The sequence below is a fragment of the Amycolatopsis sp. NPDC004079 genome (genome assembly GCF_040610415.1).
GTDB lineage: Bacteria > Actinomycetota > Actinomycetes > Mycobacteriales > Pseudonocardiaceae > Amycolatopsis > Amycolatopsis halotolerans.
In genome coordinates this window covers 1-55,915 of the sequence record NZ_JBEXMH010000040.1, presented here as the reverse complement: position 1 = coordinate 55,915, position 55,915 = coordinate 1, and the positions used below count along the sequence as shown (strand labels likewise).

General features: G+C 68.7%; 59 protein-coding genes and 1 riboswitch (1 of these 60 cut by a window edge). Of the genes, 25 read left to right on the top strand and 34 right to left on the bottom strand.

The genetic code is table 11. The features are described from left to right. The 4 genes from ABZX37_RS32390 to ABZX37_RS32375 form a co-directional block, all read right to left on the bottom strand. A protein-coding gene (locus tag ABZX37_RS32390; RefSeq protein ID WP_354746007.1) for a nitroreductase crosses the window boundary here: on the bottom strand, positions 1-488 show its 5' portion. It extends 175 nt beyond the left edge of the window; the window shows 488 of its 663 coding nt (coding positions 1-488); the start codon lies at positions 486-488; its stop codon lies off the left edge, out of view. Between the two features lie 16 nt (positions 489-504). Beyond that, on the bottom strand, positions 505-1,446 hold the full coding sequence (locus tag ABZX37_RS32385; protein ID WP_354746005.1) for a pentapeptide repeat-containing protein: 942 nt from the start codon (positions 1,444-1,446) through the stop codon (positions 505-507). 4 nt (positions 1,447-1,450) lie between these two features. Continuing rightward, on the bottom strand, positions 1,451-2,302 hold the full coding sequence (locus tag ABZX37_RS32380) for a hypothetical protein (RefSeq protein WP_354746003.1): 852 nt from the start codon (positions 2,300-2,302) through the stop codon (positions 1,451-1,453). A 190-nt stretch (positions 2,303-2,492) separates the two neighbouring features. After that, complete coding sequence (locus tag ABZX37_RS32375; RefSeq protein ID WP_354746001.1) at positions 2,493-3,383, bottom strand: lysozyme; 891 nt, start codon at positions 3,381-3,383, stop codon at positions 2,493-2,495. Here ABZX37_RS32375 and ABZX37_RS32370 point away from each other — a divergent pair. Next, a complete protein-coding gene (locus ABZX37_RS32370) occupies positions 3,376-3,510 on the top strand; it encodes a hypothetical protein (protein ID WP_344266254.1) in 135 nt (44 codons plus the stop codon). The genes ABZX37_RS32375 and ABZX37_RS32370 overlap by 8 nt on opposite strands. Positions 3,511-3,556: 46 nt before the next feature. On the opposite strand, the gene ABZX37_RS32365 is transcribed toward ABZX37_RS32370, so the two are convergent. Further along, the gene (locus ABZX37_RS32365; protein WP_354746070.1) at positions 3,557-4,315 is read right to left on the bottom strand and encodes a lysozyme; all 759 of its coding nucleotides are present in this window, start codon (positions 4,313-4,315) and stop codon (positions 3,557-3,559) included. 149 nt (positions 4,316-4,464) lie between these two features. Beyond that, entirely contained in the window at positions 4,465-5,118 is a 654-nt protein-coding gene (locus ABZX37_RS32360; RefSeq protein WP_354745999.1) for a type VII secretion system-associated protein, read from the bottom strand. A gap of 59 nt (positions 5,119-5,177) precedes the next feature. Between ABZX37_RS32360 and ABZX37_RS32355 the strand changes: the two genes are divergently transcribed. The 7 genes from ABZX37_RS32355 to arfB all read left to right on the top strand — a co-directional run bounded on the left by ABZX37_RS32355 (position 5,178) and on the right by arfB (position 11,655). Further along, positions 5,178-5,558, top strand: coding sequence for a sterol carrier family protein (locus tag ABZX37_RS32355; RefSeq protein ID WP_354745998.1), 381 nt, complete (start codon positions 5,178-5,180; stop codon positions 5,556-5,558). Positions 5,559-5,713: 155 nt separating this feature from the next. After that, positions 5,714-6,592 carry a helix-turn-helix transcriptional regulator gene (locus tag ABZX37_RS32350; RefSeq protein WP_354745996.1) on the top strand — a complete coding sequence of 293 codons (879 nt, stop codon included), beginning with the start codon at positions 5,714-5,716 and terminating at the stop codon, positions 6,590-6,592. Positions 6,593-7,080: 488 nt separating this feature from the next. Next, positions 7,081-7,320 carry a DUF397 domain-containing protein gene (locus tag ABZX37_RS32345; protein WP_020664000.1) on the top strand — a complete coding sequence of 80 codons (240 nt, stop codon included), beginning with the start codon at positions 7,081-7,083 and terminating at the stop codon, positions 7,318-7,320. Then, complete coding sequence (locus tag ABZX37_RS32340) at positions 7,307-7,699, top strand: hypothetical protein (protein WP_354745994.1); 393 nt, start codon at positions 7,307-7,309, stop codon at positions 7,697-7,699. The genes ABZX37_RS32345 and ABZX37_RS32340 overlap by 14 nt, the downstream gene beginning before the upstream one ends. 847 nt (positions 7,700-8,546) lie before the next feature. After that, positions 8,547-10,091: an amidophosphoribosyltransferase gene (gene purF, locus ABZX37_RS32335; protein WP_344266235.1), complete on the top strand. Its 1,545-nt coding sequence runs from the start codon at positions 8,547-8,549 to the stop codon at positions 10,089-10,091. A 31-nt stretch (positions 10,092-10,122) separates the two neighbouring features. Then, a complete protein-coding gene (purM, locus tag ABZX37_RS32330) occupies positions 10,123-11,193 on the top strand; it encodes a phosphoribosylformylglycinamidine cyclo-ligase (RefSeq protein ID WP_354745992.1) in 1,071 nt (356 codons plus the stop codon). A gap of 33 nt (positions 11,194-11,226) precedes the next feature. Then, positions 11,227-11,655 (top strand): alternative ribosome rescue aminoacyl-tRNA hydrolase ArfB, encoded by a 429-nt coding sequence (arfB, locus tag ABZX37_RS32325; RefSeq protein ID WP_354745990.1) that lies wholly within the window; start codon positions 11,227-11,229, stop codon positions 11,653-11,655. Here the strand turns inward: arfB and ABZX37_RS32320 are convergent. Together ABZX37_RS32320 and ABZX37_RS32315 are read right to left on the bottom strand one after the other, a co-directional pair. Continuing rightward, a complete protein-coding gene (locus ABZX37_RS32320) occupies positions 11,652-12,383 on the bottom strand; it encodes a GNAT family N-acetyltransferase (protein WP_354745988.1) in 732 nt (243 codons plus the stop codon). The genes arfB and ABZX37_RS32320 overlap by 4 nt on opposite strands. Positions 12,384-12,576: 193 nt before the next feature. After that, a complete protein-coding gene (locus tag ABZX37_RS32315) occupies positions 12,577-13,470 on the bottom strand; it encodes a Gfo/Idh/MocA family oxidoreductase (RefSeq protein ID WP_354745986.1) in 894 nt (297 codons plus the stop codon). Positions 13,471-13,498: 28 nt separating this feature from the next. Beyond that, a riboswitch (cobalamin riboswitch) is annotated at positions 13,499-13,648 on the top strand. Between the two features lie 12 nt (positions 13,649-13,660). Between ABZX37_RS32315 and ABZX37_RS32310 the strand changes: the two genes are divergently transcribed. The 4 genes from ABZX37_RS32310 to ABZX37_RS32295 are packed head-to-tail and all read left to right on the top strand — an operon-like array spanning position 13,661 to position 17,847. Further along, a complete protein-coding gene (locus tag ABZX37_RS32310) occupies positions 13,661-14,344 on the top strand; it encodes a hypothetical protein (protein ID WP_354745984.1) in 684 nt (227 codons plus the stop codon). Then, the gene (locus ABZX37_RS32305; protein WP_354745982.1) at positions 14,331-15,410 is read left to right on the top strand and encodes a CbiQ family ECF transporter T component; all 1,080 of its coding nucleotides are present in this window, start codon (positions 14,331-14,333) and stop codon (positions 15,408-15,410) included. The genes ABZX37_RS32310 and ABZX37_RS32305 overlap by 14 nt, the downstream gene beginning before the upstream one ends. Next, complete coding sequence (locus ABZX37_RS32300; RefSeq protein ID WP_354745980.1) at positions 15,407-17,065, top strand: ATP-binding cassette domain-containing protein; 1,659 nt, start codon at positions 15,407-15,409, stop codon at positions 17,063-17,065. The genes ABZX37_RS32305 and ABZX37_RS32300 overlap by 4 nt, the downstream gene beginning before the upstream one ends. Beyond that, the gene (locus ABZX37_RS32295) at positions 17,062-17,847 is read left to right on the top strand and encodes an ECF transporter S component (protein WP_354745978.1); all 786 of its coding nucleotides are present in this window, start codon (positions 17,062-17,064) and stop codon (positions 17,845-17,847) included. The genes ABZX37_RS32300 and ABZX37_RS32295 overlap by 4 nt, the downstream gene beginning before the upstream one ends. Here ABZX37_RS32295 and ABZX37_RS32290 read toward each other — a convergent pair. The 3 genes from ABZX37_RS32290 to ABZX37_RS32280 form a co-directional block, all read right to left on the bottom strand. Beyond that, positions 17,840-18,673 carry an alpha/beta hydrolase gene (locus ABZX37_RS32290; protein ID WP_354745976.1) on the bottom strand — a complete coding sequence of 278 codons (834 nt, stop codon included), beginning with the start codon at positions 18,671-18,673 and terminating at the stop codon, positions 17,840-17,842. The two genes, ABZX37_RS32295 and ABZX37_RS32290, sit on opposite strands and share 8 nt — an antisense overlap. A gap of 67 nt (positions 18,674-18,740) precedes the next feature. Beyond that, the gene (locus ABZX37_RS32285; RefSeq protein ID WP_354745974.1) at positions 18,741-19,601 is read right to left on the bottom strand and encodes a 3-hydroxybutyryl-CoA dehydrogenase; all 861 of its coding nucleotides are present in this window, start codon (positions 19,599-19,601) and stop codon (positions 18,741-18,743) included. A gap of 111 nt (positions 19,602-19,712) precedes the next feature. Beyond that, positions 19,713-19,895, bottom strand: coding sequence for a DUF3073 domain-containing protein (locus tag ABZX37_RS32280; protein WP_037716129.1), 183 nt, complete (start codon positions 19,893-19,895; stop codon positions 19,713-19,715). 207 nt (positions 19,896-20,102) lie between these two features. On the opposite strand from ABZX37_RS32280, the gene ABZX37_RS32275 reads away from it, so the two are divergent. Continuing rightward, the gene (locus ABZX37_RS32275; protein ID WP_354745972.1) at positions 20,103-20,999 is read left to right on the top strand and encodes a hypothetical protein; all 897 of its coding nucleotides are present in this window, start codon (positions 20,103-20,105) and stop codon (positions 20,997-20,999) included. Here the strand turns inward: ABZX37_RS32275 and ABZX37_RS32270 are convergent. From ABZX37_RS32270 to ABZX37_RS32260, 3 genes are read right to left on the bottom strand one after another with little or no spacing between them, the layout of a single operon-like run. After that, entirely contained in the window at positions 20,980-21,924 is a 945-nt protein-coding gene (locus tag ABZX37_RS32270) for an asparaginase (protein ID WP_354745970.1), read from the bottom strand. The two genes, ABZX37_RS32275 and ABZX37_RS32270, sit on opposite strands and share 20 nt — an antisense overlap. Beyond that, on the bottom strand, positions 21,921-22,487 hold the full coding sequence (locus ABZX37_RS32265) for an aerial mycelium formation protein (protein WP_354745968.1): 567 nt from the start codon (positions 22,485-22,487) through the stop codon (positions 21,921-21,923). The genes ABZX37_RS32270 and ABZX37_RS32265 overlap by 4 nt, the downstream gene beginning before the upstream one ends. 49 nt (positions 22,488-22,536) lie before the next feature. Then, the gene (locus ABZX37_RS32260; protein ID WP_354745966.1) at positions 22,537-23,658 is read right to left on the bottom strand and encodes a folate-binding protein; all 1,122 of its coding nucleotides are present in this window, start codon (positions 23,656-23,658) and stop codon (positions 22,537-22,539) included. Positions 23,659-23,689: 31 nt separating this feature from the next. On the opposite strand from ABZX37_RS32260, the gene ABZX37_RS32255 reads away from it, so the two are divergent. Next, a complete protein-coding gene (locus ABZX37_RS32255) occupies positions 23,690-24,535 on the top strand; it encodes an aminodeoxychorismate lyase (protein ID WP_354745964.1) in 846 nt (281 codons plus the stop codon). A 45-nt stretch (positions 24,536-24,580) separates the two neighbouring features. Here the strand turns inward: ABZX37_RS32255 and ABZX37_RS32250 are convergent, their stop codons facing one another. The 10 genes from ABZX37_RS32250 to ABZX37_RS32205 form a co-directional block, all read right to left on the bottom strand. Next, positions 24,581-24,982: a hypothetical protein gene (locus tag ABZX37_RS32250; protein ID WP_354745962.1), complete on the bottom strand. Its 402-nt coding sequence runs from the start codon at positions 24,980-24,982 to the stop codon at positions 24,581-24,583. 2 nt (positions 24,983-24,984) lie between these two features. Continuing rightward, complete coding sequence (locus ABZX37_RS32245; protein ID WP_354745960.1) at positions 24,985-25,845, bottom strand: biotin-dependent carboxyltransferase family protein; 861 nt, start codon at positions 25,843-25,845, stop codon at positions 24,985-24,987. After that, positions 25,845-26,447: an allophanate hydrolase subunit 1 gene (locus ABZX37_RS32240; RefSeq protein WP_354745958.1), complete on the bottom strand. Its 603-nt coding sequence runs from the start codon at positions 26,445-26,447 to the stop codon at positions 25,845-25,847. Before ABZX37_RS32240 ends, ABZX37_RS32245 begins: the two co-directional genes overlap by 1 nt. A gap of 16 nt (positions 26,448-26,463) precedes the next feature. Further along, positions 26,464-27,075 (bottom strand): FABP family protein, encoded by a 612-nt coding sequence (locus ABZX37_RS32235; protein WP_354745956.1) that lies wholly within the window; start codon positions 27,073-27,075, stop codon positions 26,464-26,466. Positions 27,076-27,204: 129 nt separating this feature from the next. Continuing rightward, the gene (locus tag ABZX37_RS32230; protein WP_354745954.1) at positions 27,205-28,539 is read right to left on the bottom strand and encodes an MFS transporter; all 1,335 of its coding nucleotides are present in this window, start codon (positions 28,537-28,539) and stop codon (positions 27,205-27,207) included. Between the two features lie 109 nt (positions 28,540-28,648). Beyond that, positions 28,649-28,954: a DUF1416 domain-containing protein gene (locus ABZX37_RS32225; RefSeq protein ID WP_344266165.1), complete on the bottom strand. Its 306-nt coding sequence runs from the start codon at positions 28,952-28,954 to the stop codon at positions 28,649-28,651. Continuing rightward, the gene (locus tag ABZX37_RS32220) at positions 28,954-29,790 is read right to left on the bottom strand and encodes a sulfurtransferase (RefSeq protein WP_354745952.1); all 837 of its coding nucleotides are present in this window, start codon (positions 29,788-29,790) and stop codon (positions 28,954-28,956) included. Before ABZX37_RS32220 ends, ABZX37_RS32225 begins: the two co-directional genes overlap by 1 nt. A gap of 28 nt (positions 29,791-29,818) precedes the next feature. Then, positions 29,819-30,253 carry a DUF4395 domain-containing protein gene (locus tag ABZX37_RS32215; protein ID WP_344266159.1) on the bottom strand — a complete coding sequence of 145 codons (435 nt, stop codon included), beginning with the start codon at positions 30,251-30,253 and terminating at the stop codon, positions 29,819-29,821. 390 nt (positions 30,254-30,643) lie between these two features. Next, the gene (locus ABZX37_RS32210; protein WP_354745950.1) at positions 30,644-31,078 is read right to left on the bottom strand and encodes a thioredoxin family protein; all 435 of its coding nucleotides are present in this window, start codon (positions 31,076-31,078) and stop codon (positions 30,644-30,646) included. A 5-nt stretch (positions 31,079-31,083) separates the two neighbouring features. Then, on the bottom strand, positions 31,084-31,986 hold the full coding sequence (locus ABZX37_RS32205; RefSeq protein WP_354745948.1) for a DUF2993 domain-containing protein: 903 nt from the start codon (positions 31,984-31,986) through the stop codon (positions 31,084-31,086). A gap of 174 nt (positions 31,987-32,160) precedes the next feature. On the opposite strand from ABZX37_RS32205, the gene ABZX37_RS32200 reads away from it, so the two are divergent. From ABZX37_RS32200 to pstB, 6 genes are all read left to right on the top strand, one after another. After that, the gene (locus ABZX37_RS32200) at positions 32,161-32,892 is read left to right on the top strand and encodes a response regulator transcription factor (RefSeq protein WP_354745946.1); all 732 of its coding nucleotides are present in this window, start codon (positions 32,161-32,163) and stop codon (positions 32,890-32,892) included. A 22-nt stretch (positions 32,893-32,914) separates the two neighbouring features. Further along, the gene (gene mshD / locus ABZX37_RS32195; RefSeq protein WP_354745944.1) at positions 32,915-33,814 is read left to right on the top strand and encodes a mycothiol synthase; all 900 of its coding nucleotides are present in this window, start codon (positions 32,915-32,917) and stop codon (positions 33,812-33,814) included. 239 nt (positions 33,815-34,053) lie between these two features. After that, positions 34,054-35,184 (top strand): phosphate ABC transporter substrate-binding protein PstS, encoded by a 1,131-nt coding sequence (gene pstS / locus ABZX37_RS32190; protein ID WP_354745942.1) that lies wholly within the window; start codon positions 34,054-34,056, stop codon positions 35,182-35,184. Between the two features lie 184 nt (positions 35,185-35,368). Next, positions 35,369-36,289, top strand: a complete 921-nt coding sequence (pstC, locus tag ABZX37_RS32185) for a phosphate ABC transporter permease subunit PstC (protein ID WP_354746068.1) — start codon at positions 35,369-35,371, stop codon at positions 36,287-36,289. Positions 36,290-36,291: 2 nt separating this feature from the next. Then, complete coding sequence (gene pstA, locus ABZX37_RS32180; RefSeq protein WP_354745940.1) at positions 36,292-37,206, top strand: phosphate ABC transporter permease PstA; 915 nt, start codon at positions 36,292-36,294, stop codon at positions 37,204-37,206. Positions 37,207-37,209: 3 nt separating this feature from the next. After that, on the top strand, positions 37,210-37,986 hold the full coding sequence (pstB, locus tag ABZX37_RS32175) for a phosphate ABC transporter ATP-binding protein PstB (protein WP_116204524.1): 777 nt from the start codon (positions 37,210-37,212) through the stop codon (positions 37,984-37,986). A gap of 114 nt (positions 37,987-38,100) precedes the next feature. Here the strand turns inward: pstB and phoU are convergent, their stop codons facing one another. From phoU to ABZX37_RS32145, 6 genes are all read right to left on the bottom strand, one after another. Then, complete coding sequence (gene phoU / locus ABZX37_RS32170) at positions 38,101-38,775, bottom strand: phosphate signaling complex protein PhoU (RefSeq protein ID WP_354745938.1); 675 nt, start codon at positions 38,773-38,775, stop codon at positions 38,101-38,103. An 83-nt stretch (positions 38,776-38,858) separates the two neighbouring features. Beyond that, positions 38,859-40,247, bottom strand: a complete 1,389-nt coding sequence (locus tag ABZX37_RS32165; protein ID WP_354746066.1) for an LCP family protein — start codon at positions 40,245-40,247, stop codon at positions 38,859-38,861. A gap of 1,424 nt (positions 40,248-41,671) precedes the next feature. Beyond that, positions 41,672-41,905, bottom strand: a complete 234-nt coding sequence (locus tag ABZX37_RS32160; protein ID WP_354745936.1) for a hypothetical protein — start codon at positions 41,903-41,905, stop codon at positions 41,672-41,674. A 1,543-nt stretch (positions 41,906-43,448) separates the two neighbouring features. Beyond that, complete coding sequence (locus ABZX37_RS32155; protein ID WP_354745934.1) at positions 43,449-44,108, bottom strand: GGDEF domain-containing protein; 660 nt, start codon at positions 44,106-44,108, stop codon at positions 43,449-43,451. Positions 44,109-44,223: 115 nt separating this feature from the next. Beyond that, on the bottom strand, positions 44,224-44,787 hold the full coding sequence (gene idi, locus ABZX37_RS32150; RefSeq protein ID WP_354745932.1) for an isopentenyl-diphosphate Delta-isomerase: 564 nt from the start codon (positions 44,785-44,787) through the stop codon (positions 44,224-44,226). Positions 44,788-44,935: 148 nt separating this feature from the next. Further along, positions 44,936-45,769 (bottom strand): alpha/beta hydrolase, encoded by an 834-nt coding sequence (locus ABZX37_RS32145; protein WP_354745930.1) that lies wholly within the window; start codon positions 45,767-45,769, stop codon positions 44,936-44,938. Between the two features lie 164 nt (positions 45,770-45,933). On the opposite strand from ABZX37_RS32145, the gene ABZX37_RS32140 reads away from it, so the two are divergent. Beyond that, positions 45,934-46,353, top strand: coding sequence for an Hsp20/alpha crystallin family protein (locus tag ABZX37_RS32140; RefSeq protein WP_354745928.1), 420 nt, complete (start codon positions 45,934-45,936; stop codon positions 46,351-46,353). 77 nt (positions 46,354-46,430) lie between these two features. Here the strand turns inward: ABZX37_RS32140 and ABZX37_RS32135 are convergent, their stop codons facing one another. From ABZX37_RS32135 to ABZX37_RS32125, 3 genes are all read right to left on the bottom strand, one after another. Next, entirely contained in the window at positions 46,431-47,117 is a 687-nt protein-coding gene (locus tag ABZX37_RS32135) for a DUF2306 domain-containing protein (RefSeq protein ID WP_354745926.1), read from the bottom strand. Positions 47,118-47,420: 303 nt separating this feature from the next. After that, positions 47,421-48,593, bottom strand: a complete 1,173-nt coding sequence (gene dusB / locus ABZX37_RS32130) for a tRNA dihydrouridine synthase DusB (protein WP_354745924.1) — start codon at positions 48,591-48,593, stop codon at positions 47,421-47,423. A 450-nt stretch (positions 48,594-49,043) separates the two neighbouring features. Further along, positions 49,044-49,214, bottom strand: coding sequence for a hypothetical protein (locus ABZX37_RS32125; protein WP_354745922.1), 171 nt, complete (start codon positions 49,212-49,214; stop codon positions 49,044-49,046). A 444-nt stretch (positions 49,215-49,658) separates the two neighbouring features. Here ABZX37_RS32125 and ABZX37_RS32120 point away from each other — a divergent pair, with 444 nt between their 5' ends. Then, complete coding sequence (locus ABZX37_RS32120; RefSeq protein ID WP_354745920.1) at positions 49,659-51,077, top strand: DUF2339 domain-containing protein; 1,419 nt, start codon at positions 49,659-49,661, stop codon at positions 51,075-51,077. Between the two features lie 194 nt (positions 51,078-51,271). Beyond that, positions 51,272-51,670, top strand: a complete 399-nt coding sequence (locus ABZX37_RS32115; RefSeq protein ID WP_354745918.1) for a TIGR03667 family PPOX class F420-dependent oxidoreductase — start codon at positions 51,272-51,274, stop codon at positions 51,668-51,670. A gap of 13 nt (positions 51,671-51,683) precedes the next feature. On the opposite strand, the gene ABZX37_RS32110 is transcribed toward ABZX37_RS32115, so the two are convergent. After that, a complete protein-coding gene (locus ABZX37_RS32110) occupies positions 51,684-52,271 on the bottom strand; it encodes a superoxide dismutase (protein WP_354745916.1) in 588 nt (195 codons plus the stop codon). A gap of 821 nt (positions 52,272-53,092) precedes the next feature. Between ABZX37_RS32110 and ABZX37_RS32105 the strand changes: the two genes are divergently transcribed. Together ABZX37_RS32105 and ABZX37_RS32100 are read left to right on the top strand one after the other, a co-directional pair. Next, entirely contained in the window at positions 53,093-53,686 is a 594-nt protein-coding gene (locus tag ABZX37_RS32105) for a DUF6328 family protein (RefSeq protein WP_354745914.1), read from the top strand. 112 nt (positions 53,687-53,798) lie between these two features. Beyond that, a complete protein-coding gene (locus ABZX37_RS32100; protein ID WP_354745912.1) occupies positions 53,799-55,631 on the top strand; it encodes a LamG-like jellyroll fold domain-containing protein in 1,833 nt (610 codons plus the stop codon). The last annotated feature ends 284 nt before the right edge of the window (positions 55,632-55,915 follow it).

The window sequence follows — 55,915 nt, the reverse complement described above, 5'->3', positions numbered from 1 at the left end:
TCGAGGCCTTCGGCACGCAGCAGCACCATCACGGTCTGCAAAAACATCCCCGCGTCCAGCCATTGCGGGGGAAGCATCTGCTCGCTCAGATAGCAGAACAGCCCGACCGGAGCGCCGAAGAAGTCCCAATTCCGGACGCGGACCCGCTCCCGGCCCGCGCGGTCCTCCCGCGCGATGCCGACCGCGCCGTAGCGCAGCGCTCCCAGCTCCTCGATCCGCCGTGCGTACTGCTCGGGCAGCGTTTCCGGATAGGGCAGCACCTGCGGCGGATCACCGGTGTCGCCGTCGGTGATGCGCTCTCGGACCAGGTATTTCAGCTCGGCCAGCTTCGCGCCGGACAGGACGTACACCCGCCACGGCTGCAGGTTTCCCCCGGAGGGCGCGCGCAAGGCCGTGGTGAGGACTCGGGTCAGGACTTCGTCGGGCACCGGCTTGTCGAGAAAGCCGCGGACCGACCGCCGGGAGCGCACCGCTTCGTAGACGTCCACGGTTTTTTGATGCTACTCAGATCGGCACCGCGACATATCCGCCATTCCGAGGTTCCAGCTTCCAGCCGTCCGGCAGCTGGAGTTCCGCCGAATCCGCGAAAGTCGCCCCGTCGAACAGGACTTCCTTCGCGAAAGTCGCACCCTTGAAGGTGGTCGGGCCCCTGAACGCGGTGTCGGAGAAATTGGTCCGCTCCGAGAACGCGGTGCCGGAGAACCAAGCCCGATCGAGGAAAGTCGCGTTGCGGCAACGGAAAACCCCGATCAACCGACCGCGTCCGGTGCCTGCGGTGGTGAAGTAGACCTGCCCGGTGAAGACGGAGTTGCTGAGATTCGTGCTGCTGTACAGCGAGGCGTGCCGCAGCAGCAGGCCGCCGATCCGACGGCGGGAAATGTCGAAATACTCCAGCACCGCGCCGGTCAGATCGAGGTCCGGACCCGGTCCATCCACATCGGACGGTGGCAGCAGATCGCGGACCAGCCGTTGCGCGGTGAGCCGCACCTGCAGCTCGCGTTCCTCTTCCGGCGTGCCGCTCTTTTCCGGGTTTTCGTATCGGCTGTGGGTGAACGGCCGCCGCAGATAAGAACACAGCACGTCCAGCACGGTCTGCCGATATTCCGGCCGCGTCCGCGCCAGCCCGGCCAGCGCGTGCAGCGCCCCCACGCGCACCTGATCGGCCTCGTGTCCCAGCAGTTCCACCGACTTCGCGAACCGCTCGTCGGAGATCCGTTCGCGGTCGACGTCGTGCCGCTGCTGCTCGATCACCTGCCGCGCCTCCTCGACCCGGCGACGGCGATCGTTGAGCCACAACGCGTACAACGCCACGACCGCGCCACCGGCGAGACCGGCCGTTTTCAGTGCGTCACTGCGGCTCGTCGCGGGGTCGGTGAGCAACCAGCCACCGACCCCGCACAGCAGTGCCACGGACGCGATCAACGTCCACAGCAGCGGCGAGCGCACCGGGTCAGAACGCCAGGATCAGGTACAGCCCCACGCAGTAGCCGCCGCCGCGGTTCATGATCACCATCGTGCCGCTGGCGTCCTTGCCCGACAGCGTGCCGGTGATCCGGGCGCTCGTCGTGGCGCTGCCCGCGGTGACCTTGCCCAGCGTGAGCTGCGGGTCGCCGCTGGTGGTCTCGTCGATGCTGCGCTTCGACATGCTCTCGGTGCCCTGGCAGGCCAGCGCGGTCGCACCGGCGGCGTCCTTGGCGTTGAGCTTGGCGAGGAAGTTGTCGATGACCTGCTTCGCCTCGCCCGAGGCACCGCTCGAGCCGGGGTCCTCGCTCGAATCCGTCGACGGCGACGACGAGTCGCTCGGCAGCGGGGCCTCCGAGGACTGGGACGGAGCCGGGGCCGGCGGCTGCGCCTGCGAGCTGCCCTTGTCGTCCTTGCTCAGGAAGAACCCCGGCGCGACGAACCCGGTGATGCCCAGCGCGACCACCACGACGACCGCGACCGCGATGCCGATCCACAGCCCGGTCTTGTTGTTCTTCGGCGGCTCGCCGCCCGGTCCGCCCGGGTATTGCTGCTGGTCCCAGCCCTGCTGCGGGAACTGCTGGGTACCCGGGTACGGCTGCTGCTGGTACCCCGGGTACTGCTGCTGGGCGTTCGGGTCCCAGCCCTGCTGCGGCTGCTGCTGGGCGTTCGGATCCCAGGCGGGCTGCTGCTGGTGCTGGGCATTCGGGTCCCAGCCCGGCTGCTGCTGGGCCTGGTTGGGGTCCCACCCCGGCTGCTGCGGCACCCCGCCCGAGCCGGGCTGCTGCCAGCCCTGGCCGTAAGGATCCCCGCCCTGTCCGGGCTGCGGTGGGTAAGTCATCTCCGGTTCCGCCTTCCTGCTGCACCGACTCGCGCCGCGGTCTGACGCCCCGCCGGCTCAGGCGGTTCCGTCTCCGCCCCAGGTCTGCATTGTGCAAGGCGGGTAAAGCTCGCACAAAAGCGGCTCCCGGCCGCCCCGCCCGGCAGGAGGCGGGGAGAACCGGGAGCCGCGTCGGTGCGCGCCGCTGCGGTCAGCCGTTGGACAGTGCCTGCAGCCGGTCGTAGGCGCCGTTGAACGTGTCCTGGTCCAGCGGGCTCGAGGTGTACTGCCACACGGTGTAGTAGCCCCAGTTGTACGGGAGCGTTCCGGCCGAGGACGCGTACCGCGCGATCCACAGCGGCGCGGTGCTGGAGAAATCGCCGCCGGCACACTGGTTCCACCAGTTCGTCGACGTGTAGATCACCGGCCAGCGGCCCGTCCTGGCGTGATAGGTGTCGTGGAAGTCCTTGATCCACGCGGTCATCGACGCCTTGCTCAGGCCGTAACAGGTCGCGCCGTACGGGTTGTACTCGATGTCGAGCACGCCGGGCAGCGTCTTGCCGTCGCGCGACCAGCCGCCGCCGTGCGAGACGAAGTAGTTCGCCTGCGTCGCGCCGCTGGAGGTGTTCGGGGTGGCGAAGTGGTAGGCGCCCCGGATGAATCCCTGGTTGTAGGAACCGTTGTACTGCTGGGCGAAGTACGGGTTCGTGTAAGTCGTGCTTTCAGTGGCCTTGGTCCACACGAACCGCTTGCCCTGGCCCCACCAGTTGCCCCAGTTGACATTGCCCTGGTAGCCGGACACGTCGATGCCCGCGACTGTGGCCGCTACCTGGTTCGGCAGCGCGGCCGCCGGTTGCGGCTGCTGCGCGGCGGCTTTCGTGTCGGGGGTGGACTGATCCCCCTCGACCCGCCGGATCTGCGAACCCATGGTGTGGTTGTTCGCCTGGATGTCGGCGTTGACGTCGTTGATCTCCCGCGCCGAAAGCGGGGATTCGGCCGGGGCGGCCGTCGCCTCCGTCGAAGCGCCGAGCAGGAGCGCGACAACGGGGACGGTCAGAGCGGACAGCAGCGCGGTGCGCCGCCCTCTTCGGGAAGTGGACATCGTCGATCCCTTCACAGATACCCTCGCGGAGGGCGGCTATGTGCAGGTAGCCGCCACGGGGGAGATTCTTGAGGACGAATCGTCGTTTGTCATCAAGTTCCGTGAAGATGAATGGTCGAGTGGGTGATTTTCATCGGGCGGTGATGACTAATTCGTGACAACGTCACGAATGTTCACCCGAATGCCAGATTGCGCAGCGCTGTTTGGGTTCCGTTGAGCCAGTTCTGGTCTCCTGGCAGGGTCCCGCTGTTCGAGAACTGCCAGATGGCGTGCTGTCCCCAGCCCGCGGGGAGCTCGCCGATGAAGGAGTTGTAGCGCGCGATCCAGAGTGGATTCCCTCCGAAAGAAGGGTTGTTTCCGGTGCAGCGTTTCCACCAGCTTGTCGAGGTATAGATCGTCGGCAGCCGTCCGGTGCGGGCGCGATAGGTGTCGGAGAACGCGCGAACCCACGCGACCATCCCGTTCGCGTCCTTGCCGTAACACGTTTCGCCGTAGGGGTTGTATTCCATGTCGAGTGCGCCGGGAAGCGTCTTGCCGTCGGCCGACCATCCGCCGCCGTGCGCGAGGAAGTAGTTGGCCTGCGCCGCGCCGTCGGACACGTCCGGCCGCGCGAAGTGGTAGGCGCCGCGCACGATCCCGACTTGGTAGGAACCGTTGTACTGCTGGGCAAACTGCCCGCTCACGAACCCGGTGCCCTCGGTCGCTTTCACGTACACGAACTTCGCGCCCGCTCCGGCCGCGGCGGGCCAGTCGACCGGACCCTGGTGTCCGCTGACGTCGTGCCCGAGGTACTGATCCGCCGTCGTGTAGGAGATGTTCGGCGCTCCCAGCACGCCTTCGTGCTTCGCGATTTGCGAACCGGCGTAGTTGTCCGCGGCCCCGGCGTAGCTCGGCGCGGCCTCCGCCGTTTCGCACAGGGACGTGCCGGTGATCCCGGCGAAGAGAACCGCGCTCCAGCGCAGCAGCAGATGACGCTTCACCCAGGACTCCTCACCGGACGCGTGTACTCCTACTGCGTCACGATGCCCGGGTGCGCGGATTTCGGCGAATCATGATCACTCGGCAGAGTGGTCCGCCCAGGTCAGCGCCGTTCTTCGGCCAGCGCCTTCATCAGGTGCTCGGCCGGCACGACCGCGGTGATCAGGTCGTGCGGGTTGACCGCGAGCGGATGTCCGGCGAGCAGCCCGACGATGTCGCGGCCGAGCACCGCGCGGGCGTGCGGCCATTCGCGCGGCACCAGCGACTTCGCCGTGTACGCCGGGACCATGACCCGGCCGTCGGCGTTGTGGAAGCCGATCACCGTGCGCTGCACCGGGGACAGGGCGTAGACGAGCAGCGTCGAATCGAGGATGACGCGCGGCAGGTCTTCGGCGGGCCGGTGCTCGGTGCGGACCATCTGCAGCAGCCGCTCGAGGTCGTTGCGCGGCTCGGGAAAACCGAGCGCCTTCGGCGAGGGCCGGTACCGGTCGTTGGGGTGGAAGTCCTCGACGACCTCTCCGGTTCCGTTCACCGGGTACGCGCCGACGACCGCCCACGACGGCACCGGACCGCGAGCGTCGAAGGCCTCGTCGATGACATACAGCCAGCTGTTCGGATTCGTCCGCGCGTTGGCCCGCATCTCGGGAGTGATCTCGGGTTTTCCTTGCGGCCCGCGGCGCGGATACGCGTTCCGGCGCGCGCGTTTGCCCGCCGGGGTCCGGGAAACCATCCGATCTGCCTCGTCCCGCTGCGCCATCGCCGTCCCTCGGTGCCGGGTGCCTGAAACTCCGTTCGCGGCCACTCTACTGTTGTCGCATGGCCTCTTCGCGTTCGGTCGATCCCGCTCAGTTACGAGCGGCGGTGCTGGCCGTTTCGGACTGGTTGCGCGGCGACGGACCGGATCCGGCGCGCCCCGAACTGGCCGCCGCGGTGCGCGCGACCCTGCGGACCCTCGCCCAGGACGCGCCCGGCCACACCGTCGAGGTCCGGGTCCCGCCGTACGCCGCGGTGCAGTGCGTCGAAGGCCCGCGCCACACCCGCGGCACGCCGCCGAACGTCATCGAGACCGACCCGCGGACGTGGCTCGAACTGGCCACCGGCCTCCTGGACTGGGACGACGCGCTCGGCGCCGCGCGGGTATCCGCCTCGGGCAGCCGCGCGGACCTTTCGCACTGGCTTCCGGTCGTGCGGATCTGATTTTCCGCCGGAATTGTTCCCGCGGGTGTGTCTTCTCAGGCACACACTCCGTAGAATCCCCTGAACGCGGGCCTGTGCCACGCTGTCCGGGCAGTGCCATGCGTGTACTTTGGGTAGTCGGATTTCGTACGAGCGGCGATGGAAGGGCCCTGGTCATGAACGCGGTAGGCGTGTCCGCCGGCGAGCAGAGCCTCGGCCCGACAGCGCGCCGGATGATCCTCGGTTCGCAGCTTCGCCGGTTGCGCGAGGAAGCCGGGATCACGCGCCAGCAGGCCGGTTACAACATCCGCGGTTCGGAATCCAAGATCTCCCGGCTGGAACTCGGCCGCGTCGGCTTCAAGGAACGCGACGTCGCCGACCTGCTCACCATGTATGGCGTCTCCGACGACGAGGAGCGCAAAGCGTTCCTCGACATGGTCAAGCAATCGAACGAAGCGGGCTGGTGGCGCAAGTTCGGCGAGACGGTGCCCGGATGGTTCACCGACCTCGTCGGTCTTGAGGAGGCGGCGTCCCGGATCCAGATCTGGGAGCCGCTGTTCGTGTCCGGCCTGCTGCAGATCGAGCCGTACGCACGAGCGATCTTCAGCCACGGCCGCCCGGAGATGGCCGACGAACGCGTGGACCAGCTGGTAGCCCTGCGCATGCGGCGGCAGAAGATGCTGGCCCGCCCCGACGCGCCGCGGATCTGGGCGGTGCTCGACGAATCGGTGCTGTACCGGCCGATCGGCGGCCCCAAGGTGTTCCGGCAGCAGCTGGAATACCTGCTCGAGGTCACCACGCTGCCGCACGTGTCGGTGCAGATCCTGCCGTACTGCCGAAGCGGTCTGTCGGCCGAGCACGCGTTCTCGCTGCTGCGCTTCGCCGAGGCGGAACTGCCGAACATCGTCTACGTCGAGTACCTGACCGGCGCGCACTATCTGGACAAACGCGACGAGATCGAGAAGTACGGCCGAGCGCTGGACCTGCTGGCCGTGGACGCGGAGACCCCCGAGCGCAGCCGGGCCCGCATCGCCAAGCGCAAGGCCGAGATCTAAGCGCGGTCTCTCTTCACCGCACCGAGCATCGCCTCCAGTGAAATTCTCCGGAGGAAGAATCCCGCCCCCCACCATCCGGGCGAGCAGTAACCGAATAGCGAACGCCGACCCGCATTCTCATCACCGAGCGTGCATAAGTCCGGAAGTCTCTTTCCACTGACCCGGTTCCACGCCTTCCTGCTGCCGCGTGAGTCATCACGCTCAGTGTTTTTCATTCACCCGCTGCACCCAGCGGTAGCGAGTCACGAACGCGTTGCGTTATCAGACCGCCAATATCATTACTCAAGGTAATAATTAGCCCGTTCAGGTAGTGCTCGAATCACCTGTCCGGGAACTTCTACTGAACCGTGTCGTCACGCAGTGAGAAATTTGCAGAAAATTCTGCACGTGCATTTACCGCTGCATGCGCGCGTGCTAGCGTCAAAGTCGCGGGCAGATGCACATGCAGATTCCTGAGCTTTTCATCGTCCTTCCCGGAAGGTGGCATCATGGCTGAGCGGTTCGAGAACGGTATTCCGGCCGACCGTCTGACCGGCGCCCAGTGGCGCAAGGCGAGCTACAGCGGCGCGGTAGGCAACTGTGTTGAAGTAGCCCCGCTGACCTCGGGCGAGATCGCGATGCGGAACTCGCGCTTCCCGGAGGGCCCCGCGCTGGTCTACACGCGCGCCGAAATGGCGGCCTTCCTCGCCGGCGCGAAAGACGGCGAATTCGACGATGTCCTCGGCTGAGACCACCGTCGCCGGACCCGCCTTCGACGTCGAGCAAGGCCTGCAAAAGCTCATCGACCGCGGCTACCAGTTCGTCCACCCGACGGACGGAAGCGGCGAAGTGCAGGCCGTGGTCGGAGTGCGAGTCCACGACAACGTGGTGGACGTCGTCCGGCTCAATGCTGAGGACGACGTCGAGGCCACGCGCCTGCCTGGCGGCGAGCAGAACATCTTCGCCCCCGCGACCACTCTGTGGCGCTCGCGAGGCGAAGCAAGCCAGGTGCTGGGCGAAGTGCTGGCCCTCCCCGAGCGCCCGCCGGCCACCCTCACCGCAGCCTCCACAACCGGCTGCTGGGTCCCAGGCCGAGGCGGCCGCTCGAAGTGGCTAGCCGCTCGCTGATTCGCCCTCTCTCCCCGCGCTTGTCCCCACCGGTGCCTCCCAGATTTCAGGCCCCGTACGAAGTGGCCCAATCCACTTCGTACGGGGCCTGGTTCATTTCTGCCCCCGTCCCGCCGCCGCGCGTGCCTGGGCAGCTGCCGTGAGGTCCGCCCTCGCGGCAGCGGCGGCAATGCCAGGGACTTAAAGCGGCGCTGCGGATGCGGTTTGCCCAGGTCGAAGTATCTGGGCGGGGTCAGGCGTCCGTGAGGGGAACCTTGAGGGACTCAGAGTCCCTCAGGGTTCCCCTCACGACCCGCGCAACGCCGTGAGGGACCCCCTTCACGGACTTAGATTCCCTCAAGGGGCCCTTCACAGCCCGCCCGCTCACCGCCGCCGCGATGCCCCCAACGCCACATTGGGTGCGTCGCACGCACCCAATGCCACATTGGTGCACGAGCCCCACCCGCGACCCCAACGCGCCCACGCACCCCAGCCGCGCAGCCCTAAACCGCAATCCCGCACCCCCAACTCAGCCATGCAGCCACTCCCGCCCCGCACCCCGATACGAAGCCCAAATGCGGTCTGAGGGTGCTTGTCAAGGCATCTTTCCCGCCTTGACAAGCACCCTCAGACCGTCATCACAATCGGCTTCGGGGTGCCTGCCCAGGAAGAAACGGCAATGTCGCCGCCAGGCGACGAGCCGAGTGCCACAACGAGCACAAACGAAAGACCCCCGCTCCAAAACCAGATCACCGCTCCGCGACTCCCTCCCCCGTAGTGGTCAGAACCACGCCGCAACCCCCTTCCCCGCCCGATCCACCCCTTACACTTGGACGTGGCCCGCCCGCGTCTTCCTGGGAGCTCCTCGGTGGTTTCCGACCCCTCCGCCAGTCCTGCTCGACCCGAAGATCAAGATCAACCCGATCCGGAACCCCGTGAGGAGTGCGGCGTCTTCGGCGTCTGGGCTCCCGGGGAAGAAGTCGCCAAGCTCACCTACTACGGCCTCTACGCCCTGCAGCACCGCGGGCAGGAGGCAGCGGGCATCTCCGTCTCGGACGGCTCGCAGATCGTCGTCTTCAAGGACCTCGGGCTCGTCAGCCAGGTCTTCGACGAGCAGGTCCTGCAGTCCTTGCAGGGGCACATCGCCGTCGGGCACTGCCGGTACTCCACGACCGGAGCCACGATCTGGGAGAACGCCCAGCCGATCTTCCGCACCACGGACACCGGCAGCGGCCTGTCCTTCGCGCACAACGGCAACCTGGTCAACACCGCCGAGCTGCGCGATCGCACCGTCGCCGCGGGGCTGAAGCCGCACGCCGGGCTCACCGGGTCCTCCAGCGACTCCGACCTCGTCTGCGGCCTGCTCGCCGCGAACGCCGCCGACAAGGGCATCGAGGCCGCCGCGCTCGAGCTGCTGCCGACCCTCAAGGGCGCGTTCTGCCTGGTCTTCGCCGACGAGAACACCCTGTACGCGGCCCGCGACCCGCACGGCGTGCACCCGCTGGTGCTCGGTCGGCTGGAGCGCGGCTGGGTCGTGGCGAGCGAGACCGCCGCGCTCGACATCTGCGGCGCGTCGTTCGTGCGCGAGGTCGAGCCGGGCGAACTGATCGCCATCGACGCCGAGGGGCTGCGTTCCTCGCGGTTCGCGAACCCGGAGCCCAAGGGCTGCGTCTTCGAGTACGTCTACCTCGCGCGTCCGGACACGTCGATCGCCGGCCGCAGCGTGCACGCCACGCGCGTCGAGATCGGCCGGAAGCTGGCCGTCGAGCACCCGGTCGACGCCGACCTCGTGATGCCCGTGCCGGAGTCCGGCACCCCGGCCGCGATCGGGTACGCGCAGGGCTCCGGCCTTCCGTACGGCACCGGTCTGGTCAAGAACGCCTACGTCGGGCGCACGTTCATCCAGCCGTCGCAGACCATCCGGCAGCTCGGCATCCGGCTGAAGCTGAACCCGCTGCGCGACGTCATCCGCGGCAAGCGCCTGGTGGTGGTGGACGACTCGATCGTCCGCGGCAACACCCAGCGCGCGCTCGTGCGGATGCTGCGCGAGGCCGGTGCGCTCGAGGTGCACGTGCGGATCGCGTCGCCGCCGGTGCGGTGGCCGTGCTTCTACGGCATCGACTTCGCCTCGCGGGCCGAACTCGTCGCCAACGGCGTCGACCTCGACGGCATCCGCCGGTCGATCGGGGCCGATTCGCTCGGCTACATTTCGCTGGACGGCCTGGTCGCGGCGTCGGAGCAGCCGAAGTCGCGGCTGTGCACGGCCTGCTTCTCCGGCGAGTACCCGATCGCGCTGCCCGAGGACGCGCTCATCGGCAAGCACCTGCTCGAAAGCATGGACGCCGCAGGTGGCGCGGCCGCTCCCGTCAGTGCGGCCGGGTACGGTGCCGAAGACGCCGTCCGGCGTCCGTGAACCAAGCAAGTCCAGTAGGGAGTCCGCTTCCGTGAGCGAGTCCACGAGCGCCACGTACGCAGCCGCCGGGGTCAGCATCGACGCCGGTGACCAGGCCGTCGAGCTGCTCAAGCCACACGCCGAGCGGGCCACGAGGCCCGAGGTGCGCGGCGGGGTCGGCGGCTTCGCCGGGCTCTTCTCCCTCAAGCTCGACAAGTGGAAAGAGCCGATCCTCGCCTCCTCCACGGACGGCGTCGGCACCAAGATCGCGGTCGCGCAGGCGCTCGACAAGCACGACACGGTCGGCATCGACCTGGTCGCGATGGTGGTCGACGACCTCGTCGTCACCGGGGCCGAGCCGCTGTTCCTGCAGGACTACATCGCGGTCGGCAAGGTCGTGCCGGAGAAGATCGCGGCGCTGGTCGGCGGCATCGCCGAGGGCTGTGTCCAGGCCGGTTGCGCGCTGCTCGGCGGCGAGACCGCCGAGCACCCGGGCCTGATGGGCGAGCACGACTACGACCTGTCGGCCACCGGGGTCGGCGCGGTCGAGGCGTCCGCGCTGCTGTCGCCGGAGAAGGTCCGCCCCGGTGACGTCGTGATCGCGATGGGCTCGTCCGGGCTGCACTCCAACGGCTACTCGCTGGCCCGGCACGTGCTGCTGGACATCGCGCGGATGCCGCTGGACGGGCACGTCGAGGAGTTCGGCCGCACCCTCGGCGAGGAACTGCTAGAGCCCACCAAGATCTACGCGAAGGACTGCCTCGCGCTGGTCGCCGAGACCGAGGTGCGCACGTTCGCGCACATCACCGGCGGCGGCCTCGAGGCCAACCTCGCGCGCGTGATGCCGCGCGGTCTCGTCGCCAAGCTCGAACGCGGCACGTGGACGCCGGCCTCGGTGTTCGCGCTGATCGGGCAGCGCGGCAAGGTCGAGCGCGCGGAGCTGGAGAAGACGTTCAACATGGGCGTCGGCATGGTCGCGATCGTGTCGGCCGAGGACGTCGACCGGGCGCTGGCGGTGCTCACCGCGCGGCACGTGCCCGCGTGGATCCTCGGCGACGTCCAGCCCGCCGAAGACCCGGACGGCCCGCGCGCGGTGCTGTCCGGCGACCACCCGCGGTTCTGAAAGCCGCTTGCCACGTCTTGAGACACTGAAGACATGGCGGAGGACGTACGCGTCGGCGCCCGGTTCGTGATCCCGGGCGCCGAACTGCGAGAGCGGTTCTCCCGGTCCTCGGGGCCGGGGGGACAGGGCGTGAACACGACGGACTCGCGCGTCGAGCTGTCGTTCGACGTCGCGAGCTCCGCCGTGATCCCGCCCGCGCTGAAGGAACGCATCACGACCCGCTTGGGCACGCGTCTGGTCGACGGCGTGCTGACCATCGCGGCCAGCGAATACCGCTCCCAGCTGATGAACCGCGACGCGGCTCGGGAGCGGCTGGCTGACGTGCTGACGAAGGCTTCCGCGCCGCCGCCTGCCAAACGACGTCCTACGAAGCCGTCGCGGGGTTCGAAGGAGCGCCGTTTGGCGGCGAAGAAGCGCCGCAGTGATGTGAAGCGCGGTCGCGGCGGTCGGTACGACGATTAGGTCAGCGACAGGTGCACGCACTCACCGGCGACTTGATACCCGGCGCGTTGGTACACCGTCCCGATGCCGACATCGCCCGGCGTAAGGAAAGCCGTCCGTGCGCCGCGTTCGTGAGCGAGGCGCGTCAGGCGCGCGGTGATTGCCGCCGCGATGCCTTGGTTACGGTACTCAGCCGCTACGGCGATGCCGACGATTTCCGTCGCGCCGGACACGATGTCCAGCGCGATTCCGCCGCCCACAATGGTTTCGCCTTGTTCGGCCAGGACGGTCAGGTAGTTGCGGTTGCGTTCGACATCGGCGTCCGACACCTCCGGCGACTCTCCGAAGGCGACGTTCTGCACGGACCGCAGGCGGCGGAATTCGTTGTCAGTCAACGGTTCCCGCAGCTGAATGTGGTCCGGTGAAGCACAGTCGACGCGGTCCTCGGCGGTGCAGATCATCACGGGGACGCGTCGTTCCAGCGTGAAGCCTGAGGCGACGAGGGGTGCCTCGACGTCGGGAGCCGCGTCGGTGAAGAACTCCAGTCGTGGCAGGAGGTTTCGTTGCTGATAGGCGGAAATCAAGAGAGCGATTTCGGCGGACGAGGGCTTCGCGCCGTCGTCGGGGATGGCGTAGTTCTCCATCGGATGTGAGCTGTCCTGGGCGAAAGTCGCCAGGAACGGGCCGATTCGCTCGGTGTCGCGGCCGATCGGTGCGGTCGCGCGAACGTATGCCTGAAGGGCGGACATCTCTGGTGGAAGCCTTTCGGGAAAGAAGGAATGCGGCACAAGAACCGGGCAGGGCGAACCCCACGACCGGCGCGCAGGCCGAACAGCTCAGGCCACGCGGCCGGAGTGGGCCGTGGCGGAGCACATAGGCATTCCTTCGTCCGAAACGAACTTCCCGTTCATCGTCTCAGACCGGGCAAGCGAATTAACGGGCTCAGCGAAGGGCAGCGCGCGCCTGGTCCACGATTCGAGCCAGGTGTACGCCCCTCCGGACATCGCAGGGGTGCGTGGTCGTTCCGCATGACACCATCGCGGCGAAATCGTCCAGCAGCGCGGTGTATGCGTCGTTCGCCGCGCCGGTACGGCCGAGGGTGCGGAAGCCGTGCTCGCCGAAGACCGAATACTCGACCACTGTCGGCTGCACCGGCAGGCGCAGGCTGAGCGTCGCGGTGCTCGTGATGCCGTCTTCGTGTTCGAGCAGCAGTTGCCACAGGTCCTCGGGACCGCGGTGTGCGGCGAGGACGTTGGTGATCGGGCCGAGAGCGGCGTCGAGCAGGTCGAACGCGTGCGGGCCGATATCGGCGAGCGCGCCGGCAGCCGGATCCTGCCGCCAGGCCGAGGTCGCGTACTTCCCGGCGAGCAGTGCGCCGGACAGCCACCGCACACTGCCGCCGCGCCAACCGCCAGCAGCGGTGACGCCGTCCAGCCAGTCGCGCGTCTGCTGGGCGAACCGCAGGGTCAGCATCACCAGCGACGCGACGCCAGCGGAGGCCACCGCGTCGGCGAGACGCTGCGCCGCGGCGAGGTCGGGGGCGATCGGTTTCTCGAGGATCAGGTGCTTGCCCGCCTCCGCGGCCCGGGTGGCCAGTTCGGCCTGCACCGTCGGCGGCACCGCGAACGCGAGCGCGTCGACCTGCTCGAACAGCTCGTCCAGATCGCTGGTCGGCACGGCGTCGTAGGCCTGCGCGAGCGCGGCGGCGGCTTCCGGCCGTCGGCTCCACACGGCACTGAGCACGGTCCCTGGATGATCCGCGAGCCCGGGGGCGTGCACCGTGGTGGCCCACGGTCCGGTTCCTACGAGGCCGACGCGCAACTGGTCCTGTCCCACGCCCGGAAGTGTAGGTGTGGCCGCGGTCGCTTCCAGCGGGGCCTGCGGTGCGTTAACGTCGACAAGTTCTTCGCCACGAACGGGGGAAGCCGGTGAGAATCCGGCGCTGGCCCGCAACCGTGAGCGGCCCCGCGAGGGACCGCGAGCCGGATCGCCCGTCGTGGTCCGATCGATGCGAGGTACATCTGACATGCGGTTCGTGCACGCGCGGCACTGGGGGCGAGTCCTCGCCGGCTGCGCTCTTCTCGTCGCTACCGGTTTAGGCGGTGCGTCCTCCGCCTCCGCGACCACGCCCGGCAAGGGCACCGACGGCTATTGCCAGGACGACAACGGCGTCACGGTCATCGTCGATTTCCAGGGGCTTGGCGGGGAAACCCTCATCCGGTGCGCGCCCGGCAAGCAGGAAAACGGCGTCACCGCCCTGCAAAACGCGGGCTTCGAACTCAGCGGTGCGGGCAAATACGGCCTGGCCGTGATGTGCAAGATCGAGGGCAAGCCCGCCGACCAGACCTGCACCGGGATGCCGCCGGAGAAGGCGTCGTGGAGCTTCTGGACCGCCACCAACGGCGGCAAGTGGGCCTCGGCGCAGGTCGGCGCGCAGAGCTGGAAGCCGCCCGCCGGGGCGTTCGAGGGCTGGTCGTTCGCGATCGGCAAGTCCTACACCGAGTATCCGCCGCCGCGCACCGAGCCGGTGCGCAAGGCCGCCGCGCCCGCCCAGGCTCCGGCGTCCACTTCGGACAGCAGCTTCCCGTGGGGCCTGGTGATCGGGCTCGGGATCGTGGTGGTGATCGGGCTGGTCGGGGCGTTCGTCATGACGCGCCGCGACCTTGACGAGAAGTCGCCCTTCCTTCGCCGCAAACGTGGCGGGAAGTAGTCCGCGAGCGCTCCATCCCGGCGCGTGGTGGGTGTGGGCGCTCGCGCTCGCCGTCGCCGCGAGCCGGACCACGAACCCGGTTTTGCTCGCCTTGGTGATCGCGGTGGCCGGGTTCGTCGTGATGCTCCGCCGCGGCGACGCGCCCTGGGCGCTGGCGTTCCGGATGTACGCCTGGATCGCCGGGGTGATCCTGGCGTCGCGCGTGCTGTTCCGGATCCTGATCGGCGGCGAGGACGGCGGCCACATCCTGTTCACGCTGCCGACTATCCCGCTGCCGAGCGTCGCCGCCGGTATTCAGCTCCTCGGTCCCACTTCGGCCGAGGAGCTGCTCGGCGGGCTGTACGACGGGCTCCGGCTGGCCACGATCGTGCTCTGCATCGGAGCCGCGAACGCGCTGGCGAACCCGAAACGCCTGCTCAAGGCCGTACCCGGCGCGCTGTATGAGGTGGGTACGGCGGTCACGGTCGCGTTGTCCGTGGCACCGCAGCTGGTCGAAAGCGTGCAGCGAGTGCGCCGCGCGCGTCGGCTTCGGTCCGGAAAGACGCGCGGCCTGCGGTTCGTGAAGGGGATTTTCGTGCCGGTGCTCGCCGACGCCATGGACCGATCGCTGCAACTCGCGTCGGCGATGGATTCCCGCGGCTACGGACGGCGCGCGTATCTCTCGCCGCGCGTCCGGATGCTGATCGCGACCTGCGTGCTGGCCGGGCTGGTCGGCGTCGCGGTGGGGGTTTACGGCGTGCTCGACGGGTCCGCGTCGTGGCTCGGCGTGCCGATGCTCGTCGCCGGTCTGGTGCTGGCCGCCGCCGGATTCGTGCTGGGCGGACGGCAGATTCGGCGCACGACCTATCGGCCCGATCCGTGGCGGCTGCCGGAGACGCTGGTGGCGCTGTGCGGCGTCGCGACCGCAGTGCTCGTGCTGATCGCCGACCCGGTTTCGCTCACCACCCCGGCCAGCCCGCTGACCTGGCCGGAGCTGCCGCTGCTGCCGACCGTCGCGGTGCTGATCAGCGTGTTGCCCGCTTGGTTCGCGCCGCGTCCGGCGCTGGTGTCGGAGGTCGCCCGATGATCGAGTTTTCGCACGTCAGCGTCACGTACGACGGGGCGGACCGGCCGGTGCTGCGGGACGTCGACCTCACGATCGAGGAAGGCGAACTCTGCCTCGTCGCCGGACGCACTGGTGTCGGTAAGTCGACATTGCTCGGCGCGATCAACGGTCTCGTCCCGCATTTCACCGGCGGCACGCTGAGCGGACGCGTCGAGGTCGCCGGGCTCGACACCGCGACGCATCCGCCGCGCGAGCTGGCGTCAGTGGTCGGCGTGGTCGGGCAGGATCCGCTGGCCGGATTCGTCACCGACACCGTCGAGGAAGAACTGGCGTACGCGATGGAGCAGCTCGCCGTCGCACCGGACGTGATGCGCAAGCGCGTCGAGGAGACCCTTGATCTGCTGGGCATCGCCGAACTCCGCGACCGTCCACTTCGGACGCTCTCCGGCGGGCAGCAGCAACGCGTCGCGATCGGCGCGGTGCTCACGGCGCACCCGAGCGTGTTGGTGCTGGACGAACCGACGTCGGCGCTCGACCCGACCGCGGCCGAGGAGGTGCTGGCCGCGATCACCCGGCTGGTGCACGACTTGGGCACGACAGTCGTCGTCGCCGAGCACCGGATGGAACGCGTCGCGCAGTACGCCGACCGCCTGCTCTACCTGCCCGGCGACGGCACCGTGGTCTCCGGCCCACCGGCGGAGGTGTTCGCCGAGACCGACGTCGCGCCGCCGATCGTCGAGTTGGGCCGACTCGCGGGTTGGTCGCCGCTGCCGCTTTCGGTCCGCGACGCCCGTCGGCTCGCCCGTCCGCTGCGGGAACGCCTGGCCGAGCGTCGCCCCAATGTGGCATTGGGTGCATGCGACGCACCCAATGTGGCGTTCGGTGCATCTGACGCACCCAATGCCACATTGGGGCGTTCTGGGGAGGCGGTGCTCAAGGCGCGGGGCGTGCGGGTCCGGTATGGCGGCGTGAACGCGGTTCGCGGCGTTGACCTGCGGCTGAACCAAGGCGAGGTCGTCGCGCTGATGGGTCGGAACGGCTCGGGCAAGTCCTCGCTGCTGTGGGCGTTGCAGGGCAGCGGACCCCGCTCCGACGGCACCGTCGACGTCCTCGGCGCAGATCCGAAGACGCTCCGGTCGCGCGCTGCCCGCACGCGGGTCGGGTTGGTCCCGCAGACCCCGTCTGACCTGCTGTATCTCGACTCAGTCGGCGCGGAATGCCGACAGGCCGACGTCGAATCGGACGTCCCGCCAGGCACCGCGCGGAAGCTTCTCGACCGCCTTGTGCCCGGCATCGAAGACGACACCAACCCGCGTGACCTGTCCGAAGGCCAGCGACTCGCCTTGGTCCTGACTGTCCAGCTTGCCGCCGCCCCGCCGGTCATGCTGCTGGACGAGCCCACCCGCGGCCTCGACTACCCGGCGAAACGGCACTTCGCGGCCATCCTCGCCGACCTGGCCGCCGAGGGACACGCGGTGCTGCTCGCCACCCACGACGTTGAGTTCGTCGCCTCCGCCGCACACCGCGTCGTGGTTCTGGCCGAGGGCGAAGTGGTCGCCGACGGCCCGACCGCGGACGTCGTCGTAGCCTCGCCCGCCTTCGCACCGCAGGTCGCGAAGATCCTCGCGCCGGAGCCGTGGCTGACCGTGGACGCGGTGGCGAAGGCGCTGGCGTGACAGATTTCCTGGGCCCAGCCGTCCGCATCCGGCGCCGCACGGCGCTGGTGCTGACGGCCGCCGTCGTGGTCGGGCTGGCGATGTTCTGCTGGCCGCTGCTCGCCCGCAGCACCGTCGGCACCTCCGCGCACGTGACCGACGCGCCGTTCGTTTTCCTCGTGACGCTTCCGGTGCTGATCCTGATCGTGCTGGCCGAGCTGTCCAGCGGCGGACTCGACGCGAAGGCGCTCGCGCTGCTCGGCGTGCTGTCCGCGGTGAACGCCGCGCTGCGTCCGCTCGGCGCGGGCACCGGCGGGATCGAGCTGGTGTTCTTCCTGCTCGTGCTGGCCGGGCGGGTCTTCGGACCGGGCTTCGGGTTCGTCCTCGGGTCGACGTCGCTGTTCGCGTCCGCCCTGCTCACCGGCGGCGTCGGGCCGTGGCTGCCCTTCCAGATGCTGGCGTCTGCACTGGTCGGCCTCGGCGCCGGGCTGCTGCCGCGCCGGGCGAAGGGCCGGTGGGAGATCGCGATGCTGGCGGCCTACGGCGTGGTCGCCGCCTACTTCTACGGGCTCGCGATGAGCCTGTTCACCTGGCCGTTCCTGGCGAGCCACACCGCGCTGGACTTCGTCCCGGGCGGCCCGCTCGGCGAAAACCTGCACCGGTTCCTGGTCTTCACCGTGCTGACGTCTACGTTGGGCTGGGACACCGGCCGCGCGCTCACGAATCTGGTCGCGATCGTCGTGCTGGGCCCGGCGATCCTGACGGTACTGCGCCGGGCCGCGCGACGAGCGGCGTTCAGCTGACCGACTGGCCGACCTTGTCCAGCACCTCGACGAACTGGGCCATCCCGGCCGCGTTCGGGAAGTGCGAGGTGTCGATGTCGTGCACCTCGAACCGCGTGCCGGGCGTGCGCGCGTCGGCCTCGGCGATCATCCGGTCCTGCAAGGCGAGCGGCACCAAGCGGTCTTGGAGATGCCGGACGTAGCACCTACGGACGCGCCCCCACCGATCCGGCGTGCCGCGCGAGTCGGTGGCGCCGCGGCCGATGATGTCGTCCGGAGCCATCGCGTTGAGCAGGGCGTAGAACTCGCCGTCGGTGGCGTCCGCGCAGAGCGCCGCCTTCGCCGCCGTCAGCGCCTCCGCGGAGGAAGAACGCCAGTTGAAACGCATCGCGCCGATCACTGCCGGGTCGGCCGCGATGAACCCGAGCATCGCCCCGACCTGCGACGACGCGGCTTCAGGCGTCGTCAGGTACTCCTCCGGCGTCGGCAGTTCGACACAGCAGAACGCGGCGTCGTAGACCAGCGCCGACACCAGCTCCGGGACCTCTTCGGCGACGAGCGTGACCAGCGCGCCGCCGATGCTCGACCCGACCAGCACGACCGGGCCCAGCGCCGCCGCCCGGCGGACGACGTCCACAGTGGACGCGACCTGGTCGGCAACGGTCACGCCGGCCAGCGCCGACGGTTCCGTGGCGAACGCGCCGAGATCCTGCGGAGCCTGATACGACAGCCGAAACTGCTGCTCCGGCTGCGGCACCCCCACCCCGCGATACCCGCGCAGCACGAGTTCCGGCGGGGCGGCGGACACGCCGTTGGCACCGGCGGCGAAGACGAACGTCGAAGTCATGCCGCACAGTCAAGCGACCCGCCCGGCCCCGCACAGCGGGGAAGGTGGATCAGGCCCGCAACTAAAGTCAGGAGTAGGAGTAGAACCCGCGGCCGGTCTTCTTGCCGAGCAGCCCGGCGTCGACCATGCGCAGCAGCAACGGCGGCGACGAGTACAGCGGCTCCTTGAACTCGGCGTACATCGAGTCCGCGATCGCCTTGATGGTGTCGAGGCCGATCAGATCGGACAGCCGCAGCGGACCCATCGGATGCGCCGTGCCCAGCTCCATGCCTCGGTCGATGTCCTCGGCCGAGGCGAAGCCCGATTCGATCATCCGGATCGCCGACAGCAGGTACGGCACGAGCAGCGAGTTCACGATGAACCCGGCCCGGTCCTGCGACCGGATCACCGTCTTGCCCAGCGCGCCGGTGGCGTGTTCCTCGGCGCGGCGGGCGGTGTCCTCGCTGGTCAGCAGCGACGGGACCAGTTCGACCAGCGGCAGCACCGGCACCGGGTTGAAGAAGTGGATGCCGACGACCTGCTGCGGACGGCCGGTGGCCATGCCGAGCTTCATGATCGGGATCGACGACGTGTTGGACGCGAACACCGCGTCCTCGCTCTCGACGATCTTGTCCAGTGCCCGGAACACGTCGACCTTGGCCTGTTCCTGTTCCAGGATGGCCTCGACGACGAGATCGCGGTCGGCGAACTCGGCGATGTCCGTGGTGAAGCGCAGCCGCCCGAGCGCCGCCTCGGCGTCCTCGGCGGCCAGCTTGCCGTTGCGGACGCCGCGTTGCAGCGACTTCTCGATGCGCGCCTTGCCCGCGTCCAGAGCGGGCTGGTTCACCTCGGTGACCAGCACGTCCAACCCGGACCTGGCGTGCACCTCGGCGATGCCGGAGCCCATCAGCCCTGCTCCGACCACACCTACTCGTGCGATGTCGCTCACCCGTCCAACTCCTTCGTCACCTCGCCGACAGCAAGAAAACGGGCAGCACACAACGCACGAGGGCGTCTCGGACCTCAGTCCGATTCCGCCCTCGCGTGTCGTGTGCCTGCGTCAACGGCGGTACTCGTCGTACCCGTCGTCGTACGGGTCCTCGTACCGCTTGTCGTCCTCGTGGTTGTCCGAGGAACTACTCGACAGCTCGCGCTGCAAAGCATCGAAGTCGGTTTCGTGGGAGCTGTATTTGAGCTCGCGCGCCACCTTCGTCTGCTTGGCCTTAGCCCGGCCGCGCCCCATGGCTCGACCCCCTCGCACAGGGGCGGGGCGGCCGGGGGAATCGGCGGCCCCGCATCGTCTCGACAGTTCTTTCCTGCTGACACCGTACCGTGTCCCGGGGGTTGGATGCGACGTGGCACGGTGTGCTCGTCGCGACAGTGTCCGCCGGACGCCGGTTACCGGCACGTCGATGCCGATCGGCCCTGGTCGGCGTGCCACGATGCTCGGGTGCTCCGACCCTTCGTGGCCTATCTGCGGGTGTACGAACCTCTGCGCGCGCTGGGCGATCCCCCCGCGCAGCAGCTGGTCCAGGCCGTTTCCGCGGGCGGGCTCAGCCGGGTCGGAATCGGCGAACGCGAACAGTGGATGTGGCTCAAGTCACAAGCGGCCGCGCCGGTGCGGTTGCTGCCCGCGCAGCTGCGCGACGGGCGGCCCTCGCCGAGCCTCGTCAACGACGTGCTCGTGCTCGACCCGGCCGACGTCCCCGCCGGTCACTCGGCCGAGGGCCCGTTCGCGTGCCCGCTCGAACTGCGCGCCCGCTCGGCCGCCGCGCTGAGCACCTTCCTCGCCGACGCCGAGCCGGCGTTGCGGATCGCGGTCCTCGACTCCGGCGGCGTCACCGCGGAGCGCGCCCGCGCCCAGACCAAGGCCGCGATGACCGACCTCACCGCGACCGCCGCGCACACCCTCACCACCACCTGGACCGTCCCGCTGCCCTGGTTCTCGCTGATCGACCCGGACGAGCGCAAGCTCGTGCTCGGCAGCGGCCCGGCCGACCCGACGCGGGAAGCGTCCTGGCGCACCCCGATGTCCGAGGCGCTGCGGCGGGCGTCCGACGCGGGCGAGCTGATCGAGACGACCTTCGGCGACTCCGGCCCCGGCCGGGTGCTCTCGCAGACCCGCCAGTGGCTGGAGAGCTTCGATTCGGACTCGGTCGTCGAACTGGACTACGGCGGCCTCGTGCAGCTTTTCGCCGACTCGCTGCTGGACGCCGACTCCACCGCGGAGGAGGTCCACGACATCCTCGACGCGCTGCGCACCGGGAACGTCGAGGAGCTGGCCGAGCTGTTTTCGCAGCTGCGCGAGTTCTGGGGCGACCTCGCGGCTAAGGAGCACTCCAACTGACCCGCAGCTCGCCCTGGCGTTCGCCGCCGCCGAGCACCGGCGGGTGAGCCAGGTCGGCCAGCTCTTCCGGCGCCTCGATGCCCAGGCGAGCGAGGACGGCCATGGCCAGCGGTGCCAAGGCCCGCTTGTTCCCGTCGGAGATCTTGATCGCGCACGCGGTGCCGTCGCCCAGCGTGAACGCCAGGACGCCCTCCGCGCCGCTCTTCGACAGCAGCCCGGGCACGGCCTGCATCAGCAGGGTGTCTTCCCGGCCGGTGCCCGCGACCAGCCACGGGTGCGCACGCATCGCGTCGGCCACCCGGCGTTCGTCGGTGTCTGGGTCGGCCTGCGCCAGCCGTCCGAATGACCGCGCGAGGCCGGTCGGCGAGAACGCGAACAGCGGCGCGCTGCAGCCGTCGACCCCGACCGCGGCGATGGATTCGCCGGTCAGCTCCTCGACCGTCTTCGCGAGCTGGACCTGCAGCGGATGGTCCGGCAGCTGGTAGCCGTCGGTGGGCCAGCCGTTCGCAACGCAGGTGGCGAGCATCGCGGCGTGCTTGCCGGAGCAGTTCATCGTGATCTTCCGCGGCTCGTCGGCCGCGCGCCGGGCGTCCTCGCCGATCGGCAGCTCGGCCGGGCAGGCCAGCGCCGAGGGATCGAGCCCGGCTCCGGACAGCATCGCCGAGACGCGCTCGAGATGTCCGGTTTCGCCGGAATGCGAGGCGCAGCCCAGCGCCAGGTCCGCGCCGTCGTAGCCGAGCCCGGCGCGGAGCATGCCGACGCCCTGCAGCGGCTTGTTCGCCGACCGGGGGAAGAACGGGCTGGTCACGTCGCCCGCGGAGAACTGGACGGACCCGTCCGGCGCGGTCACGACGAGACATCCGTGGTGGACGCTCTCGACGAACCCGTTCCGGACGACCTCGACGAGGATCGGCTGGCCGGTCATTCCTCGACGCGCCCCAGTTCGCTGTCCAGCAGTTGGTCCACAGTGGCCGCTCCGCTGCTGTAGCGCCCGGCGATCTCGGCGTTGAGCGTGTCCATCACGCCTTGGACCTGGCGGCGAAAGGAAGACACGGACGCTTCCTCGGCCGCGTACGTGTCCAGCGCGGCGGCGAGCTTGTCGTCGGTGAGCGAGCCGACGTCGGTGAGCCCGGTGTCGCCGATCAATGCCTCAGCGTGCCTTCGGTGCTCGCCCGCGCGGGACGGTTCGAGCTGCTGATGGCGGCCCGAACCGGCGGCCGGGCCGAGGGCGTTGTCGGCGAGGATCGACGCGAGCCGGTCGACGATGCTGGCTTCCCCACCGGACGAGCGGCGCTCCTGTTCGGCGCGCACGATGTCGATGCGGGCGTGCAGGAGCCGGCGCAGGTAGGACAGGTCTGTCTCTTCCTGCGCGGCCTCGTCGCGCCGCTCGCGCAGCACCGGGAGCGGCAAGTCGCCTAATCCGGTGAGGTATCCCGGGCCGAGGACGCGGTCGATCCGTCGTCGCCCTCCGGGACGCACTTCGATCACGGGCACATCCTGCTCCACATTCCGCGACGACGCTACCGTCGAGTTCACTTCAGCCCCGCAGTCTCTGCGCTGCTTCCCGTCCGGGCGCCGCGTGTTCGCCCGGCACCGAGTCCGGATCGACAGTGGCCTGGACCACTCGGTCCTCGTCGCCGGCCAGCAGTTCCGCCCCGGCCGGCACCGAGCGTTTGACCAGCGCCAGCGCGATCGGCCCGAGTTCGTGGTGCTGCGCGACCGTGCCGATCCGGCCGACCACGCGCTCGCCGAGCTTCACCGGGTCGCCGGTCTCCGGGGTGATCTCCGGCGAACCGTCGAGGTGCAGCAGCGCGAGATACCGCGGCGGGCGGCCGACGTTGTGCACCTTCGAGACGGTCTCCTGGCCGCGGTAGCAGCCCTTCGCGACGTGCGCGGCCGAGCCGATCCAGCCGACCTCGTGCGGGATCGTCCGCTCGTCGGTGTCGACGCCGAGCCGCGGATGCCGCGATTCCACGCGCAGCGCGTCGAAGGTCCACGAGCCGGCCGGACGCGCGCCGGCGTCGGTGAGCCGTTGCCACCATTGAGCGAGCTGCGCGCGCGGCACCACGAGATCCGCGCCCGCCCGCGTCGGCCACGGCATCCGCCGGGCGAAACCGCCCTCGGGCAGCGCGGTCACCGAGTACGGCTCCGCGCCGAGTTCCACGCCGAGCACGCTGTCGGTCTCCGGGCCGAGCACCGAAAGAACGGCCAGTTCTTCCGTCGCGTCGCGAATCTCGACCTTGGACCAGAATTTCATCGCTTCGAGGTACTCGCGCAGGGTTTGCTTGCCGCCCTTGGGCAACGCGCTCGTGGCGACCGGATCGGGGTCGCTGTCGAGGTACACCGTCTCTCCGGTGTGCGCGAGCACGAAGTGGGTGTCGACGTGGCCTTGGCTGTCGAGCACGAGTGCCTCGGTGCCGGTGCCCTCGGCGAGTTCGGTGACATGTTGCGAGATGACCAAATGCAACCAGGACAAGCGTTCTGGTCCGGTGACGGCGAGGATTTCGCGGTGGGAGCGGTCGATCACGACCACTCCTCGGGCGGCGGTGCGCTGCTCGGCGAACGGATCGCCCCAGTGCCACGGAACTCCGGCTTCCGGGTGGCCCTCGGGCGCGGCGACCGCGCGGGGGATTTCGAGCAGCGGCGAGCTGTACGGCATGGCTCTAAGGGTAAGTGAGTACCTTGTGGGGATGCGCGTTCTCGCCTTCCTCGACGGTTCACTGGCCGACCCCGAAGCCGCCCACCTCCGGGTCGACGACCTCGGCCTGCTGCGCGGAGACGGGGTGTTCGAAACGATCCTCGTGGCGGTGAAAAAGCCGCGGGAAATGCGTCCGCACCTCGACCGGCTCGCCCGTTCCGCGGCGATGCTGGACCTGCCCGCGCCGGACCTCGACGGCTTCGCGCGAGCTGCGCAGGCGGTCGTCGACGCGTGGGAGGGCGGTCCGGAAATCGCGCTGAAACTCGTGTATACGCGGGGTGTCGACGGTGATCCGGAAGGCAAGCCGACGGCGTTCGCGATGGGCCTGGAGGTCGAGGAGAAGGTGCTGCGGGCGCGCACCGAAGGCGTCTCGGTGGTGACCCTGGAGCGCGGTTTCGGCCCCGAACTCGCCGAGCGCGCCCCGTGGCTTTTGCTCGGCGCGAAAACGGTTTCCTACGCGATGAACATGGCCGCCCTGCGCGAGGCGGCCCGTCGCGGAGCCCAAGATGTGATCTTCACCGCTACCGACGATTCGGTCCTCGAAGGACCGACGTCGACGGTCGTCCTGGCGAAGGAGCGGACGCTCTACACCCCGCCGTCCACTGTTGGCATCCTGCCAGGAACGACGCAGTACGCGTTGTTCCGCGGCGCGGAGAAGGCCGGTTGGTCGGTGAAAGTGGAGCCGCTTTCGGTGGACGACTTGCTGCGGGGGGACGGCGTTTTCCTCACGTCGTCGGTGCGGAAGGTGACCCGGGTGCACACGCTGAACGGGACGGAGCTGCCGGAGTCGTCGGCGCTGCACGGGGAGCTGGTGGCGGCTTACGAGGGCGAGTACTGAGCGGCGTTCGCTAGTGGTTATGCCGGTTCTCACCGGCATAACCACTCACGACCCGCTGATCAGCACCACCGACGGCGTGACCCCCTCCGCCCGGTACGCGCTGATCTTGTGGTGCCCGTCCACCAGCAACGGTCGCGTACCGGACAAAACCACCGCCACCGGACGGTGTCCGGAGCGAATCGCCGTGCGGTAGTACGCGACGCGGGCATCGTCGTCGTCCGGCCAGTCGCTCGCCGGGACCAGGTCGGGACCCTCGAAGCGCTGCGGGCCGCTGACCCGGTACTGGCCGTCGACGAGCAGGGTCAGCAGTTCGCGCAGGGTTTCCGCCAGCGGCAGGCGCAGCTGACCGGTCGCGAGTGCGATGCGCAGCGACTGCGGCAGCTCCGCCCGTCCTCCGGTGTTCAGCTCCAGGAAACCCGCGCCGCCGGTGATCGTTACCCGTTCCACGCTCACAAGGACGCGTGGAACCGCACCAAGGTTCCGGGGCGTGCTTGAGCGAGTGCGCCGAGTGACTCCCGTCTCACGACCGCGACCACCGGATAACCGCCCGTGGTCGGGTGATCGGCCAGGAACACCAGCGGCAATCCGTTCGGCGGGACCTGGATCGCGCCGGTCAGCACGCCTTCGCTGGGCAATTCCGAATTGGACACTGTGGACACTCGACGTAACGGCGGCCCGTCAAGGCGGACCCCCACTCGGTTGGATTCCGCGGTGACTGTCCACTGTGCGTTGAGCGCGCTCGCGGGGTCGGCGAACCAATCGTCGCGGGGGCCGAGCAGGACGGGCACTGTCAGCTGCGACGGCACGGGCGCGGCGGCGATCACGTCGGCACCAGAAGGAACACCGGTGACCGGACCGAGGGGGACTCTCGTGCCAGCTTCCAATGGCGAGGGGCCGAGTCCGGATAGGACATCAGTCGACCGGCTTCCCAGCACCGGTGGCACGGCGATGCCGCCGGACACCGTCAGGTAGCAGCGCAGTCCGGAGGAAGGGCGGCCGATCGTCAGTTTTTGGCCTGGTCGCACGGGAATCGGCGTGTGCGAGCCGGTTTCCCGTCCGTCCACGGACACCGCGACCGGCGGTCCGGTCACCGCGGCGGTGCACGAAACCGCGGCCCGGACGGTCAGTCCGCCCAGCACGGTTTCGATCCCGGCGGCGTCCTCGGCATTGCCGACCAGCCGGTTGCCGAGCCGGAGCGCGGCGACGTCAAGAGCACCCGACGGTGGGACGCCCAGATGTGCGTAACCGGGCCGTCCGAGGTCTTGCACCAGAGCCAGCGATCCGGTCGAGACGATCTCCAACGCGCGCATCAGACGCTCCGGAATCGCACGCGGAGACCAGGCGTGAACAACGCCGGTTGCGCGGCGGAAGGATCGAAGAGCGTGGCCTCGGTGTGTCCGATCAAGCGCCAGCCGCCAGGGGATTCTCGCGGGTAAACGCCGGTGTACTCGTCGGCGATGGCTACCGCGCCAGCGGGGACCCGGGTGCGCGGAGAGGCCAGCCTTGACTGCTGTAGCTGAGTGGGAAGCCCGGCGAGATAACCGAAACCGGGTGCGAAACCAGTGAACGCGACCGTGTAGACCGCGCCAGTGTGGAGCGTGACGACCTCGTCCACGCTGAGCCCAGCGTCCTCAGCGACCAGCGAGAGATCTTCGCCGGAGTAGCGCACGTCCAAAACAACTTCGCGGGCATCCCCGGCAGGCGAATGGTCCAGATCGGCCGAAGCCAGCAAGGAACGCGCAGCTTCCAGGGCACCCGCGGACGCGACCACCAGCAGAGTGCGGGCCCCGGGAACGATCTCCTCGACGCCGTCGAGCGCGGCTTCGGTGAGCGTCGCCCGGGCCGCGCTCATTTCCGCGAGCGAGGCGCAGTCGAGCAGGGCGGCGTGTTCGCCGTACCGCCGCCAGCGCACGGCGTCTCCCGGAGCCTCAGCCCACCACGCGGCGCAGCAGCGCGGAAACGTGCGGCTGCAACTCCTGGCCGACCATCGCGCGTTCCTCGACGTACCCGAGGTCGCCGTTCACCAGGCCGTACAGCCGCTGCGCGCCGGTGACCTCCTTGGCCGTCGCGGTGCGGATGACCGCGTCGGTGCCGAGTTCCCAGGACGTCTGGCTGCGCGGTTTCCCGTAGTACAGCTCGACGATGCCGGAGCTGTGCGTGAGCAGCAGTTCCAGGGTGTCGTCCTCCTGCGGCCGCCAGAACCCGGTTTCGCGGGCGGCGGGCCGCAGCACGCTGCCGTCCTCGTTCAGCAGCCACGAGCGCGCCTCGTGGTACAGGAACGGGCGGCCGTCGTGGGCGACGGTCAACTGCTGGGCGAACTTGATCGGCCCGTCGATCGTCGGGTAATCGATCTCGCCCTCGCCGCGCCAGACGCCGACAAGCGGCAGCAGTGCGAGGCACGCGTCGTTCAGGTTCGGGCCCTCGCGCAGGTTCGCCGTGTCGTTCGGGATCGCCAAGTCGTCCCACAACGGGAGGTTGCGGTCGCGCGTGCCGGCGGCCCGCTCCTCGGCTGCTGCGATGGCCTCGTCGCCACTCGTCATGCTGGTCAGCGCTGGTCGGCGTACAGCCGGTAGACGACAAAGACCGCGAACAGCACGGTGGCGATGCCCGCGATGATCAACAGGGTCGTAAACAAGGTCTCCACAGCGAGGACAATAGTCCGCCCCGGCTCATCCGGCCCTGCGCAGGGTCGTCGCGGTGAGGACGGTCACCGCGAGCAGCGCCGCTCCAGCCACCGACATCGCGGTCTGCAGGCCGGTCGTGAGCGTGCTGCCGTGGTCGAGAAGGGCGCCGAGCGCGGCGACGCCGAGTGCCATCCCGACCTGCCGCGCGGCGTTCACCGTCCCGGCCGCGGTGCCGGTGCGCTGCACCGGAAGCCCGGCGAGCCCGACGACGTTGGTCGGGGTGATGCTCAGGCCGAGACCGATGCCGGACAGCGCCAGCGGGACGCTGAGCAGCCAATACGGGCTCGTGGTGTCGACCAGCAGGAAGGCGAAACTGCCCGCCGCGGTGATGACCAGGCCGATCGGCAGCACCCGTTCCGCGGTGAAGCGGGCGGCGAGCCTTCCGGAGAAGAACGCGAGAACGGCGTTGGCGACCACGTACGGCAGCATCTGCACGCCGGTCGTCGAGGCGGTGCTGCCCCAAGCCTGCTGCAGGTACACGGCGATCAGGATGGGCAGCGGGTAGCAGGCGAAGCCGATGACGAACGACGTGAAGATCGAGGTGGCGAAGCGGAGTTCGCCGAATAGCCGGATGGGCAGCATCGGATGCGGGGCGCGCAGTTCCACGACGATAAAAGCGGCTAACCCGAGTGCGCCGAGGCCCGCGACCACGGCGTCGGACGCGATCACGGCGTAGGTGAACGATCCGATCCACAACGCGCCGAGCACCTGTCCGGGCAGATCCAGCGCCCCGTGCGCTGGGTCGGACGACTCGCCGAGACCCCGGCGGCCGGCGAGCACCGCGAAGACGCCGATCGGCAGATTGATCAGGAAGATCGTGGGCCAGCCGAACGCGTCGGTGATCGGTCCGCCGATAAGCGGGCCGATGACCAGCGCGCATCCGGCCACCCCGCCCCACGCCCCCAGCATCCGGGCCCGTTCCCGCGGCTCTGGATACGCGTGCGCGAGAAGCGCGATGCCGCCCGGGATGACTGCCGCCGCCGCTGCGCCTTGCACGACGCGCGCGGCGATGAGCAGTGCGAGCGTCGGGGCGAGGCCGCACACCAGCGAAGCGAGTGTGAACACGGCGAGCCCGCCGAGGTAGATCCGCTTGCGGCCATACCGGTCGCCGAGCGTGCCGCCGGTGAGGATCAACGCGGCGAGCGCGACGGTGTATCCGTCGACAATCCATTGCAGGTCAGTGAATTCGGCGTGCAGCTCGTGCTGAATGGTCGGCAGCGCGACGCTCACCACGCTCGCGTCGAGCAACGCCATGAAGCTGCCGAGGAACACGGCGACGGCCAGGAGTGGGCTGCGCACAACGGTTTTCGTTTCGGACACACCCCGACCTTGGTTCCTCAAGCCGACTTGAGGTCAAGCTCCCCGAAACGCCGTGAGGGGAACCCTGAGGGACTCTGAGTCCCTCAGGGTTCCCCTCACGGAACGCGAGTCAGGCGACCGAAATGGCCAACTGGTGCAGGCCGGGTCCCTCCGCGGTGACGTTGGCTTCGCCGTTGCCGGTGCGGTGCAGCGCGCGCACCGTCCAGGAACCTTCGGCCGCGTAGAAGCGGAAGTCGCCGTCCGCAGAGGAAACGACCTCGCCCGCGAAGTCGCCGCCGCCGTCGAGCAGCCGGACGAACGCGCCGCCGACCGGACCCTCGGTGCCGGTGACCTTGCCGGCCAGCACGACCTGGCCGTTGGTGTCGAAGTCCGCCGGGGTCGCTTCCTGCACAGGTGCGCTGCAGCCGTCTGCCATTACTTAGCTCCCAACTCGACCGGAACGCCGACCAGCGAACCGTATTCCGTCCACGAACCGTCGTAGTTCTTCACGTCCGCCTGGCCGAGCAGCTCGTGCAGGGCGAACCAGGCGATCGAGGAACGCTCGCCGATGCGGCAGTACGCGATGGTCGCCTTGCCCTCGTCGTAGCCGGCCTCGGCGTAGAGGTCCTTGATCTCCTGCTCGGACTTGAAGGTGCCGTCCTCGTTGGCGACCTTCGCCCACGGCACGTTCAGCGCGCCCGGGATGTGGCCCGGAACCTGCGACTGCTCCTGCGGCAGGTGCGCCGGGGCGAGCAGCTTGCCGGAGAACTCGTCCGGCGAGCGCACGTCGATGTAGTTCTTCGCGCCGATCTCCTTGACGACCTCGTCGCGGAAGGCGCGCAGCGAAAGGTCCTGGTCCTTGGCCTTGTAGGTGGTGGCCTCGCGCTTGACCTCGTCGGAGTTCAGCTCGCGGCCGTCGAGCTCCCACTTCTTGCGGCCGCCGTCGAGCAGCTGCACGTTCTCGTGGCCGTAGAGCTTGAAGTACCAGTACGCGTAGGCGGCGAACCAGTTGTTGTTGCCGCCGTAGAGGACCACGCGGTCGTCGTTCGAGATGCCCTTCTCCGACAGGAGCTTCTCGAAGCCCTCCTTGTTGACGAAGTCGCGGCGGACGCCGTCCTGGAGGTCGTTGCGCCAGTCGAGCTTCACCGCGCCGCGGATGTGCCCGTTGTCGTAGGCGGTCGTGTCCTCGTCGACCTCGGCGAACACCACGCCCGGGGTGTCCAGGTTTTCCTCGGCCCACTGGGTGGTGACCAGGACGTCTTCTCGGCTCATGGAAGCTGGCTCTCTTTCTTGGTTGGGTTTACGAGGACGCCCGCGCGGGGCTGAAACGCTTGATCAGCAGGTACACCTGGCACCCGAGGCAATAGTTGAACGCCGCGTTGAGGAACGCGGCGAAGAGCGCGAACGCGGTCGCGACGACGCCGAGCGGCGTCACGCCGGTCGCGAAGCCGATCGTGCCGACGAGCGCGAACACGAACCCGACCGCCTGCGCGAACCGCAGCGGAGCGGCGTCCTCGCGTTCGGTCGGCGGCCCGAGCCGCGGCGCGACGACGAGCCGGTACAGCACTGAGTACGGCGCGGGCTTGAGCCCGACGAACGCACCGATCGCGAAGACCACGGTCTGCAGTGCGAGCAACGGCCACCACTGCGTGACGAGCACGACGGCGAGCACCACCGTGGTCACGATCGCGGCGAACCTGGGACCTCGCGGGTCTACGGCCGGTCCGGCGGACATGGGTTCCTCCTGCTCAGTGCGAGGGGAAGGGCGTGCGGGCAGCACGCGGCGAAGACGGGTACAGCGGAACGGCGCGAGACGTGCTTCAGCGCCGGCCGGACGAAGGCAGACACAAGCTGCTGCGCACGCGGCAGAAATCGACCGCGCGGCGCTGCGTCAGAAGGGTGATGGGCAGCTCGTCCACAGGGGGGAGGGTACCCAGGCTCGCTCGCTCCCGGAACCATGTTCATTCCTTGGGACGAGGTCCGGATCCTGAGAATCAACCGCCGCGGACGCCCGGCTGGGCACTGCCCCACTGTGGCATTGGGTGCGTGGGATGCACCCAATGCCACAGTGGGGAGCTTTAACGGGGCCGGGCGTGAGGGGGCAGCTGGAGCCGGGCGGCGAGAGTCAGCGCGGTGCCGTGGCGAGGTGCGGGCGGAGCGCCTCGAGCAGCTCCGGGCCCTTGGGCACGCCGCCCACGCGCAGCAGTTCCCGGCCTTCCGGGTCCAGCGCGAGCGTGGTCGGCGTGCTGAGCACCGACAGCGCCTGCGCGACCTCGGGACGTTCGGTGACGTCCAGGTCGACGTGGTGCAGGCCGTCGGTCTTCTCCGCGAGCGACGACAGAATCGCCCGCGTGTGCCGGCACGGGGTGCAGAACGTGGTGGAGATCTGCACCAGGGTGACGGCGGATCGCGGATCAAGGGCCTCGGCGACCGGAGCGGGGAGAGCGCGGGTCGCGGCGGCCGGTTTGGCCGCGCGGATCCGGCCGTTGCGGGCGCGCAGGACGAGGCCCGCGGCCGTCGCCACGACCAGCGTCGCCAGCAGCACCCACACTCCGGTCACCGGGATCAGCCTCCGTGGTTGGTGGACAGGTCGGAGAAGTTCACGTCGTGCGCTTCGCCCTTGAGCGTCACCGAACCGCTGTCCACGCGGACCGCGGTCGGCGTGACCGACATCGGCAGCCGGGCCGTGTTGATGGTCGCCCGGAAATTCGGCAACAGAGCTTTCTGCACAGCTTCCGGAACGATCGTGGTGCTCTGGTCATTCCCGAACTGCAACCGGTAAGGCACGATCGAGATCGACTTCTCCTTGAGCTGGATCAGCGCGAAGCAGAAGATCTCGACCTTCTGCCCGGCCACCTGGACGTCGCCGGAGATCCGCAGTCCGGCGCTGGTGCCGTCGGCTGGTTCGCCGTCGGCGTTGGTCGGCGTCGGGTCCGGCTGCTTGCCCTGGTCGGTGTCGCCGTACTTCACGTACGCCTGGGTCGACTGCTCGATCTTCAGGTTCTGGATCTTGTTCAGCGGCGAGACACGCGCGAGGTCGGCCGCCTTGATCGTCACCGCGCCGGTGAGCTTGCCGATCTTCACCGCCTTGGTGTTGCCGGACGTGAGGTCCGACAGCGGCGCGATGACGTCCTCGAGTTCGGCGCTCACGCGCAGGTCGCGAAGTTCGCTGCCGACCGGCACGCCGTCCGCGGAAACCGTGATGTGACTGTAGTCACCGGAGAGCGCCTGCACGGTGAACGGGAAGCCGTGGATGGTGACCGACGGATCGTCGCTCAGCCCGAGCTGTGCGCGGGCTTTCTGCGAGATCGTGTGCTCGGCGAAGGCCGCCGCTCCGAAATCCGCACCGACCAGCAGGAGCACCAGCACTCCCAGCACGATGAGCCACCGCCGCACGCGCCTGCCGCGGCGGCCGCTGCCGGGGTTCGGGGCCGGTCGGTCGTCCCGGGTCACGGGCCTGCTCGCCATCGCCTCGGTTCTCCTGTTCGGGTGGATTTCGTCGTGGTGCGGGTCACGCCCGGCACGTCAGACCAGGTGTGATCGATCCAGCACGAGCTAGGTGCCAGGGTGTTCACCCGCTATTCTCACTTAGCACCGACCGACGCCACGTTCGAGGCGACGAATCTGAAGGCGGTGCGGATCATGAGCTTGGACCTGCTGGTGCTGACGGGGGAACTCGACGCTACCTCCGTACTACCCGCGCTGGACCTGCTGCCGCACACCGTACGCGTACGCGAGCCGGAAGTGACGGCCCTGCTCGACGCGGGCCACCGGGACGTCATCCTGCTCGACGCGCGCAGCGACCTCGCGTCCGCGAAAAGCCTGTGCCGCCTGCTCAAAGGCGCGGAAGACGAATCGGGCACGCCGGTCATCGCGGTCGTCGGCGAAGGCGGTCTGGTCGCGGTCAACGCCGAATGGCGGACTGACGACATTCTTCTGCCCACCGCGGGTCCCGCCGAAGTGGACGCGCGGCTGCGGCTCGCCACCACGCGCGACGGCATCGGCCTGCAGGCAGACGCCGAGCTGCGGGTAGGCGACCTTGTCATTGACGAAGCGACGTACACGGCGAAGCTGCGCCGTCGCACGCTTGAGTTGACGTACAAGGAATTCGAGCTCCTCAAGTACCTCGCCCAGCACGCCGGCCGGGTGTTCACCCGCGCGCAGCTGCTGCAGGAAGTGTGGGGTTACGACTTCTTCGGCGGCACGCGCACGGTCGACGTCCACGTACGGCGGCTTCGCGCGAAGCTTGGTCCCGAGCACGAGCAGATGATCGGCACTGTGCGAAACGTCGGCTACAAGTTCGAGCGGCCGGCGAAGGGCGCGAAGCCGGTGGTCGCCGTTCCGTCCGACGCTTCGGAGCTGACCTCCCGCTGACTTTCGCCGGTAGGGTCGGTTTGTGGCTATCGACCTTGGCGACTGGACGACCGAACCCGACGACGCGGTGCGCGAAGTGCTGCTCGCGGCCAAAGCGACTGACGGACGTCCGGAGGTCGACGCGACGGGGCCGTTGCCGCGTGACTTCGAGGGCGGGCTGCATCTTCTCGCCCGCCTCGACGGCGCGCCCGCCGGGTACGTCCACCTTGATACCGAAGGCGATTCCCACGGCCATCAGGTCGCGGAGCTTTTCGTGCACCCGGGTTTCCGGCGTCGCGGCGTCGGCACCGCACTCGCGCAGGCGTTGGTCGAACGCGCCGACACGGGATTTCGGGCGTGGGCGCACGGCGATCACCCCGGTGCGGCAGCGATCGCGGCGAAACTCGGCCTCGGCCGTCAGCGCGAAATGCTGGTCCTGCACGTCGATGTCGCCGACGCGGACTGGCCGGAACCGGTGCTGCACAACGGTTTCCGGTTGCGCACCTTCGCGCCCGGACAGGACGAGGACGCGATGGTCGCGGTCAACGCGCGCGCGTTCGACTGGCATCCGGAACAGGGCGCGCTGACCGCCGCCGAGGTGCGCGCCGAAGAACGGCAGGCCTGGTTCGACCCCGCGGGATTCTTCCTCGCGGAGAATGAGAGCGGCGAGGTCGTCGGCTTCCACTGGACGAAGGTGCACGACCCGGTGCCCGGACGGTTCGACGGAGACCCGGTCGGGGAGGTCTACGTGGTCGGCGTCGATCCTGCTACTCAGGGTAGTGGCCTCGGCAAGGCGCTGACCTTGGCCGGACTCCGCTACCTGCGCTCCCGCGGGCTACCGAGGGTGATCCTCTACGTCGAGGGCGACAACGCCGCGGCCTTGGCTGTGTACAACAAGCTGGGGTTCCAACGTTTCGAGACCGACGTCCAGTACGGTGAGTGATCACGGTCGACGCGTCCGGTGACTCGTGTTACTTTCTGCGTACTGGCAGGTCACGACCAGGCCACGGCACCCATTCGGGGTAGTAGTCCTGCTCACAAACGGTGACTTGTTCACCTTCCGTTCATGCAACCAAGGAAGACCGTCCACCGAGGCTGCCTAGTGTCCGGTTCCGGTGCGGCTCAGACGCCGCCAATCCCGACCGGATTCAAAAAGGCACATCTCCGAGTGGAGGAAATGCAGTGAAGATCATGCGGCCCCTGGGTGCCGTCGGCATCGTGGCGAGCGCCGCGCTCGTCCTCGCCGCTTGTGGCTCCGACCCTTCGGCGTCGAACAGCGGCTCGGGCTCGAACTCCGCCGCTCCCGCCGCCACCGGAACCGCCCAGGTCGACTGCGGGGGCAAGAGCCCGCTTTCCGCTGAGGGCTCGACGGCCCAGAAGAACGCCATCGAGGTGTTCAACCAGGCCTACAACAAGAAGTGCTCCGGCCAGAAGGTGAACTACAACGGCACCGGTTCCGGCGCCGGCGTCAAGCAGTTCAACGCCAACCAGGTCGACTTCGGCGGTTCGGACTCGCCGATCAAGGACGCCGACCTCGAGGCCGCCACCAAGCGCTGCGCCTCGCCCGCGCTGAACATCCCGCTGGTCGTCGGCCCGATCGCGGTCGGCTACCACCTGTCCGGGGTGGACAACCTGACGCTGACCCCGCAGGTCATCGCCAAGATCTTCAACGGCGGCATCAAGAACTGGAACGACCCGGCCATCAAGGCGGTCAAGGGCAACGAGAGCCTGAACCTGCCGGACAAGCCGATCCAGGTCGTTTCCCGCTCCGAGGAGTCGGGCACCACCGACAACTTCCAGAAGTACCTCGGCGCGGCCGCGAAGGACGTCTGGACCCAGGGCGCGGGCAAGAAGTTCGCCGGCGGCGTTGGCAACGGCGCGCAGGGCTCGAACGGTGTCGCGAGCACCGTCAAGGGCGCCGACGGCTCGATCACCTACGTGGAGAGCGCGTTCGCCAAGGACGGCGTCACCCCGGCCAAGATCGACAGCGGCTCCGGCGGCGTCGAGCTGAGCGCGGAGAACGTGGCCAAGTCGCTGGACGCCGCCAAGTTCGCCCACCCGGGCACCAACGACCTGGCGATGGACCTCAACGGCATCTACTCCAGCAACGTGCCGGGCGCCTACCCGCTGCTGCTGACCACGTACGAGATCGTGTGCTCGAAGTACTCGAACCCGGGCGTCGCGAAGGCCGTCAAGGCGTTCCTGACGGTGGCCGCCACCGAAGGCCAGCAGCCGCTGTCGGCCAAGGGCTACGTGCCGATCCCGCAGAGCCTGCAGGACAAGGTGCTGAAGGCCGTCAAGGAAATTTCCTGAACCGCCTAACTGGTACGAAGGCTGACAGAGACTGTCGATGAGCGACCAATCCTCGACGCGAACGCCCACCGGCGACCCCGGTGGGCGTTCGTCGTCCGCCCGAGCGTTCCCGGAGGATCCGATTTCGGACAAGCCACCCGCGCCGGCGCCGGAAGCGCCGCCCGCGCGGAAGAAGCCGACGAAGGTGCGAGCCGGTGACCGCATCTTCCAGAACTTGACCACCGGGGCCGGGATCTTCGTCGTCGCCCTGATCGCCTTGATCGGGATTTTCCTGGTCGTGCAGGCGATTCCGGCGCTGAAGGCGGACAAGGTCAACTTCCTGTTCAACCACGGCTGGTCGACCAACGACCCGACGAACATGGCGTTCGGGATCGCCGACCTCGCCGAGGTCACCGTGGCGACCTCGCTGGTGGCGCTGATCATCGCGATGCCGATCTCGCTGGGCATCGCGCTTTTCCTCACCCAGTACGCGCCCGCGAAACTGGCCCGGCCGTTCGCCTACGTCGTGGATCTGCTCGCCGCGGTGCCATCGATCATTTTCGGCCTGTGGGGCATTCTCGTGTTCGCGCCCGCGATCGAGCCGTTTTCGGAATGGGTCAACAGCACCTTCTCGTGGATTCCGATTTTCGCGCCGGGCAACATCGCGCCGAACGTGCGCGGCACCATTTTCACCGCCGGGATCGTGCTCGCGGTGATGATTCTGCCGATCATCACGTCGCTTACCCGCGAGGTTTTCGAGCGCACGCCGACCGCGCAGGTCGAGGGCGCGCTCGCGCTCGGAGCCACGCGCTGGGAGGTCATCCGCACCACGGTGCTGCCGTTCGGCAAGGCGGGTTTCGTCGGCGCGTCGATGCTCGGCCTCGGCCGCGCACTCGGTGAAACCATTGCGCTGGCAGTGATTCTGCTGATCCCGCAGGGCCGCAACTTCGACTGGAGCCTCTTCGACGGCGGCGCGACGTTCGCCTCGAAGATCGCCCAGAACTACAGCGAGTTCAACAACCCGACCTCGGCCGGCGCCTACATCGCGGCCGGCCTGGTGCTGTTCGTGCTGACGTTCCTGGTCAACTTCGCCGCCCGCTCGATCGTCGGCAAGAAGGGGGAGTGACCATGTCGACCACCCTCGAACGGCCCGCGACGACACCGGCTTTCCAGCAGGTGAGCGCGGCCCGCAAGGTCAAAAACGGCCTCGCCACGGTGCTCGTGTGGCTGTCCTTCCTGATCGCCGTGGTCCCGCTGGTGTGGGTGCTGTACACGGTGATCGCCAACGGGGTCAAGCGGATCCCGTACAGCAACTGGTGGGGCCAGGACTTCGGTTCGGTGCTCGGCGACGAGGTCGGCGGCGGCGTGCTGCACGCGATCATCGGCACCCTGTTGCAGGGCCTGGTGTGCGCGGTCATCTCGGTGCCGATCGGCCTGCTGGTCGCGATTTACCTGGTCGAGTACGGCCGCGGCAAGCTGGCCAAGGCCACCACGTTCATGGTGGACATCCTCTCCGGTGTTCCGTCCATTGTGGCCGCACTGTTCATTTACGCGCTGTGGGTCACCACGCTCGGCCTGCCGCGCAGCGGGTTCGCGGTGTCGCTCGCCTTGGTGCTGCTGATGATTCCGGTGGTTGTCCGGTCCGCGGAGGAAATGCTGCGGATCGTGCCGGACGACCTGCGCGAAGCGTCGTACGCGCTGGGCGTGCCGAAGTGGAAGACGATCATGAAGATCGTGCTTCCGACGGCGTTGTCGGGCATCCTCGGCGGCATCATGATGGCGCTCGCCCGCGTGATGGGCGAAACCGCGCCGCTGCTGGTGCTCGTGGGCTACACGTCCTACGTCAACTGGAACATCTTCAGCGGGGAGCAGGCGTCGCTGCCGTTGGTGATGAACAACGAACGCGCCACCAACTCGATGGACCCCGGCAGCGTCGGCTTCGACCGGATCTGGGGAGCCGCGCTCACCCTGGTGCTCATCATCGCCGTGATCAACCTGCTCGCCACGGTCCTTTCCCGCATCGTCGCCCCGAAGAAGAAGTGAGTCATGGCCAAGCGAATCGACGTCAAAGACCTGGACATCTACTACGGCAAGTTCCACGCCGTGGACAGCGTCACGCTGAACGTCCCGCCGCGGAACGTGACCGCGTTCATCGGGCCGTCGGGTTGTGGCAAGTCGACGGTGCTGCGCACGCTGAACCGCATGCACGAGGTCATTCCCGGCGCGCGGGTCGACGGCCAGGTGCTGCTCGACGGCGAGGACATCTACGCCTCGGCGGTGGACCCGGTGCAGGTGCGCCGCACCATCGGCATGGTGTTCCAGCGGCCGAACCCGTTCCCCACGATGTCCATTAAGGACAATGTGGTGGCCGGGCTTCGCTTGGGCGGCACCAAGAACCGCAAGCAGCTCGACGAGATCGCCGAGCGGGCGCTGCGCGGCGCGAACCTGTGGAACGAGGTCAAGGACCGGCTGAACAAGCCGGGCGGCGGCCTCTCCGGCGGGCAGCAGCAGCGGCTCTGCATCGCGCGGGCGATCGCGGTGCAGCCGGACGTGCTGCTGATGGACGAGCCGTGTTCGGCGCTGGACCCGATCTCGACGCTCGCGATCGAGGACCTGATCGGCGAGCTGAAGAAGGAATACACGATCGTCATCGTGACGCACAACATGCAGCAGGCGGCGCGGGTTTCGGACCAGACCGCGTTCTTCAACCTGGCAGGCGTCGGCCAGCCCGGTCGCTTGATCGAGCTGAACGACACGGAGAAGATCTTCTCCAACCCGGACGAGAAGGCCACCGAGGACTACATCTCGGGCCGGTTCGGCTGATTCCACTGTGGACGGCCGCCCCGGTTTTCCTTGCCAGGGCGGCCGTTTTCGTTTCCGGGCACTAAAAAACCGCCACCCGCGCTTGGCCCGGGCGGCGGTTTTCGTTGTGATGTCTCAGATGGTCAGGTCTTCGTCGTCGGTGCCGTAGCCCGGCATCCGGCCGGTGACCACGAAAATCATCCGCTTGGCGACGGACACCGCGTGGTCGGCGTAGCGCTCGTAGAAGCGGCCGAGCAGCGTGACGTCGACGGCGGAAGCGACGCCGTGCGGCCATTCGCGGTCCATCAGCACGGTGAACAGGTGCCGGTGCAGGTCGTCGACCTGGTCGTCCTCGGCCTCGAGGTCCTTGGCGGCGGACACGTCCTTGGTCCGGATGACCGCCTCGACCTGGCGGGCGAGCCCGACGGCGGCGCGGCCCATCTCGGAGAAGTACGGCTTGACCGCTTCCGGCAGCACCGGGTCCGGGTGGCGGCGGCGGGCGGCCTTGGCGACGTGCAGGGCGAGATCTCCCATCCGCTCCAGGCTTTCCGCCGCGTGGATGGCGGCGAGCACGGTGCGCAGATCGGTCGCGACCGGTGCCTGCAGCGCGAGCAGCGCGTACGCCTGCTCCTCGCATTCGGCGCGCGCGTCGTCGACCTTCGCGTCGTCGCTGATCACCTGCTCGGCGAGGCCGAGGTCGACCTCCAGCAGTGCTTTGGTGGCCCGCTCCATGGCGTCGGCTACCTGGACCGACATCGCGGCCAGGTTTTCGGCGAGCTGATCGAGTTCCACATGGTAGGCCTCACGCATGAGCACACCCTACGACGTGGACTGTCCGAATACCGCATCGCTGGGTGAACCGCATGTGAACCCCGCCTAACGAATCCGAATGATCAACCCGTGTTGCTGCTCTTGCGCGAATCGGCGTTGGCGGGCGGCGCACTGGCCGCGGTTCCGGCGGGCTGGTTGCCCGGAAGCGGCGTGTTGTCGCGCAACGCGTCGAAGAGGCTCTTCGTTTTTTCCTGGACCAGTACTTCGTTGCCGCGCTTGTTCGGCAGGCCGACAGTGGGCACGGTGAGGAAGTTGATGTTGGCCGGGTTCAGCCCGCGCATCGACTGCGCGAGCGTCATCATCTGCTGCACACCGAGGTTGTCGCCGAACGTGGCGTGCGCGAAAGCGGTGATGAAGCCGGACAGTTTTCCTGGATCCAGCACGACATCCGAGGACATGACCTTCTTGAGCAGTGCCCCGATGAACGCCTGCTGGCGCTTGATCCGGCCGTAGTCGGAGGTGGGGTCGCCGATGACGTGCCGGGCGCGCACGTAGCTCAGCGCCTGGTCGCCGGAAATGGTCACGTCGCCGGTTTCGGCCAGCACCTTGCCGAGCGTGGTGTCGTCGATCGGTTTCTCGTTGTGCACAGTCACGCCGTGCACCGCGTCGACCATTTCCTTGAACCCGTTGAAGTCGATGCCGATGAAGTGGTTGATCCGCAGGCCGGTGATCTTCTGGATCACTTTCGTCATGCACTGCGGCCCGCCGACCGCGTAGGCCGTGTTGAGCTTCGCGATCTTCTGTTCGCGCACGATCTCGTCGGTATTCTGCGATTTGGCCGGATCCCACCGGTTGCAGTCCGGGCGGTCGATTTCGAGGTCCCGGGGGAACGAAACGACGACGACCCGCTTCCGGTCCGCGGGAACGTGCGCCACCATCACCGTGTCCGACCGCGCGCCGGGGATATTCGCCGCGTCCCCGACATTTTCCTCGGACGACGCCCCGTCCCGGGAATCGGAGCCGACCATGAGGAAGTTCTCGTCGTTGGCCTGCGCGTCGGCGTTCTGGATGTCGGAAGAGTTCTCGTCCAGCGCGGAAACCTCGGTGAACTTGGCGTCGAACCAAGTGACCGCGCCCCAAGCGACCCCCGTGCCGATGAAAATAAGCACGGCGATCACGATCAACGCAATCCGCCCGATCCGGATATTGCGCGCGATGTGCCGCTGCTTTTTCTCCTGCAGCCGGGTCTGCTCAGATTGTTCGGCCGGTTTCTCTTCTTCTTCGTCCTCTTTGTCCAGCAAAACGACCCGCTGCAACGCGGTCCGGGTCTGCTCGAACAACGCCATCGACCGGGTAGTGAGCCGCTCCCGCCGTTCCCGGCGCTTCGCCTCTTCAGCCGCCGCGTCGTCATGCGCGGCCGAGAACCGGGCGAGACTGTGATCGATCTTGCGACGGTATTGCGTCGCCTCGTCGATCGCCTCCATCTCGTCGGTCATGGTGAGCGGATCCATCTCAGCCCGCGCCGCCGCGGCCGACTTTACCGGCGTACGCCGCGGCCGCTTGCCGTTCGGCCCCTCGACCGCCGGACTCAGCTGCGTGCGCTCAGGATCGGCTTTGACGGCCGGGCTGAGCTGAGTGCGCTCCGGATCAGCGTCGGCTTTGACCGCAGGGCTGAGCTGAGTTCGCTCGGAGTGTTCCGGCTCTTGGCTGAGGCTGAGCCCCTTGACCGGCGTGAACTGCGTCCGGTCGGCTGCCTTCCCGTCGAGCGCTGGGCCGAGCTGGGTACGTTCAGGATCCTGCGCCGCGCCAGGCCCGCGCCTCGGCCGTTGCGGACTGGCGCTGTCTGCCTCGGAACCACCGTCGAGCACCGGACTGAGCTCAAGCCCCGGAACTCGCCCCGGCCCCCTGCTGGAACCACCACGCGGCCCCGGAGCCTGCCCATTCCGCTCCCGCTTGCCCCGCCCCCGATCCGGCTCGAGCGCCGGACTGAGCTGAGTCCGCTCAAGTTCGTCCCCCGCTTCCGCTGGGACTCCGTCGATGCCGCCCGGCCCAGTGGGCCGCCGCCCAGGACCGCCTGCCCGCCGACCGGGCGCGTTCGGCCCGGGCACCCGGTGCCCGCCGGAGTCCTGTCCAGCCGCGCGTTGGCCGTCGGGCATGGGCATCGCTGCCGACTCGGGACCAGCCGTCGGCAGCCCAGCAGACTCGGGCCCTGCCGCGCGTCGCCTTGGCGGGCCGGGCGTCCGCTGTCCGTCGAGGTCGGGTGCGCCGGGCATCGCTGCGGATTCGGGACCGCCCACCGATTGCCCAGCGGAGTCGGGACCGGGCGCTCGTCGCCTCGGGGGTGTTCGCTGTCCGTCGGGATCGGGTGCGCCGGGCATCGCTGCGGATTCGGGGCCACCCACCGATTGCCCAGCGGAGTCGGGACCGGGCGCTCGTCGCCTCGGGGGCATTCGCTGCCCGCCGGCTTCCGGACCAGGCACCCGGTGCCCGCCAGAGTCTTGACCAGGAGCCCGTTGTCCGACGGAGTCGGGGCTGGCCATCCGATGCTCGTCGGGCAGCGCCGCCGAGTCAGCTGTCCGTTGCTCGGCGGGTCCGCCAGGCATCCGTGGCGCGCCCGAGCCGGAACCGGCCATCGGCTGCCCGCCGACCCCCGGGCCTGCCGCCCGCGGCCCGTCGAATTCCGGACCCGGGAGCCGATGCCCGCCAGAGTCCGGACCGGGCATCCGCTGCCCAGAAGTGTTCTCCGCACCGTGCGGCCGCCGAGGCCCCGGCGGATCGGGCGAAGCCGGAACCCCACCACCCTGTCGAGGCCGAGGCGGAAGCCCATCCGCTCGCCGACGCCGCGGTTCCCCCGTCCGCCCAGCTACCTCGCGAGGCCCAGCCTCGTCGGGACGTTCCCCGACACCTGCTTCGCCAGGCCCCGCGGACTGCTGGTTCACATCCCTGCGACGACCACCAGGCCCGCCTGCTTCACCAGGCTCAGCCCGATAAGTCCCCGTCTCCCGACGTCGAGCACCCCCACCAGGCCGAACATCTCCACCGACGCCGTCCCCCGGCATCTCGGCAGCATCCGGAACACCGTGGCGATTGCCGTCAGACACCGGACCGCCGAGAAGCGCCCGTCCGCCCACTCGCGGAGCATTCCCGCCGTCGACGTCCGAAACGCCACCGCGACGCTCCCCGTTCGCCCGACGGCCACCGGAAAGCCCATCGTCATCGCCCGAAGACCCGCCGCGCCGGTTGCGACCCCCGTTGACCTGTCCGTTCGCAGGGCTCCCCAGCGCGGGGACGTCTTCTAATGGCCCGCCGGTTCCGTTCCCGAACTCGGAACCGCCAGCAACCTCTCGACTGTGCCGATTGCCGACGTCATTGGCCCACCCATTCGCCCCGCCAGCGCTCGAGGCCGCGTCGTCTTCCGCAGCCCCGCCGTGCCGGTTGCCGCGCCCGCTTGCTCGCGCGCCGGTTGAGTCGTCGATTCCAGCTGCTTCGCCGTGTCGCCCGCCGACCCCGTTCGCTGGTGGGATGTCGTCTGCCGCAGGCTCGCCATGCCGACTGCCGAACCCGTTTGCCCGTCTGCCGGTGTCTCCTCCGGCCGGTTCACCGTGTCGGCTGCCGGTTCCGTTGACGTGCCCGTTCGCCGGTCCACCCGCTAGTGAGGCGTCGTTTGCCGCAGGCCCGCCGTGCCGGCTGCCGGTTCCGTTAACGCGCCCGTTCGCCAATCCACCAGCTAGCGCGGCATCGGTTGCCGAAGGCCCGCCGTGCCGACCGTCGACTCCATTGACGTGGCCGTTCGCCCGCCCGCCCGCAGCGTCGTCTGCCGTGGGCTCGCCGTGTCGGCCAACCCCGTTGACGTGCCCGTTCGCCGGTCCGCCACTTGAGGCGAGGTCGTCTTCCACGGGTTCGCTGTGGCGACGACCGCGCCCGTTAGCCCGTCTGCCAGACGTGCCGGTGCTGCCTCCGGCCAGCTCGTCGCCAGCTCCGTTGACGCGCGCGCCCCGTGGTGCGGCGTCGTCTTCTGCCGACCCGCCGTGCCGACCGCCGACCCCGTTGACCTGCCCATTTGCCCGATCGCCGCCCAGATCTGAGGCGTCTCCCGGCTCAGCGTGCCGACGGCCAACCCCATTTGCCCGCCGTCGGCCCGGTTCGGCGGGAACCCCGGCGAGACCGTTCGCCCCCGAATAACCAGCGTCCGGCTCCGCCCGTCGCCGCCCCGGCTCGGGTCGCTCGGCATCCGCCCGGCGACGGCCTGGCTCGGCGCGGCGGGCACCAGGTTCCGCGAGCCGGCTCACCGGCTCCGAGAGCTGCGTGCCGGGCTCGTCGGCGAAGGCAGGTCGTTCCCCGGTGTGCCGTGCGACCACGTCGGACACGCTGATGCCGCCGTGAGTGTCCATCGAACGGCGCCGTCCGCCGCGCGGGCGTTCCGTGGTGTCGGAATGGCGACCGGTGCCGGGGGTGTTGCGCTCGTCGGGCACTCGGTCTCCTCTCGCACGTCAGGCGCCAGGCTGGGGCGGCTTACCTTTGAACACCCGGCGGCTTCGCCGGGTCTCCCAGGACTCGTCGTACCGGGGGAGCTTTTCGTTATCGTACGGATACCCGCCGTTCGTGACGACACCCTCCCGCGAATTTCTTCACCATGAGTCGCCCTAAGGCGCACTGAAGCGGACGAACAGGTGAAGTTCGGGTTCCGTGAATGGGGTAATCGCAGACGCGCGTTACTCAGAGTGCGTAATTACCTGCGCGGTCTCGCGGTCATGGAAAGCGACCTTGTTGCGGCCGGCGCGCTTCGCGGCGTAAAGGAGATTGTCGGCCCGATGGAGCTGACGCGGCCCGGATCCGGTGCCGTGCGCGAGGCCGACGCTGATCGTAACCCGCAGGCCTGGCTGCAGTTCTGACCAGGGGTGACGGGCGACCCGCAGGCGCGCGGCGTCGGCGACCCGGACGGCTCCCCGGTGATCGATTCCCGGCAGGACGAGAGCGAATTCCTCGCCGCCGTACCGTGCGCAGAACGCATCGGCCGGCAGCCCCTCCTGCAGGAGATCGGCGACCCGGCAGAGGACGCGGTCGCCGAGAAGGTGACCGTACGTGTCGTTCACCGACTTGAACCGGTCCAGGTCGACCAGGGCTACGGCCACCGCGGCCGGCAGTTCGGGCAGCCGCTGGTCGAGGTAACGACGGTTGTAGCTCGAGGTGAGCGGGTCGCGCAGGCTACCCGCTCGCGCGATGTCGAGTGCCGAGCGCAGGTGCCGGTAGGCCCGCCGCCAGTCGCCGCGCGTCGCGAACAGGTCCGCGATGGACTCGTGCAACGTGAGCAAGTCTGGTGCGGTATCCCCCGTTCCGAGCTCGTCGTCCGTCGCCACTCTGACCTCCGCCACTCCATCGTTTTCGTCGTAAAGGAGCGGTGGCTTGAGTGATCGGTACGCACGAAGGTGAATTTCGCTCAAGTGGACGACGGAGTTCCGCTGTTGTCACGCAGCGGAGTTCTTCGCCTCAGAGCGCGGAGAAGGGCTTTTTGTCCTTGAGCTGCGCGAATTGATCACGGGCCCAGTAACTCGCGTCAGTCATCGGATCTGTGATCCACTGTGTGTAATCGGCCCAGGAAATCCATCGCCAGCCGCCCACTTCTTCGGGATTCGGCCGCGGGTCGACGTCCGTCCACGCGGCGAATACCGGACAGAACTCGTTCTCCACGATCCCCTGGAAGGGCGGCGTGCGGTAGCGGTACGTGGGCAGCACGCACTCGAGGTCCTCGAGCTCGGGCAGTCCGAGCTCGTACGCAGCCCGCCGGCGCACGGCGGTCTCCAACGCTTCGGCGGGCGCGGGATGACCGCACACGCTGTTGGTCCACACCCCCGGCCACACCTTCTTGTGCGGCGCGCGCTGGGTGATCAGCAGGGCGTTGTCCGAACGGCGCAGGAGGTAGCAGGAGAACGCGAGGTGCAGCCGCGTCTCGGCGTGATGGCTGGCGAGCTTCGGCCCGGTCTCCCCGGTGGGCACGCCGTCCTCGGTCACGAAGACGACGCGTTCGGTTTCGGCTTCAGTGCTGGTGTCCACTCCGGATACTGAACACCACGCACCTACCGGCCGATACCGCGAGCCGGGTGGCCGTTTCGCCCGATTCGAGTGTCGGGCCTTCACACAACGCTCGAATCTCCAGCCCGCCGGACACCCGACCGAACGACGGCGCGGGCGAGACCAGGTCTCACCGGCTGCCGAGATGCTCGACGATCAACGAGGTCAAGGCCTCCGGCGCTTCCTCCGCTACCCAGTGCGACACCTCCTCCAGCATCTCGAACCGGTACGGCCCGGTGCACCAATTCGCCGTGTCGAGCGCGGCGGCGGAACCGAAGGCGACGTCCTCTGTGGACCACACGTACATCGCGGGCACCGAAATCTTGCCGATCTTCCCGCCTGGACGACCGGCTCGGTACCAGTTCAGCGCGGCGGTGAGCGCGCCTGGTTCGGACAGCCGCTGCACGTACTCGTCGATCTTGCTCGGCGGGATGCGCCGGTCGAAGATGTCGCGCAGTGCCTGGGCGTGGTCGGCCAGCATGCGCCGTTCGGTCGCGGGCGTCTGCCGCCACTCCGTCATATAGGCCGACCGCAGGTGCTGGTCCTCGTCCGTCCGCAGCGCTTCGGCGAGCGCTCCGGGATGCGGCGTGGACACCACGGTGAGGCTGCGCAGCCGGTCGGGGTGCTCGTCGGCTGTCCACCACGCGACCGCGCCGCCCCAGTCGTGGCCGACCAGGTCGAACTTGCTCCAGCCGAGCGTGTCCGCCATCGCCACGACGTCGGACACCAGCGTCGCGATGCCGTATTCGGCCGGGCGCTCTGGCCGCACGTCCGGCGAATAACCGCGCTGATCCGGCGCGATCGCGCGGTATCCGAGCACGCCGAGCGTCGCCACCTGGTGCTCCCACTCCACGGCGGCCTGGGGAAAGCCGTGCAGGAGCAGCACCGGGCGGCCGTCTTCGGGGCCGGCGGCGATTGCGTCGAAGGATCCCGCGTCGGTCGGGATCGTCAGCTGGTCGATCACGAGACGCACTCTACGGACCGGCACCGACAGTTTCGGGCGGTCTCTCACCGTCACTGTGATCTGAGCTACAGGGGAACAAATAAATTGAGTCGTGCGTTGGCAACTTTGCAAGGCTTGGTCAGCGCCCCAGCAGCTGGCCGCAGTTGTCCGAAAGGGGTTTCGACATGCTGATCCGCACCGACCCGTTCGCCCAGTTCGACCGCCTGACCCAGCAGTTCTTCGGCGGTCAGGGCACCGCAGCGCGCTCCGTCCCGATGGACGCCTACCGCGCCGGCGACGAGTACGTCATCCAGTTCGACCTCCCGGGGATCGCCCGCGATTCCATCGACGTGAGCGTCGAGCGCAACGTGCTCACCGTCCGCGCCGAGCGCACCCCGGTCGCGGTCGAGGACGCGCAGGTGCAGGTGTCCGAGCGGCCGCGCGGCAAGTTCTCGCGCCAGCTGTTCCTCGGCGACACGCTCGACACCACGCGCATCGCCGCGGACTACGTCGACGGCGTGCTGACGCTGCGCATTCCGGTCTCCGAGAAGGCCCAGCCCCGCAAGATCACCGTCGGCGGCGCGCCGCAGGAGATCGACGCCTGAGGCCGTGAACCCAAGTTGTCCCCAGGTTGTCCACAGTGGGTTGTGGATAACCTGGGGACAATTACTATCTGTGCAGGTCAGTTGGGGATATCGGCCCGCTCGGCCGCGTGCCGCTTGCGCACCAGCGGCGCGATCGTGCGATTGAGGACGAAGTACTCCGTGACGATCACGCAGACCGCGATCGAACCCCACGCGCTCGTCGTGTAGATGTCGGCGAAGCTCAGCGTCGGGAAGAGGCCCTTCATCGCCGCGCCGATGCCGAGGAATCCGCGGAGCACGACCGCCGCGAAGCTCAGCGCGTAGTTGCGGATCATCCAGATGCGGTGGAGCTGGATCTGGCCCTGCCGGATGAACGTGTAGCCGCGGTAAAGCGTGTAGAGCCACGCGACGGACAGCAGGCAGAAGGCGATTTGCGACGAGATGCCGTCGACTGAGAACGTCGCCGCCACGACTGCGGCGACCGCGGCGAAGATCATGCTCACGACGTAGATCCGCCCGAGCACGCGATGCAGTTTCGGCCACCGGACGCGCAGTTTCGCGGCGAATTGGAACGGCCCGATCAGCAGCACCAGGCTCGCGGGCAGGGCGTGCAGCACGATCGTCAAGTAGTGCGAGGCGATCGCCGGGTTGAGCGGGATCCGGCTCAGCGTCGGGTCGCCGGTCAAGTAGGTCGCGGCGGAGAACAGCGCGACGCCGACGGCGGACACCGCGACCGCGGCCCAGGCGATCCGTCGACGGCTGCGGCGAGAAACGGCGAAAGTCATCACGAACCTCCTGCTCGGACTGGGTCTGTGCAGTGAGCGTCTCGTGGTGGCCGGGATGGCCGCGTCGGTGAGAATTGCGTAGGTCGGGCGGTGCGCAACGAGTTCGCGGTCGCTGCCGGTTCGGCGAGATGCCGAGTTCGCGGTCGCTGTTGCGCTGCGACTTTTGCGGGGTTCGGCGTCGTCGGTGGACCGGGTCGCCAGCTCTGCCGCGTACTTACCGGCAGAGCTGGTGTTCCCGCCGCCGCGATCCGCCCTGTTCGCGCTGGTTCCGCGTGATCAGGGCGGGTTGCGGAGCTGTGCTGGTCAGCCGCCGGAGTGCATGTCTTCGGCCTCGGGGACGCAGTCGTCGTCCGGGTCGTCCAGCCAGCCGTGCGGGAGCGTCACCTTGCCCGGCGAGCCCTGGCGTCCGCGGGGGCCGGTGGCGGCTTCGGGGAAGGGGGCGTCGTGGTCGAGCTGGGCGATCAGGTCGTCGAGCTGGTCCATCGACGAGAGCATCGCGAAGCCGCGCCGCAGCTCGGACCCGACTGGGAAGCCCATCAGGTACCAGGCCATGTGCTTGCGGATGTCACGCATCGCTTTGTCGTGGCCGTCGTGCTCGATGAGCAGTTCGGTGTGGCGGCGCAGGACACGCGCGACTTCGCCGAGGTTCGGGCCCGCCGGAATCTCACGCCCCTGGAAGGCGGCTTCCAGCTCGCCGAACAGCCATGGCCGACCGAGGCATCCGCGCCCGACGACGACGCCGTCGCAGCCGGTCTCGGCGACCATGCGGAGCGCGTCGTCCGCGCTGAAGATGTCGCCGTTGCCCAACACCGGGATGCTGGTGACGGCCTCCTTGAGAGCAGCGATCTTCGACCAGTCGGCCTGACCCGAGTAGCGCTGCGCGGCCGTACGCGCGTGCAGACTGACGGCAGCCGCACCCTCGGCTTCGGCGATGCGTCCGGCGTCGAGGAACGTCTGGTGGTCGTCGTCGATGCCAACGCGGAACTTCACCGTGAACGGAACGCCGCCCTCAGCCGCCGCCTTCGCCGACTCGCGCACGATGTCCGCGAACAGCCGCCGCTTGAACGGCAGCGCCGCACCGCCGCCCTTCCGCGTAACTTTCGCGACAGGGCACCCGAAGTTCGAGTCGACGTGGTCCGCGAGCCCCTCGCCGACGATGATGCGCACTGCCTCGGCCATCGTCTTCGGGTCCACCCCGTAGAGCTGCATGGACCTGGGCTTTTCGTTCTCGCCGAAGGTCATCATGTGCATCGTGCCGGGGTGCCGCTCGACGACCGCGCGGGCGGTGATCATCTCGCACACATAGATGCCCGCGCCGTACTCCTGGCAGAGCTGCCGGAACGCCACGTTGGTGATGCCCGCCATCGGAGCGAGCACGACAGGAGGATCGACCTGGTAGGGGCCGATCTTCAACGTGGGCGCGCTCAACGTGGCAGTCACGCTTCCATTGTCGCCGGTGACGTACGGCACACGCATCCGGGCGGCTCCGCTGGTGACGAGACCATCTCGTGTCCAGCCTTTGAGTAGTGCTACGGATCCGATCATCGCGCCGTTTCGACCACGCTGTCCGGTATGACCACGGAAGCTGCAACGCTCCACCGCCTGGCCGGCGAACTGGACGACCTCGGCCGCCGCCTGACCCACGTAGGTGCCGAACTCCGCGCTGTGCACGTCCAGCCCGAGTTGGCCACCGATCAGCCCGCCGAAGCACCCGCTCCGGGCGCCGCAGCGGCCTCCCAGCCGACGCTAGGCCAGCCAGGCGGCCACGCCGAGCCAGCAGCGTCGACCGGGGAGGCGGCGCAGTCGGCCTCCCCGCCCGGCGTCACTCAGCCGGTCAGCTCCGACTCGACCGCGGAGGGCTCTGCCGACGTGGCGGGCGCTTCCGCTGCGCCGGAGCAGGCTGCCGCGCCGGGCGAGCCGTCTGAGTCAGGCCGCCCTGCCGAACAGGGCCGCCCCGCCGGACGGGGCCAGGCTGTCGCGCCGGATCAGGCTGCCGCGCCGGGCGAGCCGTCCCAGCCAGGCCGCCCCGCCGAACAGGGCCAAGCTGCCGAGCCAGGCCGCTCCGCTGGGCCAGCCCAGCCTCCTGCGCCTGGTCACCCTGCTGCTGCGCCTGGTCACCCTGCCGCGCAGGGCTACCCGGCTGCTCCAGGCCACTCGCCCGCCCCGGGCTACCCAGCTGCGCAGGGTGGCCCATACCTGTACCCGGCCTACTCGGCCGCGCACGGAGTGCCGTTCCACCCCCACCCGGGCTACTACCCGCACAACCCTTACGCAGCTTCGTATTCCGCCCAGTCCACGGCCGGCACGCCCCACCCGTCAACACCGCAATCCGGCACCGAACAGCAGGCCCCGAACGATCTCGCAGCCGGACAGTCAGCCCAAGAACACCCGCAGGCAACCGCCCAGCAGACGCCGTATGGCCAGACGCTCTTCGCTCAGCCGCCTTTCGGCTATCACCGCTACACCCCATCTCCGACGCTCCGTGAGCGACTCGGCCGCGAAGGTGCCGGTTCGCGACTGCTGGCATGGATCGGCGGTGCGGTGACACTGCTTGGTGTCGTGCTGCTGTTGATCCTGGCCATCCAGCGGGGCTGGCTCGCCCCGTTGCCGCGGGTGGCGGTCGGCGCTGCGTTCGGCGGGATCCTTGTCGGCGCGGGTGCTTGGCTGCACCGCAAACCGGCTGCGCGCACCGGTGCGTTCGCCCTTGTCGCCACTGGGATCGCGACGCTCTACCTCGACACTGTCGCTGCCACCTCCTTGTACGATTTCCTGCCGGTTCCCGCCGGGCTCGCGGTCGGCTTGGCGATCGCGGTGGGCGGGCTTTTGCTTGCGGTCAAATGGGATTCCTCTCTCCTGGCGATCGCCGTGGTGGGAGGATGCGGAGTGTGTGCGCCCCTGATCACTTGGGGCTTCACCTATGAACTCGTGACGTTCCTTCTCATGATCCAGATCGCGACCGTCCCTGTCCAGCTTCGACGGTCACGGTCGCCCCTTTCGTTTACTGCAGCCATTCCGCCCTTGACAACGGCGCTGATCGGTATCGGGCTGCGCACCTTGCCGGTGTGGGCAGTGATTGCCGCCGGTGTCGTCAGTGCGGCGGCGGCGCTGATCACGTTGCGGCGTAACGACAATGAGCCCTACTCACTGTCAGTGCTCGCTGTTGCTCCGCTGCCTGTCCTCGTCGCCGCGCTGTTGTTGCACAGGCCGGAATCCGTGCTTCTGGCGGGCGGGACGGCGGTCGTGCTCCTCGCGACCTGGCCCATCGTGCGAGGGAATTCCGGTACTGTCGCGGGAATCGCTGGTCTGGTAGCCGCGATGCAAGCGACTGTCACGCAGTTCGATGGCGGAGCGATCCTGCTTGGCGAAGCGATCGTGCTCGCGTTCGCGGCGAAGTTCACTCGAAACCGGTTCGCGCTAGGCGGTTCTCTCGTCTTCGCGGTGATCGGCGGGCTGTCTGTGCTCGGGACGGAGCTGACGCCGGCGCTGCTGATTTTCCCGCACTGGCATCCGCGGGACCTTCTTTTCGCCGCGTTGGTCTCGGCGGTGCTTCTCCTCGGCACCGCGATCGCGTTGCCGTGGGCGGCAATTCGGCTCAACGTTGTGAAATCGGCCAGTCTTGCGCCTTGGCTGCCCGCGGGATGGTTCGCGCTCTACGGCGCTGCTGGGCTGGTGCTCGCCGCGTCCATGCTCGTGGCTCCCGGGCGCGTCGGATTCCTGGTCGGGCACACGCTCGTCACGGTTTCCTGGACGGTTGTGGCGTTCGTCCTTCTCTTGCGCGGGATCGAAGTGGTCGCGCTGCGGATCGCCGGGCTGGTGCTGGTGGCCGCTGCGGTGGCGAAGCTCGTGCTGTTCGACCTTGCCACGCTGGACGGGTTGGCGCGCGTGGGCGCGTTCCTCGGCGCCGGTGTGATCTTGCTTGTGGCGGGGGCGCGGTACGCGCGGGTCGTCGCGTCGCGCTGAACTTGCGAGAAGTCCCCCGATCCGGGGAATCAAGAATGATCTAGGATCGGGGGATTTCCCTGTTGCAGCAAGAAAATTTGCTTCTTGGGCAGTGGCTGAAGTCGGGGTCGGGACGTCCTTGGTGCGGGCTGATGGCACGGAACTGTCGGTGGCTCGTGGTTACCTGGGAAACCTACCGAGGAGGTATCCCGACCATGACCTACACCCACGACCCGAAACTCATTGAACGCGCGGGCGAATCCGTCGCATGGCTCACCACCGTGACTCCGAGCGGCCGCCCCGCGCCAAGGCCGGTCTGGTTTGTCCTGGACGGCGAAGACATTGTGGTTTTCAGCCGGCCTGGTACGGCCAAACTCCGGCATCTCGCCGCGAATCCGGAGGTGAGTTTCCACCTCAACAGCGACGACCACGGCGGGAGCATCGTCGTCAACGGGCGTGCGCACATCGACGAGGCCAAACCCTCTGAAGCGCCCGGCTACCTGGCGAAGTACCAGCGGCATTACGCGGGTATCGGGTTCGCTGATCCGGCAGCCTTCGACGCCGACTACTCGGTTCGGATCCGGATCGTGCCGGAGAAGTCCTGGGGATTCTGAGGCTGTGCCGGATTCAGAAGTCGACGTCCAGGCAGGCCAGCCGTCCACCCGCGGTTCCGGCGTGCCCGGGGTTGGTGTGGGTGTGGGTTTCGTGGATCACCACGGACTTCGCCCGTCGTCCGTCGAATGTCCAGTCCACAATGGAGGTTGCGTGACCGATGCCTGAGCGGTCGGTGGTGAAGTCGAGCCAGATCTCGTTGCGCGGGTTGGCGTAGGCCGGATCCACCGAAGGCTTCACCGGGTCCGGCACGTGCTGGAAGTGTCCGCCCGCGGCGTCACCGGTGGCGCCGCAGGAGTTCACATGCGCGTGTGCACCGTATTCGTGCTGCGGCAGGAGGCCGCTGATCACCAGCACGGTGGTGGTGCCGACGCGACTGGCGGACAGGGCGAAGACGTGCGCCCTGGCTCCGACGGGCACGAGATCCGGTCGGTAGGTGACAGCTTGGCCGCCGGGTGCGTATGCCGCGAAGGTGCCGTGGGCGGCGGTGAAGTGCAGTGGTGAGGTCGCAGCCGGAGTCGCTGCGGCGGAAGTGGCCGAGAGGCTCGTGACGGAGAGACCGGCGGCGAGGGCCGCGGGAAGGAACTTAGGGAGGAAACGCATGAAACTTCTCTAACCAGTCGGTGCGTGCTGTGCCATGTTCTCCACTCGAACGTGTGGGGGTCGCCCGGGTTTTGGGACGGCTTTCCGTGCGGGCGGGAGGTGGGCTGGGGTATCGGACGGTGACGGCGTCGGGAACCGCCAGGTTCAGAAGCGGGCCATGCCGTGCCGGTAGGCAAGTCAGGCGGGGCCAGGCTCGGGTGCGAGCGTGGGGTCCTGTCCGGACACAGGGTGTTGGGCCACGCCTGCTGGTACTGGCACTGGTGCTGGTCGTGGAGCGGCGACGGAGCCCTGGTGCGTTCCGGAGCGTGCTCTGCGTACGGGAGCGGGTGACGGGCCGGAAGCGGCTCGGGCGACTGCGGCGGAGGTGAAGGTCGTGCGACTGGCCTGGGCGAGTTTTCGGGCGTTGACGCGTTGGGTACTTGGCAGCGTGGCAGCGTCGGACTTGCCCGGCGATGCTTCGGCCAGCACCGGTGGAGCCTGACATGCCTGACGACCCGAACAGCGCCAGGGGGTTTGACGGCCGTCGTGCGGACGCCCACGGGCCGGCAGGTGCCAGCGGGCCGGTTGAGGACGGTGGGCCGCCGGAGAGTGGTGAACCGGCGGATACCGGCGGGCGGGCCAGCAGCGGTGGATTGACCGCAGGTGGGCTGGCGGACTCGACCGGTCCGGCGCAATCAACTGGGTCGGCGCAGGCCAGCGGATCGGCTGAATCTGGCGGGTCGCCGCGCGGCACCATGCCGGTGCAGGCAAGCGGACTGGCGGACACCAGCGGGTCGCCGCAGGTTCCCGGACCGGCGCAATCCGCCGTACCAGCGGCAGCCGTGGGGACGGCGCGAAGCAGCGGGTCAGCGCAGCGCACTGGATCGTCGGAGGGCAGCGGGTTCGCTGCGGTCGGCGGGTCGGAGCAGGGTGCCGGATCGGCGGAGGTTGGCGACGACGTCGAGCACACTGGCGAGACGCGGAACCAGATGCTGCAGCGGAACGTCGGCGAGCTGTTGCAGGAGCTGCGAGTCGCGCAGGCGGGCGTGCAGATCCTGTTCGGGTTCCTGCTGTCGGTGGTCTTCACGGGCCGGTTCCACGACGCCAGCGGGTTCGAGAAGACGCTGCATCTGCTCGCGGTGCTGCTCACCGTCGCGGCGACTGCGTTGCTGATCGCGCCTGCGGCTTGGCACCGCATGCTGTTCCGGACTGGGCGGCGGGAGGAGATCCTGCGGGTCGGCAACCGGGTCGTGCTTGTTGGCTTCGGGTGTCTTGCCGCGGCGATCACGGTCACCGTCGCGTTGATCGCGAAGGTCTCCTTCGGACCGGTTGCGATGGGGCTTGTCGGAGGGATGGCGGTGTTGCTGTTCGGGCTGCTGTGGTTTGCGGTGCCGGGCATGCTTGTCGGCGACCAAAGGCGACGCGACGGTCACTGAGCGGCGTCGGTGCGCGCCGGTTTTGTCCCGCACGGGACAGAAACGGAGCTGTTCATCGAGCCGTCGGCAATTGTTGCCGTAGCGGTTGGGGCTGGCCCGTAGCTTCCTGCTCGTGACTGACTCTTCACGGCGGAACTTCCTGCGCGGTGCCGGAATCCTCGGTGCCGGCGCGGCGGTGTCCGCGCTTCCTGGTCTGAACGGGATCGCCGCGGCTGATCCCAGCGTCGCTCGTCGGCTGGACGGTGACAGTCCGCAGTTCACGATCGCGGTCATGCCGGACACCCAGTACCTGTTCGACGAGGACCGGGGCGACTCGACGCCGGTGGACGCGTCGTTGTCGTACGTGCTGCGCCACGCGCACGACGACAACGTTGTCTTCCTCGCGCACCTCGGCGACTTGACGCAGAACGGGCAGGCGCGGGAGTTCGCTGGCATCAGCCGGTCGTTCCAGGCGCTCGACCGGTTCCGCTTCCCGTACAGCACGCTCGCGGGCAACCACGACATCAATGGCTCCACCGACGACCAGCGCGGCCGCACGCCGTACCTCGACGCGTTCGGGCCGCAGCGGCAGCGCAACTCGCCGACGTTTCGCGGCTCCTCGAAGGACGGCTACAACACCTACCACGTGTTCCGGGCCGCCGGTCGGGAATGGCTCGTGCTCGCGATGGATTGGCGTCCGTCAGCGGGCGGTTTCGCGTGGGCGAAGCAGGTTCTCGCGCAGCACCCGCGGATGCCGACCATCCTCACGATCCACGAGCTGGTCAACTCCGACGAGCAGGGCAAGGCGTTCCTGTCGGACTTCGGCCAGCAGGTCTGGGACGAGTTCGTCAACGAAAGCGACCAGATCTTCCTGACCCTCAACGGCCACTACTGGCCGCCGAGCCGTCTGGTGAAGCGCAACGCCGCCGGCCACGACGTGCACCTGCACCTCACGAACTACCAGGATCGCTACTACGGCGGCAGCGGCATGATCCGGCTGTACCAGTTCGACGTCGCCCGCGGCGTGATCGACGTCCGCACCTTCTCGCCGTGGCTCGACGGCAAGCGCGACCTCACTGAGCTCGAGCGCATCGAGGCCGAGCGCAGCACCGACGTCGACTACTTCAGCATCGACATCGACTTCGACAAGCGGTTCGCCGGTTTCGCGCCCGTTCCGGTGCCGCCGGCCCGCCCGGTGAAGCCGCAGCTCGTGCCGGGCACCGTCGCGTACTGGCGGTTCGAGGGCGGTCGCGCGGGCGCTCCGGTGCCGGACAACGCGGTGATCAAGGACCTCACCGGTCGCGGTAACGACCTGCGCCGCATGACCGTGCCGGGCAGTGGGCCGACGGCGTTGACTTACTCGGCGGATTTCGCGCCTCGGCAACCGTCGCGGGCGAGCCTTCGCTTCGACGGTGCGCGCAATCCCGGTCGTGGCGCGTACCTCCAGACCGTCGACAGCGCGCCGATGAACAGCCTGACCTTCCAACGCGGTTACACCATCGAAGCGTTTGTCCGCCTGCCCGAAGACTTCCGCGACGGCACCCACGGCTGGTGCGGCATCTTCGCGCGTCTCGGCAACGGCGGCGCGGCCGGGAAATCCGGCGACGACCCAAACGAATCGGCAGCGACGTTCAGCGTCTCGGACGGCGCGGAGCTGCAGTGGGCGGTGTTCCCGTTGAACCAGAACGGGATCTCGACCAACTGGGGGCACGAGCTGCCGCTGGCGAAATGGTGGCACGTCGCGCTCGTCAACGACGGGTGGCGCAGCACGCTGTACGTCGACGGCTGCCCGCTGCTGCGCAACCCCAAGACACCGGCGATCGGCCTGGCCAATCCGGGCGGCGGCTGGCTGCTCGGCGCGTCGTCGTACCGGGGCAAGGTGGAGCGCAGCTTCTACGGCGAGATCGGCGAGGCCCGGGTGGTCGACCGAGCGCTGGCTCCGCGGGAGTTTCTGCTGGGCGGATAGGCCGCACCGATTGGCTGCTCGGCAATTGCGGCTGGCGACAGCGGTTCGGGAAGGCGGCCGCGGCGGCTGAGGGATTGCTGGAGGCGGCCGCGCGGGCAAGGGACTGCGGAAGACGGGCACGTTGGCTCAGGGATTGCTGGAGGTGGCCGCGGTGGCTGGGGACTGTGGAAGACGAGCACAGTGGCTCTCAGAGGGCGTCTGAGAACTGGATGGGGTGGTTGGCGTGGTGATGCCCTGAGGTTGGGTGAGCTCCCGGTAGGACTGGTGGTTCCTACGCCAACCGT

Bases quoted from the DNA above. Each gene is read 5' to 3' on its own strand.
- ABZX37_RS32380 (WP_354746003.1), bottom strand. From the start codon at position 2,302: ATGACTTACCCACCGCAGCCCGGACAGGGCGGGGATCCTTACGGCCAG.
- ABZX37_RS32375 (WP_354746001.1), bottom strand. From the start codon at position 3,383: ATGTCCACTTCCCGAAGAGGGCGGCGCACCGCGCTGCTGTCCGCTCTG.
- ABZX37_RS32360 (WP_354745999.1), bottom strand. From the start codon at position 5,118: ATGGCGCAGCGGGACGAGGCAGATCGGATGGTTTCCCGGACCCCGGCG.
- ABZX37_RS32355 (WP_354745998.1), top strand. From the start codon at position 5,178: ATGGCCTCTTCGCGTTCGGTCGATCCCGCTCAGTTACGAGCGGCGGTG.
- ABZX37_RS32350 (WP_354745996.1), top strand. From the start codon at position 5,714: ATGAACGCGGTAGGCGTGTCCGCCGGCGAGCAGAGCCTCGGCCCGACA.
- ABZX37_RS32345 (WP_020664000.1), top strand. From the start codon at position 7,081: ATGGCTGAGCGGTTCGAGAACGGTATTCCGGCCGACCGTCTGACCGGC.
- ABZX37_RS32340 (WP_354745994.1), top strand. From the start codon at position 7,307: ATGTCCTCGGCTGAGACCACCGTCGCCGGACCCGCCTTCGACGTCGAG.
- arfB (WP_354745990.1), top strand. From the start codon at position 11,227: ATGGCGGAGGACGTACGCGTCGGCGCCCGGTTCGTGATCCCGGGCGCC.
- ABZX37_RS32320 (WP_354745988.1), bottom strand. From the start codon at position 12,383: ATGTCCGCCCTTCAGGCATACGTTCGCGCGACCGCACCGATCGGCCGC.
- ABZX37_RS32310 (WP_354745984.1), top strand. From the start codon at position 13,661: ATGCGGTTCGTGCACGCGCGGCACTGGGGGCGAGTCCTCGCCGGCTGC.
- ABZX37_RS32300 (WP_354745980.1), top strand. From the start codon at position 15,407: ATGATCGAGTTTTCGCACGTCAGCGTCACGTACGACGGGGCGGACCGG.
- ABZX37_RS32290 (WP_354745976.1), bottom strand. From the start codon at position 18,673: ATGACTTCGACGTTCGTCTTCGCCGCCGGTGCCAACGGCGTGTCCGCC.
- ABZX37_RS32280 (WP_037716129.1), bottom strand. From the start codon at position 19,895: ATGGGGCGCGGCCGGGCTAAGGCCAAGCAGACGAAGGTGGCGCGCGAG.
- ABZX37_RS32270 (WP_354745970.1), bottom strand. From the start codon at position 21,924: ATGACCGGCCAGCCGATCCTCGTCGAGGTCGTCCGGAACGGGTTCGTC.
- ABZX37_RS32260 (WP_354745966.1), bottom strand. From the start codon at position 23,658: ATGCCGTACAGCTCGCCGCTGCTCGAAATCCCCCGCGCGGTCGCCGCG.
- ABZX37_RS32255 (WP_354745964.1), top strand. From the start codon at position 23,690: ATGCGCGTTCTCGCCTTCCTCGACGGTTCACTGGCCGACCCCGAAGCC.
- ABZX37_RS32245 (WP_354745960.1), bottom strand. From the start codon at position 25,845: ATGCGCGCGTTGGAGATCGTCTCGACCGGATCGCTGGCTCTGGTGCAA.
- ABZX37_RS32235 (WP_354745956.1), bottom strand. From the start codon at position 27,075: ATGACGAGTGGCGACGAGGCCATCGCAGCAGCCGAGGAGCGGGCCGCC.
- ABZX37_RS32225 (WP_344266165.1), bottom strand. From the start codon at position 28,954: ATGGCAGACGGCTGCAGCGCACCTGTGCAGGAAGCGACCCCGGCGGAC.
- ABZX37_RS32220 (WP_354745952.1), bottom strand. From the start codon at position 29,790: ATGAGCCGAGAAGACGTCCTGGTCACCACCCAGTGGGCCGAGGAAAAC.
- ABZX37_RS32215 (WP_344266159.1), bottom strand. From the start codon at position 30,253: ATGTCCGCCGGACCGGCCGTAGACCCGCGAGGTCCCAGGTTCGCCGCG.
- ABZX37_RS32205 (WP_354745948.1), bottom strand. From the start codon at position 31,986: ATGGCGAGCAGGCCCGTGACCCGGGACGACCGACCGGCCCCGAACCCC.
- ABZX37_RS32200 (WP_354745946.1), top strand. From the start codon at position 32,161: ATGAGCTTGGACCTGCTGGTGCTGACGGGGGAACTCGACGCTACCTCC.
- pstA (WP_354745940.1), top strand. From the start codon at position 36,292: ATGTCGACCACCCTCGAACGGCCCGCGACGACACCGGCTTTCCAGCAG.
- pstB (WP_116204524.1), top strand. From the start codon at position 37,210: ATGGCCAAGCGAATCGACGTCAAAGACCTGGACATCTACTACGGCAAG.
- phoU (WP_354745938.1), bottom strand. From the start codon at position 38,775: ATGCGTGAGGCCTACCATGTGGAACTCGATCAGCTCGCCGAAAACCTG.
- ABZX37_RS32165 (WP_354746066.1), bottom strand. From the start codon at position 40,247: ATGGATCCGCTCACCATGACCGACGAGATGGAGGCGATCGACGAGGCG.
- ABZX37_RS32140 (WP_354745928.1), top strand. From the start codon at position 45,934: ATGCTGATCCGCACCGACCCGTTCGCCCAGTTCGACCGCCTGACCCAG.
- ABZX37_RS32135 (WP_354745926.1), bottom strand. From the start codon at position 47,117: ATGACTTTCGCCGTTTCTCGCCGCAGCCGTCGACGGATCGCCTGGGCC.
- dusB (WP_354745924.1), bottom strand. From the start codon at position 48,593: ATGCGTGTGCCGTACGTCACCGGCGACAATGGAAGCGTGACTGCCACG.
- ABZX37_RS32115 (WP_354745918.1), top strand. From the start codon at position 51,272: ATGACCTACACCCACGACCCGAAACTCATTGAACGCGCGGGCGAATCC.
- ABZX37_RS32110 (WP_354745916.1), bottom strand. From the start codon at position 52,271: ATGCGTTTCCTCCCTAAGTTCCTTCCCGCGGCCCTCGCCGCCGGTCTC.